Annotated in this window: 44 protein-coding genes and 1 riboswitch; of the genes, 24 read left to right on the top strand and 20 right to left on the bottom strand. The window is 25.8% G+C overall.

The window, feature by feature from the left end; genetic code table 11:
- Window positions 1-59 precede the first annotated feature (59 nt).
- Window positions 60-2,765 carry an SH3 domain-containing protein gene (locus tag ABDZ71_RS09250; RefSeq protein WP_425544699.1) on the bottom strand — a complete coding sequence of 902 codons (2,706 nt, stop codon included), beginning with the start codon at window positions 2,763-2,765 and terminating at the stop codon, window positions 60-62.
- Window positions 2,766-2,912: 147 nt separating this feature from the next.
- On the opposite strand from ABDZ71_RS09250, the gene ABDZ71_RS09245 reads away from it, so the two are divergent.
- Window positions 2,913-3,836 (top strand): alpha/beta hydrolase, encoded by a 924-nt coding sequence (locus ABDZ71_RS09245; RefSeq protein WP_343760988.1) that lies wholly within the window; start codon window positions 2,913-2,915, stop codon window positions 3,834-3,836.
- 145 nt (window positions 3,837-3,981) lie between these two features.
- On the opposite strand, the gene ABDZ71_RS09240 is transcribed toward ABDZ71_RS09245, so the two are convergent.
- A complete protein-coding gene (locus tag ABDZ71_RS09240; protein WP_343760986.1) occupies window positions 3,982-4,500 on the bottom strand; it encodes a ferritin-like domain-containing protein in 519 nt (172 codons plus the stop codon).
- Window positions 4,501-4,619: 119 nt separating this feature from the next.
- Here ABDZ71_RS09240 and ABDZ71_RS09235 point away from each other — a divergent pair, with 119 nt between their 5' ends.
- Window positions 4,620-6,986, top strand: coding sequence for a helicase C-terminal domain-containing protein (locus tag ABDZ71_RS09235; protein ID WP_343760984.1), 2,367 nt, complete (start codon window positions 4,620-4,622; stop codon window positions 6,984-6,986).
- Between the two features lie 57 nt (window positions 6,987-7,043).
- Here ABDZ71_RS09235 and ABDZ71_RS09230 read toward each other — a convergent pair whose 3' ends face one another.
- Window positions 7,044-7,235 carry a hypothetical protein gene (locus ABDZ71_RS09230; RefSeq protein ID WP_343760982.1) on the bottom strand — a complete coding sequence of 64 codons (192 nt, stop codon included), beginning with the start codon at window positions 7,233-7,235 and terminating at the stop codon, window positions 7,044-7,046.
- A 91-nt stretch (window positions 7,236-7,326) separates the two neighbouring features.
- Window positions 7,327-7,947, bottom strand: a complete 621-nt coding sequence (locus ABDZ71_RS09225; protein WP_343760980.1) for a GntR family transcriptional regulator — start codon at window positions 7,945-7,947, stop codon at window positions 7,327-7,329.
- A gap of 274 nt (window positions 7,948-8,221) precedes the next feature.
- On the opposite strand from ABDZ71_RS09225, the gene ABDZ71_RS09220 reads away from it, so the two are divergent.
- A complete protein-coding gene (locus ABDZ71_RS09220; protein WP_343760978.1) occupies window positions 8,222-9,175 on the top strand; it encodes a Rossmann-fold NAD(P)-binding domain-containing protein in 954 nt (317 codons plus the stop codon).
- Between the two features lie 178 nt (window positions 9,176-9,353).
- Here ABDZ71_RS09220 and ABDZ71_RS09215 read toward each other — a convergent pair whose 3' ends face one another.
- Window positions 9,354-11,336 carry a fructose-1,6-bisphosphatase gene (locus tag ABDZ71_RS09215; RefSeq protein WP_343760976.1) on the bottom strand — a complete coding sequence of 661 codons (1,983 nt, stop codon included), beginning with the start codon at window positions 11,334-11,336 and terminating at the stop codon, window positions 9,354-9,356.
- A gap of 394 nt (window positions 11,337-11,730) precedes the next feature.
- Between ABDZ71_RS09215 and ABDZ71_RS09210 the strand changes: the two genes are divergently transcribed.
- Window positions 11,731-12,090, top strand: a complete 360-nt coding sequence (locus ABDZ71_RS09210; protein WP_343760974.1) for a hypothetical protein — start codon at window positions 11,731-11,733, stop codon at window positions 12,088-12,090.
- Between the two features lie 87 nt (window positions 12,091-12,177).
- On the opposite strand, the gene ABDZ71_RS09205 is transcribed toward ABDZ71_RS09210, so the two are convergent.
- Window positions 12,178-13,209: a hypothetical protein gene (locus ABDZ71_RS09205; protein ID WP_343760972.1), complete on the bottom strand. Its 1,032-nt coding sequence runs from the start codon at window positions 13,207-13,209 to the stop codon at window positions 12,178-12,180.
- Between the two features lie 447 nt (window positions 13,210-13,656).
- Complete coding sequence (locus ABDZ71_RS09200; RefSeq protein ID WP_343761105.1) at window positions 13,657-14,310, bottom strand: superoxide dismutase; 654 nt, start codon at window positions 14,308-14,310, stop codon at window positions 13,657-13,659.
- 332 nt (window positions 14,311-14,642) lie between these two features.
- On the opposite strand from ABDZ71_RS09200, the gene ABDZ71_RS09195 reads away from it, so the two are divergent.
- Window positions 14,643-14,915 (top strand): hypothetical protein, encoded by a 273-nt coding sequence (locus tag ABDZ71_RS09195; protein ID WP_343760971.1) that lies wholly within the window; start codon window positions 14,643-14,645, stop codon window positions 14,913-14,915.
- 54 nt (window positions 14,916-14,969) lie between these two features.
- Here the strand turns inward: ABDZ71_RS09195 and ABDZ71_RS09190 are convergent, their stop codons facing one another.
- Window positions 14,970-15,434 carry an Lrp/AsnC ligand binding domain-containing protein gene (locus ABDZ71_RS09190; protein WP_343760970.1) on the bottom strand — a complete coding sequence of 155 codons (465 nt, stop codon included), beginning with the start codon at window positions 15,432-15,434 and terminating at the stop codon, window positions 14,970-14,972.
- 382 nt (window positions 15,435-15,816) lie between these two features.
- Here ABDZ71_RS09190 and ABDZ71_RS09185 point away from each other — a divergent pair, with 382 nt between their 5' ends.
- Together ABDZ71_RS09185 and ABDZ71_RS09180 are read left to right on the top strand one after the other, a co-directional pair.
- Window positions 15,817-16,800, top strand: coding sequence for an asparagine synthetase A (locus tag ABDZ71_RS09185; RefSeq protein ID WP_343760969.1), 984 nt, complete (start codon window positions 15,817-15,819; stop codon window positions 16,798-16,800).
- A gap of 359 nt (window positions 16,801-17,159) precedes the next feature.
- A complete protein-coding gene (locus tag ABDZ71_RS09180; protein ID WP_343760968.1) occupies window positions 17,160-17,546 on the top strand; it encodes a hypothetical protein in 387 nt (128 codons plus the stop codon).
- A gap of 56 nt (window positions 17,547-17,602) precedes the next feature.
- On the opposite strand, the gene ABDZ71_RS09175 is transcribed toward ABDZ71_RS09180, so the two are convergent.
- A complete protein-coding gene (locus ABDZ71_RS09175) occupies window positions 17,603-20,674 on the bottom strand; it encodes a vitamin B12-dependent ribonucleotide reductase (protein WP_343760966.1) in 3,072 nt (1,023 codons plus the stop codon).
- Between the two features lie 580 nt (window positions 20,675-21,254).
- Here ABDZ71_RS09175 and ABDZ71_RS09170 point away from each other — a divergent pair.
- The 3 genes from ABDZ71_RS09170 to ABDZ71_RS09160 all read left to right on the top strand — a co-directional run bounded on the left by ABDZ71_RS09170 (window position 21,255) and on the right by ABDZ71_RS09160 (window position 24,353).
- Window positions 21,255-22,604, top strand: a complete 1,350-nt coding sequence (locus tag ABDZ71_RS09170; RefSeq protein WP_343760965.1) for an APC family permease — start codon at window positions 21,255-21,257, stop codon at window positions 22,602-22,604.
- Between the two features lie 249 nt (window positions 22,605-22,853).
- The gene (locus ABDZ71_RS09165; protein ID WP_343760963.1) at window positions 22,854-23,360 is read left to right on the top strand and encodes a gamma carbonic anhydrase family protein; all 507 of its coding nucleotides are present in this window, start codon (window positions 22,854-22,856) and stop codon (window positions 23,358-23,360) included.
- 159 nt (window positions 23,361-23,519) lie between these two features.
- A complete protein-coding gene (locus ABDZ71_RS09160) occupies window positions 23,520-24,353 on the top strand; it encodes a ComEC/Rec2 family competence protein (protein ID WP_343760962.1) in 834 nt (277 codons plus the stop codon).
- A gap of 213 nt (window positions 24,354-24,566) precedes the next feature.
- On the opposite strand, the gene ABDZ71_RS09155 is transcribed toward ABDZ71_RS09160, so the two are convergent.
- Window positions 24,567-27,191, bottom strand: a complete 2,625-nt coding sequence (locus ABDZ71_RS09155) for a calcium-transporting P-type ATPase, PMR1-type (RefSeq protein WP_343760961.1) — start codon at window positions 27,189-27,191, stop codon at window positions 24,567-24,569.
- 283 nt (window positions 27,192-27,474) lie between these two features.
- Here ABDZ71_RS09155 and ABDZ71_RS09150 point away from each other — a divergent pair, with 283 nt between their 5' ends.
- The gene (locus tag ABDZ71_RS09150) at window positions 27,475-28,065 is read left to right on the top strand and encodes a type II toxin-antitoxin system PemK/MazF family toxin (RefSeq protein WP_343760959.1); all 591 of its coding nucleotides are present in this window, start codon (window positions 27,475-27,477) and stop codon (window positions 28,063-28,065) included.
- 439 nt (window positions 28,066-28,504) lie between these two features.
- Window positions 28,505-28,930, top strand: coding sequence for a YaaR family protein (locus ABDZ71_RS09145; protein WP_343760957.1), 426 nt, complete (start codon window positions 28,505-28,507; stop codon window positions 28,928-28,930).
- A gap of 51 nt (window positions 28,931-28,981) precedes the next feature.
- Here ABDZ71_RS09145 and ABDZ71_RS09140 read toward each other — a convergent pair whose 3' ends face one another.
- Complete coding sequence (locus tag ABDZ71_RS09140; RefSeq protein WP_343760954.1) at window positions 28,982-30,916, bottom strand: NAD(+) synthase; 1,935 nt, start codon at window positions 30,914-30,916, stop codon at window positions 28,982-28,984.
- Window positions 30,917-31,484: 568 nt separating this feature from the next.
- On the opposite strand from ABDZ71_RS09140, the gene ABDZ71_RS09135 reads away from it, so the two are divergent.
- The 5 genes from ABDZ71_RS09135 (at window position 31,485) to ABDZ71_RS09115 (ending at window position 36,346) form a co-directional block, all read left to right on the top strand.
- The gene (locus tag ABDZ71_RS09135) at window positions 31,485-31,949 is read left to right on the top strand and encodes an NfeD family protein (RefSeq protein WP_343760952.1); all 465 of its coding nucleotides are present in this window, start codon (window positions 31,485-31,487) and stop codon (window positions 31,947-31,949) included.
- Window positions 31,950-31,954: 5 nt separating this feature from the next.
- The gene (locus tag ABDZ71_RS09130) at window positions 31,955-32,899 is read left to right on the top strand and encodes an SPFH domain-containing protein (RefSeq protein WP_343760950.1); all 945 of its coding nucleotides are present in this window, start codon (window positions 31,955-31,957) and stop codon (window positions 32,897-32,899) included.
- 123 nt (window positions 32,900-33,022) lie between these two features.
- Entirely contained in the window at window positions 33,023-33,934 is a 912-nt protein-coding gene (locus ABDZ71_RS09125; RefSeq protein WP_343760948.1) for an alpha/beta hydrolase, read from the top strand.
- A gap of 249 nt (window positions 33,935-34,183) precedes the next feature.
- Window positions 34,184-34,696: a DUF8052 family protein gene (locus ABDZ71_RS09120; RefSeq protein ID WP_343760946.1), complete on the top strand. Its 513-nt coding sequence runs from the start codon at window positions 34,184-34,186 to the stop codon at window positions 34,694-34,696.
- A gap of 12 nt (window positions 34,697-34,708) precedes the next feature.
- Window positions 34,709-36,346 (top strand): carbon starvation CstA family protein, encoded by a 1,638-nt coding sequence (locus tag ABDZ71_RS09115; RefSeq protein ID WP_343760944.1) that lies wholly within the window; start codon window positions 34,709-34,711, stop codon window positions 36,344-36,346.
- A gap of 655 nt (window positions 36,347-37,001) precedes the next feature.
- Here the strand turns inward: ABDZ71_RS09115 and ABDZ71_RS09110 are convergent.
- The 7 genes from ABDZ71_RS09110 to ABDZ71_RS09080 all read right to left on the bottom strand — a co-directional run bounded on the left by ABDZ71_RS09110 (window position 37,002) and on the right by ABDZ71_RS09080 (window position 46,709).
- Window positions 37,002-38,573 (bottom strand): ABC transporter permease/substrate-binding protein, encoded by a 1,572-nt coding sequence (locus ABDZ71_RS09110; RefSeq protein WP_343760942.1) that lies wholly within the window; start codon window positions 38,571-38,573, stop codon window positions 37,002-37,004.
- 1 nt (window position 38,574) lies between these two features.
- Complete coding sequence (locus tag ABDZ71_RS09105) at window positions 38,575-39,702, bottom strand: ABC transporter ATP-binding protein (protein WP_343761103.1); 1,128 nt, start codon at window positions 39,700-39,702, stop codon at window positions 38,575-38,577.
- Between the two features lie 563 nt (window positions 39,703-40,265).
- A complete protein-coding gene (locus ABDZ71_RS09100) occupies window positions 40,266-41,834 on the bottom strand; it encodes an ABC transporter permease/substrate-binding protein (RefSeq protein ID WP_343760940.1) in 1,569 nt (522 codons plus the stop codon).
- 1 nt (window position 41,835) lies between these two features.
- The gene (locus ABDZ71_RS09095) at window positions 41,836-42,963 is read right to left on the bottom strand and encodes an ABC transporter ATP-binding protein (protein WP_343761101.1); all 1,128 of its coding nucleotides are present in this window, start codon (window positions 42,961-42,963) and stop codon (window positions 41,836-41,838) included.
- A 521-nt stretch (window positions 42,964-43,484) separates the two neighbouring features.
- Complete coding sequence (locus tag ABDZ71_RS09090; protein ID WP_343760938.1) at window positions 43,485-45,068, bottom strand: ABC transporter permease/substrate-binding protein; 1,584 nt, start codon at window positions 45,066-45,068, stop codon at window positions 43,485-43,487.
- Between the two features lies 1 nt (window position 45,069).
- Window positions 45,070-46,236: an ABC transporter ATP-binding protein gene (locus tag ABDZ71_RS09085; RefSeq protein ID WP_343761099.1), complete on the bottom strand. Its 1,167-nt coding sequence runs from the start codon at window positions 46,234-46,236 to the stop codon at window positions 45,070-45,072.
- A gap of 308 nt (window positions 46,237-46,544) precedes the next feature.
- The gene (locus ABDZ71_RS09080; RefSeq protein WP_343760936.1) at window positions 46,545-46,709 is read right to left on the bottom strand and encodes a hypothetical protein; all 165 of its coding nucleotides are present in this window, start codon (window positions 46,707-46,709) and stop codon (window positions 46,545-46,547) included.
- Between the two features lie 213 nt (window positions 46,710-46,922).
- Between ABDZ71_RS09080 and ABDZ71_RS09075 the strand changes: the two genes are divergently transcribed.
- The 3 genes from ABDZ71_RS09075 (at window position 46,923) to ABDZ71_RS09065 (ending at window position 49,761) form a co-directional block, all read left to right on the top strand.
- On the top strand, window positions 46,923-48,119 hold the full coding sequence (locus ABDZ71_RS09075) for a YecA family protein (protein WP_343760934.1): 1,197 nt from the start codon (window positions 46,923-46,925) through the stop codon (window positions 48,117-48,119).
- Window positions 48,120-48,299: 180 nt separating this feature from the next.
- Window positions 48,300-49,010, top strand: coding sequence for an ATP-binding cassette domain-containing protein (locus ABDZ71_RS09070; protein WP_343760932.1), 711 nt, complete (start codon window positions 48,300-48,302; stop codon window positions 49,008-49,010).
- Window positions 48,994-49,761, top strand: a complete 768-nt coding sequence (locus ABDZ71_RS09065) for a hypothetical protein (protein ID WP_343760930.1) — start codon at window positions 48,994-48,996, stop codon at window positions 49,759-49,761. Before ABDZ71_RS09070 ends, ABDZ71_RS09065 begins: the two co-directional genes overlap by 17 nt.
- Before the next feature lie 115 nt (window positions 49,762-49,876).
- Here the strand turns inward: ABDZ71_RS09065 and ABDZ71_RS09060 are convergent, their stop codons facing one another.
- Entirely contained in the window at window positions 49,877-51,304 is a 1,428-nt protein-coding gene (locus ABDZ71_RS09060) for an NCS2 family permease (RefSeq protein ID WP_343760928.1), read from the bottom strand.
- An 83-nt stretch (window positions 51,305-51,387) separates the two neighbouring features.
- Window positions 51,388-51,487, bottom strand: a riboswitch (purine riboswitch).
- A gap of 281 nt (window positions 51,488-51,768) precedes the next feature.
- Between ABDZ71_RS09060 and ABDZ71_RS09055 the strand changes: the two genes are divergently transcribed.
- From ABDZ71_RS09055 to ABDZ71_RS09040, 4 genes are all read left to right on the top strand, one after another.
- Window positions 51,769-52,620, top strand: a complete 852-nt coding sequence (locus tag ABDZ71_RS09055; protein ID WP_343760926.1) for a DegV family protein — start codon at window positions 51,769-51,771, stop codon at window positions 52,618-52,620.
- A gap of 317 nt (window positions 52,621-52,937) precedes the next feature.
- Window positions 52,938-53,396 (top strand): DUF5698 domain-containing protein, encoded by a 459-nt coding sequence (locus ABDZ71_RS09050; protein WP_343761097.1) that lies wholly within the window; start codon window positions 52,938-52,940, stop codon window positions 53,394-53,396.
- 44 nt (window positions 53,397-53,440) lie between these two features.
- Window positions 53,441-53,950, top strand: coding sequence for a TspO/MBR family protein (locus ABDZ71_RS09045; protein WP_343761095.1), 510 nt, complete (start codon window positions 53,441-53,443; stop codon window positions 53,948-53,950).
- Window positions 53,951-54,137: 187 nt separating this feature from the next.
- Window positions 54,138-56,036: an LTA synthase family protein gene (locus ABDZ71_RS09040; RefSeq protein ID WP_343760924.1), complete on the top strand. Its 1,899-nt coding sequence runs from the start codon at window positions 54,138-54,140 to the stop codon at window positions 56,034-56,036.
- Between the two features lie 33 nt (window positions 56,037-56,069).
- On the opposite strand, the gene ABDZ71_RS09035 is transcribed toward ABDZ71_RS09040, so the two are convergent.
- A complete protein-coding gene (locus tag ABDZ71_RS09035) occupies window positions 56,070-57,404 on the bottom strand; it encodes a sigma-54 interaction domain-containing protein (RefSeq protein ID WP_343761093.1) in 1,335 nt (444 codons plus the stop codon).
- Between the last annotated feature and the right edge of the window lie 267 nt (window positions 57,405-57,671).

The raw sequence follows: 57,671 nt of genomic DNA, 5'->3' as shown, positions 1-57,671 counted from the left end.
AGTAATTTAAAAATAATAAAAAAAACTCTAGAATTAATTCTAGAGTTTTTTATTATTTTTTATTTACCATAGTAGCCCATAACTTTTTGCACATAATTTCTAGTTTCATAAGGTAGCTTAGATATTTCAGCTACAGTATCTACTCCCCTGGTTCTTAAAGTACCAGGACCAGCGTTATAAGCTGCTAATGCTAGTCTAGTATTATTACCATGTGAATTTAACATTTGCATTAAGTATTTAGTTCCACCATTAATATTTTGCTGTATATTATAAGGATCAGATACGCCTAACCAAGATGCTGTTGATGGCATAAGTTGCATAAGTCCTATTGCCCCTGCACTAGAAACAGCTCTAGGATTAAAACCAGATTCTTGTTTTATAACAGCACGTATTAAAGCTTCATCTACTCCATATTTTCTTGAAGCATTTGATATTGCTTCATCTATACTAACATTTCCACTAGTTATACTAGTTCCACGAGAATTACTAGTATTGTTAACACTTTGATTTGGACTAGATTGTTTTATATAAGAAGAATAAACATATCCAGTTATATTGCCATACTTAATTTTATACCAACTTCCATAAGAGGCAAGAATATTTACTTTAGTTCCTTGAGCTAAAGATTGAACAACTCTATTGTTTATAGAAGCGCCACTTCTTACATTAAGTGTAGAATATTTGCTTGAAAGTGTAACATATCCTATTTTGCTCTCTGAACTGTTAGAAGTATTAGAACTATTTCCTAAAGAAACATATTTATTATATATATAGCCAGTAGATGAACCGTATTTTATTTTATACCAATCTCCACTTTTACCTGTTATATTAACATTAGATCCATGCTTTAATGAACCTAGGACTTTAGAAGATGTACTAGCACTAGATCTTACATTAAGATAGGAGCTTGTACTACTTAAAATTACCCTACCAGTAGAAGATAAAGATGTAGTATTGTTTTTAGGAATACTATGTGAAGAAGTAGAGCCTAGTGACACATACTGTGAACTAACAAAAGCAGTAGATGAACCATATTTAATTTTATACCATCCACCAGCTTGTCCAATAATAGTTATATTAGATCCGTTCTTTAAAGAACCTATTACTTTTGAAGAAGTATTAGCACTAGATCTTACATTTAAAGTAGAACTATTGCTAGATAATTTTACATTACCAGATTTTAAACTAGTATTATTTTTAGTTGAACTATTGTTACTATTATTAGAGCTAGAAGAGGATAAGTATTTTGTACTAACATATCCTACGCCGCTACCATGTTTAATTTTAGCCCAGCCGTTACTTTCACTTATTACAGAAACAGAAGCATTGTTTCTTAAAGATCCTATAACAGAAGAAGAAGTACTAGAGCTAGATCTTACATTTAAAGAAGAACTATTAGAGCTTAAACGTACTTTAGCAGTTCTTTTTGCAGTAACAGAGTTATTATTCTTAGAATTACTGCTTGAACTATTATTAGAGGTAGAAGAAGATAAGTATTTTGTACTAACATATCCTACGCCGCTACCATGTTTAATTTTAGCCCAACCGTTACTTTCACTTATTACAGAAACAGAAGCATTGTTTCTTAAAGATCCTATAACAGAAGAAGAAGTACTAGAGCTAGATCTTACATTTAAAAGAGAACTATTAGAGTTCAAATGTACTTTAGCAGTTCTTTTTACAGTAACGTTATTATTACTATTGTTAGAATTACTATTTGAACTATTATTAGAGGTAGAAGAAGATAAGTATTTTGTACTTATATATCCTACGCCGCTACCATGTTTAATTTTAGCCCAGCCGTTACTTTCACTTATTACAGAAACAGAAGCATTGTTTCTTAAAGATCCTATAACAGAAGAAGAAGTACTAGAGCTAGATCTTACATTTAAAAGAGAACTATTAGAGCTCAAATGTACTTTAGCAGTTCTTTTCACAGTAACGTTATTATTACTATTGTTAGAATTACTATTTGAACTATTATTAGAGGTAGAAGAGGATAAGTATTTTGTACTTATATATCCTATGCCGCTACCATGTTTAATTTTAGCCCAACCATTACTTTCATTTATTATAGAAACAGAATCATTATTACTTAAAGAACCTATAACAGATGAAGATAAAGAAGGATTAGATCTTACATTTAAAGAGGAGCTATTAGAACTTAAGTGTATTTTAGCAGTTCTTTTTATGGTAACAGTATTGTTGTTACTATTATTACTAGAATTATTATTTGAACTGCTGCTATTACCAGATCCCCCTACATAAATATAACCTTTTAAGAATATATTTCCTCTATTTTTGATTGCTTCTTTTGATAGAGTTTTAACTCTGCCTTCATAATGACCTCTATTGGAGAAATTACCTTCATTAAAATATACAGTATCTCCAACTACTTTTTCTACAAAGCCGACATGACCATATCCTTTTGGACCACCACTCCAAACAATTACAGAATTAGCTCTAGGTTCTGATCCATAAGAATAAACTTTACTTCGTGCATTACTGTACCACCAGTCTACAGCATTTCCATAAAACTGACTTGGAAGATGTGTTCCAAGTTTTTCTATAACTCTACCATATGTGAACCAGGTACATTGCCCTTTAAAGCCACATTGAGTAAAAATATTATCACTGTTATATGCACTACTATTCATATTAGGAATGATGCCAGAAGCCATAACTGGACTTGCAGCAAGAGCATTCATACCTAATATGCCAGAAGACAAACATATGGTAAAGGCTGCTTTTTGTGCTTTCTTCATAAAACTCCTCCCATGTTAATATATATTTATATACTTCATCAAAACATTTATCGTTTTAAAAAATAAATAGTTAATAATTTTATTTTAAAGGTATTTTATGGTAAAATGTTTACAATGCTATAATATCATAATATTGGGAGGAATAAAATGTTAAATACAGCATTTACTTTTCAAGGGCAAGAGAATAAAAATATATATGTTTATAAGTGGGATACTGATAAAGATGTAAAAGGAATAGTTCAAATAGCTCATGGTATGGCAGAAACAGCAGCTAGATATGAAAGGTTTGCAAAATATCTTAATAAAAATGGTTATATAGTTTATGCAAATGATCATAGAGGTCATGGAAAGAGTGTAAATAATATAAAAGAGTTAGGATATTTAGGAGAAAATAATGGTTTTGCCTCAATGGTAGAAGATATGAATACTTTGAATAATATTATAAAAGAAAAAGAACATAATAAGTTGCCAATATATTTATTTGGACATAGTATGGGATCCTTTTTAAGTCAAAAATATATTGAAGTATATGGAGAGGATTTAAAAGGAGTTATACTGTCAGGAACTAATGGAAAGCAAGGGAGTATTATAAACTTAGGAATACTTGTAGCTAAACTTGAAATGAAAATCAAAGGAAGAAAGCATAAAAGTAAAATGTTAGATAACTTATCCTTTGGCGGTTATAATAAAACCTTTAAACCTAATAGAACAAATTTTGATTGGTTAAGTAGAGATGAAAAAGAAGTAGATAAATATGTAGACAACAAATATTGTGGTACTGTTTTTACTAGTTCTTATTTTTATGATTTTTTAAAGGGATTAAAATCTATATGGAGAGAGGAAAATATTAATAAAATAAATAAAACGTTACCTATATTTATTTTAGCAGGAGATAAAGATCCAGTAGGGGATAGTGGAAAAGGAATAATAAATTTATATAATTTATATAAAAACATAGGTATAGAGGATGTAGAGTATAAATTATATAAAGGTGGAAGACATGAAATGTTAAATGAAATAAATAGAGATGAGGTTTTTGAAGATATAAATAAGTGGCTTAGTGTTCACTAAAATTTTACTAAGGTTATAATAGGTTAAATATAAATATCAGTATTGATTTTTAAATCAATACTGATATTTATATTTTGAAAACTTTTTTACTAAAGAACTATTAAGTTTAATATACATAAAAAATTAATATATAATTGCAGTATGTTTATTCTTCTATAGGGCCATATTTATCTTTATCATATTTCATAAGAACTATAGTTAATTCTTCTACATGTTCTTTTTCATCTGCTATTACTTCTAAATAAACATTTATAACATCTTTATAAGGTACATGTAGTATGTTATCTTCGTATAATACTATAGCTTCTAATTCTCCTTTTATATCATCTCTTATATTATTTAATATAAGTTGATTATTATATTTAGCAGAGTATTGAGGAAATTTTGGATTTTTACTACTTAATTTCACATGTTCTTTTGCTTCATTATATCTTTTATATTGTACAGGGTCATATTTTCTTAAGAGTTCTAAAAACATGCCGTAATGTCTTTTTTCATCTTCCATTATGTGATGCCAAACTTCATTTAGCTCTGAAATGTTAGAATTGGCAATATGTTTAGCGTATTCATTTATTGCAACAAGTTCTGCTATTGCAGCTTCACGTATTACATTTGTAAAGCAATAAGGTTTACCTTGAGGTTGTTTTGAGGTAGTATAACTCATAAATACATCTCCATTGAAGTAATATACTATCATTATATATATTCATTAATATAAGTGTGATAAATTATGGGTATGATATAATATTGTTGAAATTATTTATTAATATAAAGGTTGATTTTATGGAAAATATAAAGGAAGTAAGTATATCAGTTAGGGCACTTATAGAGTTTATATTAAGGTCTGGTGATATTGATATAGGGAGAATAGGAACTAATAAAACTTTAGAAGGAATAAAAGGACATAAAAAAGTTCAAAAAATGAGAAAAGAAAAAGCAACACCTCTCCTTATGACTGAGTATGAATCAGAAGTAACTTTAAAACATAAAGAAGAATATAAAGAGTTTATATTTAGAATTGAAGGAAGAGTAGATGGAATAATAAAAGAAAAAGGTAAAAATATAGTAATAGAAGAAATAAAAACTACTAGTAGAGATTTAAATTTAATAAAAGAAAACAAACTTCATCTAGCTCAAGCTAAATGTTATGCCTATATATATTCTATTCAAAATAAACTAAATGAAATAGATATAAAAATTACATATTTTAATTTAGATACAGAAAAAATGAAATTTATAGATAAAAGTTTTTTTATAGATGAGCTTGAAATTTTTTTTAAAGATCTAATAAAAAGATACTATGTATGGGTACATAATGGAGAAAAATTAAGAAAAGAAAGAAATGAGTCTATAAAAAAAACTAATTTTCCTTTTGAAAATTATAGAGATGGCCAAAGAAAATTAGCAGTTTGCGTTTATAATACTATAGCTCATAATAAAAATATATTTATACAAGCGCCTACAGGAATAGGTAAAACAATATCAACTATTTTTCCATCAGTAAAAGCTATGGGAGAAGAAAAAGCATCAAAGTTATTTTATTTGACAGCTAAAACAGTAACTAGAGAATTTGTAATGGAAGCTTTTAATAATATGATAAAAGATGGACTTAAGTTTAAGGTTGTAAGTATAACTGCAAAGGATAAAATTTGTTTTAAAGAAGAAACAAATTGTAATGGTAAAGATTGTGAGTATGCAAAAGGTCATTTTGATAGAGTAAATGAAGCTATATTTAATATTATAAATAATGAATATCTAATAACAGAAGATGTGATAAAAAAATATGCATTAAAGTATAAAGTTTGTCCCTTTGAACTAGTATTAGATTTAAGTTTGTGGTGTGATTGTGTAGTATGTGATTATAATTATGTATTTGATCCCAAAGTTTATTTAAGAAGATATTTTGGTGAAAATAATAAGGAGAATTTTATTTTTCTTGTTGATGAGGCTCATAATTTAGTCCATAGATCTAGAAATATGTATTCCTCATCTATAAATAAAAAATCTTTTTTACAGGCTAAAAAAAAGATTAGTGATAAAAAAGTAAAAAAAGCATTAAATAAAATAAATAGTTATTTTATAGGTATTAGAAAACTTTGTTCTGTGGGAAATTATTATATACAAAAGGAGGCTCCTAAAGATTTATATATTTACATAAACAAGTTGATTTTAGAACTTGAGATATTTTTAAATAAAAATCAATCAAAAGTAGTGGAAGAGATAGTAGAGTTGTATTTTGATTGTTTGCATTTTGTTAGAATATATGAACTATACAATAGTGAATATATTACTTATGCTAAAAAAAATAATGATGAAGTTGTTTTAACATTGTACTCTGTAGATACTTCTCAGTTATTAAAAGATACGATAAAAAAATCTGTTTCTACAATATTTTTTTCAGCTACACTTTCTCCTGTAAAATATTTCAGAAAAATATTAGGAGGCAGTGAAGAAGATTATATTTTAAAGCTACCATCACCTTTTCCAAAAGATAATAAATGTGTTCTAATATCAAATAATATATCAACTAAATATAAAGATAGAGAGAAAAGTTATGAAAGAATATGTGATTATATAAAGACTGTATGTAAAAATAAAAAAGGAAATTATATGGTGTTTTTTCCATCTTATAAATATATGAATGATGTATATAGTATATATAAAGATAGATATAATGATAAAATTATGATTCAATCTTCATCTATGAGTGAGGAAAGTAGAAGAGGATTTTTAGATGAATTTATTCCCCATACTAAAGAAACTAACATAGGATTTTGTGTTTTAGGAGGAGTGTTTTCAGAAGGTATAGATTTAAAAAATGATAGAATGATTGGAACTATAATTGTTGGAGTTGGTCTTCCTAAAATATGTTTAGAAAATGATATAGTAAGAGAATATTTCGAAGAAAAATATAACAAAGGTTTTGAATATGCTTATATGTATCCAGGAATGACAAAAGTTCTTCAGGCAGCAGGAAGAGTTATAAGATCAGAAAAAGATAGAGGCGTAATAGTTTTAATAGATGAAAGATTTGATAATTATTTTTATAAAGGGTTAATACCAGAGGAATGGAAACCTATTTCTAGGGTTAGAAATATAGAAGATATTAATAGTAAATTAAATGAATTTTGGAACAAGTTTAATAGATAAGGAAATAAATATTATATTAATTATAAAAATAAGGCTCTAGAGTAAAGAGCCTTATTTTTAATGAGAATCGTAAGAGTCTAATAATTGTCTTAATTTTTGAGCTTGCTTAGCTTCTGTTTCTGCGAACTCTGCAAAAGTGTTAGAAACTTCACTGTCATTAATTTTATGAGAATACATTTGATAATCGCGTATACTTTCTTGAGCATCAAGTATTTTCTTTTTTATAATGTCTTTTGTAGTTAAATCCATATAAATCTCCTCCTCTTTTTTATATCTTTTGTATTCAAATATCTAATTATTCATTTGAAAAACATAATTTAAAAAGAGAAAGGAAATAAAATTATTCTTCGTACAAAAATTCGTAAACTTTTTTATAAACGTTACTGCTTCCAATAACTACTATAATATCTCCTTCTGTAAATATATACTCAGGGCCAGGAGATATAATTATATTACTTTTGCGTCTGTAAGCTAGTATAGTAGCTCTAGTTCTTTGCCAAAATTTAAGTTCATTTACTTTTTTACCAAGAACTAGACAATTGTTATCTATAGATACTTCAATTAAAGTAAAAGGAGATATGTTTTCAAATCGTTCAACTAAATCCATTATTTTATTGAAGTTATCTTCTAACTCTTCATCTAATTTTTTCTTTTTCTTTAGTATATCAAATATATTTTCTTTTACTGTGCTTAAGTAGACGTTGTTTTTATTTCTTTCTATAAATTTTTCAGCAGCTGATATAGACAGAATTTCTATTCCACTGCCTTTAGTTGAATTAACAACATCCATATCTTCAAGTAATGCAATAGCTCTTCTTATAGTTTCAGGAGATACATTATACATGCTAGCTAGGGTAGATCTACCACTTATTTTTTCATCACACTTTAGTTTTCCTCTCACTATTCGATTTGCTATATCCAATGCAATATTTTTATATAAAGGTCCATTACTGTTTTTCATTTATAATCCTCCCCCAAATAATAATTATAAACTTTATCGGTCATATTCATAGTACTATATTTTAGGAAGTAATACTACCATTTACTATTATAAACAAAATTTAATATAAAATTTAAATTATATTTTAATTTTTTTTACTGATATAAGTAATTTTTGACATGTAAAAACTTATATTGTATAATAGAATTGGTGACTTTTCAAATAGATTAAGCGGTTAATAAATGTAATTATGTTACATTTATTCTAAAATGCGTAAAAATAAAGGAGGTAATATATGAAATTAGGTTTTATTATTCCAAATCACCCAAAAGAAAACAGAGTTGCTTTACTACCGGAGCATGTTAAAAATTTTGAAAATGAAATTGTTATAGAAGAAGGCTTCGGAAATAATCTAGGCATATCAGATTTCGAGTACATTCAAGCAGGATGTAGTATAGCTTCTAGAGAAGATGTATTTAAAAATTGCGAGGCTATATTTTCACTAAAAGTTATTAAACCTTCAGATTATCATCATATAAGAGAAGGACAAATAATTGTTGGTTGGACTCATCCAGAAGGGTCAGGAAAAGCGTTTATGGAAGATCAAGCTATTCCTAAAAATCTAGTTATCGTAGATTTAGATAACATTCATCCATCTGTATATTATAAAAATGAAATCATACCAATAGATTGGATTCCATCTAATTTTGTTAGAAAAAACAGTTTTATAGCAGGATATTCTTCAACTATGCATGCTATATTAAGCTATGGAAGTATTCCTACTTCTGAAACTAAAGTAGCAATATTAGGATCAGGAAATGTATCTCAAGGCGCATTTGCAGCTATGAATAAATTTAATTCAGACGTAAGAATGTTTTATAGAAAAACTATGTGTGAGTTAAAAGATGAATTACAAGAATATGATGTTGTTATAAATGGAATTGAGATGGACAAACCAAATTGTCATATACTAACATTACAAGATCAAGCTAAATTAAAAAGTAATTGTTTAGTAATTGATGCTGCAGCTAATGCTGGAAAAGCTATAGAAGGATCAAGACATACTTTTATAAATGATCCTATATATAAAGAAAATGGTAAATATTATTATGCAGTTAATAATTCTCCATCAATTTTTTATAGACAATCTAGCAAAGCTATAAGTGAAGCTTTTAGCAAACATGTTTATTCTAAAGATATAGAAGTTTATTTGGATATGATTAAGGATATGGATGAAATGATAGGCTAGATAAAAAATAAAAAGGAAGGTAATGACTTATTAGTTATTTACGGTTGTATATAATATAAGAACCTCTTATTTAAAAGTATAAATAAGTGGTTCTTATATTTTTTATATAAAATTACATAATTTTAAAATTAATGTTAATATAGTAAGTTGATCCTATGACTTTATATTAATATGAATATTATTTTTTGATTAATCCTTTTCTGTAAGCCACTAAAAGCATTTTTAAATCATTAATTTGACTTTTAATTTCTTTTCCTATATCAGTATCTATAACTCTTTTTCTTTTAGAAACATGTTCTAATATTACTGTTGAAGATAAAATATCATTACCTTCTTCTATGGCTTTTTGAGTAGATTCAAAAGGACCATGAGAAGTTAAAAGAAGCCCATAAGAGTTGTATATAAGAGTATATCCAGCTATTCCCGTTTGAGGTTGATAAGCTTTGCAGAACCCCCCATCTATAACTAAAAGTTTACCCTTAGCTTTTATAGGACTTTCTCCATTTTTAGTTTTAACAGGAATATGACCATTAATTATGTGGGAAGTTTCTGGATCTAAATTAAATTCTTTGAAAATACGAATACACATATTTTCATCATCTCTAAAATTATAGTAATTATCTTTTATTTCTTTGTGAGTAGATTTATCATTTATAAAGTATCTTTCAAAGGTTGCCATTTTAGCTTTTCCAAATACAGGAGAGTTAGGTCCGCACCATAAGTACCATAACATATCCATACCATATAATTTAGATTTAGCATCTTTTTTAAAAAAGTAGGCTTCTCTAGCGCATTCAGTTAATTTATCTAATAAGGCTTTTCCTTTTAATTTTTCATTACAAATTAAAACTTCTTTGAAACTTCCATCTTTATTTAAAGGTATACATCCGTGAAATAGTAAATTAGAATTATAAAGTAAATACATATTTCCTTTATTATATAAAAATCTAACATGTCTTTGAAGTTTTTCACTATTTAAAAAAGAATTTCTTAACTTTTTAATTAAACATTCTTCTCTTTCTGTTAATTTATAAGGATTTTCTTTGGATAAGGTTGGAAAGTTAGTATCCCTTAGTTTATAACTTTTACCATTAAGTTTTATAGTTTTATCTTCTAGATTCATTTTATCCAATAATAATCTATTATCCATTTCAAATTCAGATCTTCTTTTAATTAATTGACCTTCTAATTTGAATTGTATAATTGATATAGCTTTATGCATTTTAGACAATAGATTAAAATCTGTATCACTTAATGTTTTTTCTATAGTTCTAGGGGCAAAGTTAGTGCAAGGATCATCTCCGTAAAAATCCATTGCAAAAGTAGCTAGTGGTAGTAAATTAATACCATATCCATCTTCAAGGGTAGCTAAATTAGCGTAACGAAGAGATATTCTTATAACGTTAGCTATGCAAGCTTCTGAACCTGCTGCAGCTCCCATCCAAACAATATCATGATTTCCCCATTGTATATCTATAGAATGATGTTTAGATAGAGCATCTATTATTATATCAGCACCAGGGCCTCTGTCGTATATATCACCTACAATATGAAGTCTATCTACTACTAATCTTTGAATTACCTTTGATATAGATATAATAAATTCAGATGCTCTGTCTATGTCTATAATTGTTTGAATTATACTATTATAATATTCTTGTTTATCAACTCTATCAGCTTGTTCATTTAATAATTCTTCTATAATATAAGAAAAATCATTAGGAAGAGCTTTTCTAACTTTTGATCTTGTATATTTAGATGAAACTATTTGACATAGTTTTATTAGTTTATATAAAGTTATTTTATACCAATCATCTAAATTAGTTTCACTTTGTTTTATCAAATCTAGTTTTTGTTCTGGATAATATATTAGTGTAGCTAATTTTTTTTTCTCTTCTTCTCTTAAAGAATTACCAAAAATATCATTAATTTTACGTTTTATAACACCAGAAGCATTTTTCAAAACATGGGTAAAAGATTCATATTCACCATGTACATCGCTTATGAAATGCTCTGTAGATTTAGGCAGATTTAATATACCTTGTAGATTTACTATTTCTGTACTTGCACTAGATATTGTAGGATATTGTTTAGACAATAATTTCAGATATCTTAAATTATCTGAAACTATATGTAAATTATTTTCATCATATATAGTCATAATTTTACTCCTTTTAATTTTAGTGGTACTAATATATATTATATATTTTATTTCTATATACGTGATTAATATATAATACATTAATAAATAGTATATACTTTATATTATAAGAAAGAAGAAGTTTGTACAAGGACTAAAAAATAAAGAAAACATTTACAAAAGGTAATATTAATGAATTATTAATAGATAATTAGATATATAGTCGAATTACTTCAGTATATAAGTATTAACTGGTGTTGACAATATACATAAATAGTAATAAATACAATATTTGTATTTGTGGTATAATAATAATAAGATTAGTAATATACATCATAACCTAATAGTATATACTAAAAATATAAAAGTGATATACTAATTTAAATATAAAACAATTTTATTAAGGGTGATATTAATGAAAAAAATAGGAGATATGATTAAAATAACAGGAGATGTATTGGGAGATACTGTGGAAAAAGGAGTATCCGGTACTTCTAATTTACTTTCTCATATAGCAAAGAAAAAAGATCATGGTGATTTGAGCAAAGGAATAAAAAAAGGTGGAAAAATTATAGGAAAAGGAGCTTCATTAACTACAAAATTAACTTTTAGTTTGACAGGTGAAGCTGTGAATAAAGGAGTAGAGGTAGGGAAAAAAACAGCTAAATATGTTAAAAAAAATATAGTTAAAGAAGAGACTAAACTATATGGTAATTCAAAGAATTTTTATAAAAACAAGTATGTAGATGCAGATTATAAAATTATAGATAAATAATATATTTATAAAGACCCTAGGTTAAATGAAAAACAGCTACTGTTAACATAACATTAGCTGTTTTTTTATATTAAATTAAAGTCTTTATTAATATCTATTAGGAGGCATATTAGGATTAATATTAGGATTGTTAGGGTTGAAGTTAGGGTTCATATTAGGTGGCATCATAGGACCTCTCATAGGATTCATATTAGTATTAGAATTATGGAAGAAAAGTAGATATAAGGACAGTGCTATAAATAATTTATCAAAAGTTTTATTTTGATTGCTTTTAGTTTCTTTTGAAGAATCTTTATCCTTTTTTTCTTCACTATTATTTGAATTAGTAGTTTCATTACTATTTAAAGAATCCTTTGAAGTATTATTTGAATCAGTATCCTCCTTAGGAATATCATTTTCTTGGTTGTTTTTATTTTCATCTAGATTTTCAAAAGTATTTAAGGGAGAATTTTCATCATTATTTTTAGCAGTATATTCATTATTATCTATAACTTGAAATTTTTCACTAGGGATTTCAGATATTCTAGATATTTTTAAGTTATCTATAGCTATATATTCTGCAAAGTTTTCAATTTTTAATTTTTTTATTGTATCGTTATTTTGCCTTAGTGTTAGTTCATTAAATTGAGAGTATCCAGATTCATTAGACCAATTTTTACTACCTTCAATTGTAGCTAGAAGTTTATTGTTAGAGTCATAGGCACATATTTTTATAGGAAAGTAAGATGAATAATGTAAAGATACAGAACATACTGGATATTCAAATAGTATATTTCTTATGTTATCTTGCTCTCCTTCACATTTTATCCAAGATGCTATTGTATTTGATGAGGGTATGTTTTCTTTATTAGAAGATTGTTCTTTATTCTTTTGTATTAAGGATATCCAATTTGGAAATTTAACAGTAGTTATATTTGTTTTTATGTTAGGTATATTACAAAAATCTTTTCCTCCTTCAAAAGTTATGAGAGAAAATTTTTCTTTTCCAGAATTTTTTTCTATAACTTCAAAAGAATTGTTTTCCTCCTCTTTAGGTTTACTAGTTTTTATCTTCTCTTTGTCATATATTTTTTTTGAGGGGTGATCGGTGTAGTTAGAAGATTTTTGAGGAATTGCCATTTTATCTCCTCCATAGAATAAAGTTATCATATATAGATTATGAATTGAAAGTGATTTGTGTGAATTTATATAACATATATTAATATAAATAATTAAAGTCCTGGTTTAAACCAGGACTATTATTTACTAGAAGAAGCATCCGCAAAATGGGAAACAACAATATATAGCGATTAAGAATAATATGATTAAAAAAAAGCAATAAAAGGAATAACAACAAAGCATATGATCCCTTCTTTTTTAGTTTATTTATTATTTTGTTTTATAACCTTGTCATTATATAATATTCAAAACATGTTAAAAAGTTTACTGATTATTTAGATAAATATTTATATGTAATATATATAGTTTTTTTATAGAAATAAAAGTTCCTATTAATTAAATAATTAGTTAAATAGGAACCTTTAAGGTTAAATGTAAAACTATATAATTTTTTATAGAATATTTTTATTAAAAATTTATAAAAGAATTAGAAAAACTTAAATATTCTTGTTGACGTTCAAATAAATTATTTTGAAGCAAATTGAAATATTTTTTTAAGCGGAGGTTAACCTTATTCCAATTAACATTTTTGAAAAACTCATCCATATAAGCTTTTTTATTTGTTCCAAAGTCTATAAAGTAGGCATGCTCATAAACATCCATTATAAGTAGAGGGTAACATAACCACATAGCTCCAGTATCATGAGTGTCAGAGCCATATATATGAAGTTTGTTATCTATTGGATCTATGCATAGTATAGCCCAGCCTCTAACAGAAGAACCTACTTCTTTAAAGTACTCAATAAAATTTTCTAAAGATTCAAAGTCAGTTACAATTTTTTTTAATATTAATCCTTTTGGTGCTGAAGGTGTGGATGTTATGTTATTAAAATATAGTTGGTGAAGTTTAACTCCATTTAAAGCATAGCTTTCTCCTAGCTTTACAGATCTCATTTTGCTATAGGTAGGATTGCTATTTTTAAAGTCTTGAGAATCATTAGAGAGCGTTAATAGTTCATTTACTTTGTTTACATAACCCTTATATAGTTTGTAATGTTCTTTTAATTGATATTCGCTTATTCCAATTACATTTGAAAAATCGTATTTTTTAGGTTTGATTATTTTTTCCAAGGTAATTCTCCTAATACATTATTTTATATTATTATATTATTTAATGATAAATATGTTTAATAATTAATAAGAGAAATTGAAATAAATAATTAGATAGTATTTTAGTTTGTTTTGAGAACTATTTTTCTTAAGACTACTAATACTAAAGCTATTAGTAATTTTTAAGTAATTATATTTTATGAAATATAAGGGGAAACTTTGATTTTTTATTTATTTAATAATTTGTTAATTGAAATTTAAAAAAATTATATAGGGTAGTACTTATAAGTATGATATAATTTAATTTAACAAATTTAGTATATTAGAAAAGGAGTTAAAAGTAGATGGCTTCTAAAAATAGTTCTTCAAAAATATTGATGGTGGGTATAATTTTATTAGGAATGTATTTGTTTTTGAAATTGATACCTATACTAATAGGAGCAATAGCTATTTTTGCAATATATAGCTTTATAAAAATAAAATATAAACAAGCTACTAAAAGTAAAAAAGATAGTGTTAGAACAAATAATTCTAATAATAATTCAAATGAGTATGAAACAAATAATTTGAATGGAAAAGTAATTGATGTAGATTATGAAGAAATAAATAAAAAATAGTAGGGAAACCTACTATTTTTTATTTTAAATAAAGCATAAAAACATAAGTTTTAATTAGATTTCAATATTTCTGTCTATTAATTGGGATAAAGAAATAAAAGTATCCGTTCTTTGAACACCGGTAACAAGTTGAATTTTATTCATTAATAAATCCTGAAGATGGGATATGCTTTGACAAATTACTTTAACAAAAATAGAATATTGACCGGTTGTATAATGAAGTTCTACGATTTCTTTGATTTCTTTTAGTTGATTTAGAACATCAGTAAAACAAGAAGCTTTATCAAGATATATTCCTATAAAACAACACACATCATATCCCAGTTTTGAATTATCTATAATTAATTTTGTTCCTTTTATTATCCCCATATCTTGCATCTTTTTCATTCTAACATGTATAGTTCCTCCACTAACATGGCATTGCCTTGCAATTTCTAAAAAGGGGGTTCTGGAATCCTTTATTAGTATTTCAAGTATCTGTAGATCTAAGTCGTCTAACTCCTCCATTTTTAAGTTCATATGTAACACCTCCATAGGTATTGAAAAATCTAATATAGAAATTAGATAAATTATTAACTAACCAATATTATAACAAAAAAAATTATTAAATTGTTAAAAAAAGTATTATATATAATAATATAATTAATAAATTGATTATTAAAGGTGCTATAAATTATTAATATTACAAAAATAATAAAAAAACATTAATAATGTTGCAAAAAAACATAAAAAGTATTATTATATTAATATAAATTACAAAGAGCGATTTAAAAAATAAAAATAATAGTTTATTAAATTCATTAAGAAATAAAGTATAAATTTTAATATTAAAAAATATTTCCTAGTTAATTTAAGAAATCTATACTAATAAATAATGAAAGTTACATGAGGAGGATTAATTATGGAAGTTTGTTCATTAAAAGAAAAGATGATTGAAAAAGAAAGAGAATTAGAATTATTAAATGAGGCAGTAGATAAAATTAAAAATCCTAAGTTACCATATATATTAAGAGTACAACAATCTATATTAAGAGCAGTAGATGATTATATGTATAAAAATAAAATAACAAGAATGATGCCGTTAATGATGGCACCAATTACAGATACTTTAAACCATAGTGTAGAGGAAAGTGCTTTGTTTTATCAAGGTCAAGAGTTTGATGTTATGAAATCAATGATATTTCACAAACAAGCAACTCTTATGAATAAAGGACTAGAAAAAATATATATAGTTTCACCTAATATAAGACTTGAAAGTTCAGAAAGAGGAGATAAAAGACATTTATTTGAATTTACTCAAGTAGACTTTGAATTTAAAGAAGGAACTATGGAAATGGTATTTGAATTCATGGAAAGTTTAGTAAGATATGTCTTTGAATTTATAAAAAAAGAATGTACAGAAGAGTTTAAAGCTTTAGGATTAACTACAGATCACTTAGAATTAAAGGATACTTTTAAAAAATATAGAACAGAAGAATTAGAAGAAAAATATGGAGAAGATTTTGAAAGAATTGCTTCAGAAAAAGCTACAGAACCATTCTGGATTATAAACCATAAAAGAGAATTTTATGATGCAGAAGATTTGGATAACAAAGGAACTTACAAAAACTATGATTTAATATGGCCTAAAGGATATGTAGAAGGTTTAAGCGGTGGAGAAAGAGAATATAAATATGATAGAATAATAACTAGAATGAGAGAAATAAATCAAGATGAAGAAAGATTTAAAGATTATATAGAATTAGCTAAAAGGGGAGAACTAGTTAAAACTGCTGGAGCAGGATTTGGGGTTGAAAGAATGACAAGATTCATATGTCAATTAAATCAAATTGATGATGCAACAGTGTTTACTAGAAAACCAGGAAAAGAAAAATATATATTCTAGTTTTATAAAATTAAAATTAATAAAAAAATTCTTAGTTTCAAGTAGCTTTTATTCTACTTGGAATTTAGGATTTTTTATTTGTATATTAAATTTTCCTTTATATTTTTAAAGATGCTTAAAAGGGAATCTTTATAATTGATTGTAATAAGATAGGTAATATATATTCATAAATAAAAAGGAATTGTAGCAGAGGGGGAATGGTTACAATTCCTTTTTATGTTGAAAAAACTATTTATAATATACTATGTAGAAACTGTTAATATTGTTACAGAAAATTTGGATATATATAGTTTTTGTGATAATATAAAAACTATATTATAGTAGGTGTTGTATCTATAAATTAGAGAGGAGAAATTTACATGCCACCATGGTTAAGTTTAGTATTAGAAATCTTACTTTTTTCAGTTATAATAATTGTTGTTTATAACGCTTTGAAAATTTTCGTTTTAGAAAAAATAAATATAAATAAATGGATAGTATTAGCTATTGCAATAATAATATTTGTACTACCATCCGTATTTAGATTAAATATAAAAGATAGTATATGGATGTTTGTTCATTCATCTATAGTTATAATATTCATATTGTGGTTTATGGATTTAGTTAGATTTGGTAAAAACGGATCTTCTAAAAAAGAAAAAATAGTAATAAAGCCTAAAGCAAAGCCAAATAGAGTGAAAAACATAAAGCAAAATAATACAAAAAAAGATAGTACTAAAAAGAATAAAAAGAAAAATAAAAAATAAAATTAAAATACCTTTAAGAATAATTTCTTAAAGGTATTTTTATAAGATTTTAAATTTTAGCTACAGCCAGTAGTAGAGCCACAGTCCATACAAACTTTGCATGTTCCGTTTTTAACCATATTGTTTCCTGAACAAAAAGGACAACTTTCTCCGTAAAGTTTTTCTCCATTACTAGAGGGGTTTAAATTTTTAGAGTAGTCTTTAAGTTGTTCTTTATTATGAGTAGTATTAATTTTATTATTATAAGTTTTTGAGTTTAAATCATTTTTATTATAACCTTTAGGTTTAATTTGACATCTAGAAAAGTCACCTAATTCTATATCAATTATTTTACTTACAAGATCAGATATAGAAGAAACATGTTTTATATAAGGGTGTTTTTGTACAAATCCATGAGGTTCATAATTTTGTCCTCTTAACATCTTTGATATATTAAAAGGAGGTACATGGTATTGGAGCATAACTGATAGAGTTTTTGATAGAGAATTTAAAAGGCCTGTTATTGTGGTTCCTTCTCTGTCAGTAGTTATATATATTTCGCATATTTCATTATCTTCGTTTCTATTTACAGTTGTATATATTTTTACGTCTTCTATTTGAGCTGGGTGTGTAGTGCCATTTCTAATTCCTATAGGTTTATCTCTGTGAGATTTGCAATTTTTATTTGAATCTTTTGCTATTTTTAGTAGTTCTTTATAAGATAAATCTTCTAAGTTAAATGATTTACTATCTGAAAGTGTAGTATTTAAAGGTTGACTAGCTTTGCAGCCGTCTCTATATAAAGTTATCCCTTTTATACCTAATTTCCAAGATTTTAAAGTTACATATTTAAAATTATCAATAGTTGCGTTATTAGGTAAATTTACTGTTTTAGATATAGCGCCAGATATTAAAGGGGTAATAGATGCTACCATCAAAACGTGACCCATTGGAGCAATGTACCTTTTACCAGAGCCACACTTGTTTGCAGTGTCAAATATTTTTAAATGCTTTTCTTTAATATGAGGAGCATCTTCTATTTTACCATCTATTATTTTTTCATAAGAATACCCATTTTCTTCAATTGATTCTTTTCTTAAAACATAATTTAGAATATCTTTTATTTGAGAACTAGAATAACCTAAATTTTCTAATGATAATTTTATAACTGGATTTACCATAGTTAAATGTCCACCACCAGCCAATTTTTTATAGACTATATGGCTGAAAAAAGGTTCTATAGAAGTAGAGCCGCAATCCATAGCAAAAGAAATAGTTCCTGTAGGGGCAATTACTGAAACTTGAGCATTTCTATAACCATATTGATAGCCATATTCTAAAGCATTATTCCAGGATTTTTTTAGTTTAGAAGAAATATAATCTAAGTTTTCTTTTTTTAGTAAATCATGGTCTATTTTTAAAGGAGTGTAATTTAACCCTTCGAAACTTTCTTTAAGTTCATCTTGTGATAGCTTAGATGAAAGCTTAGAATTATTTTTAAAGTATTTTAATGAATCAGAAACCCTAGCATGATTTCTTATAACTTTTAACATATATTTTTTGTTAATATCATATTTTGAAAAGGTACCAATTTCTTTTGCCATTAAAGAGGATACAAAGTAAGAATGACCTGTTAAAATTCCAATTAAAGAAGATGCTATAGTCCTCCCTTCATGAGAATCATAAGGGTATCCCATTACCATAAGTAAAGAAGCAAGATTTGATATTCCTAAACCGGTTGTTCTAAATAAATGAGTTTTTCTAGCTATGTCTTCAGTAGGAAATTGTCCCCAATTAATAGAGGATTCTAATACTAATTGTATTAACCCTATGGAATGGATGTATCCTTCTACATCAAATATTTTATTTTTTACATCATAAAATTTAAACACATTCATAGAAGCCAAGTTGCAGGATGAATCATCAAGGAATGCATATTCTCCACAAGGATTTGTGGAATTTATTCTATTATGTTTTTCTCCCAAAAGGCCATCTTCACCAGCAGGACAAGTGTGCCAAGCATTAAATGTATCAGAAAATTGAGGCGCTGGGTCAGCACATTTAAATGCAGATTCATTAAAGCTTTCCCATATATCAGATACATTTACAATCTTATCTACAGAAGAATCTACTCTTCCTTTTAATCTTATAGTTTCATCAGGTTTTTGATGTAGAGTTTCAACTTTTTTCATAAATTCATCAGAGAATTGAATTGAATTATTTGCATTTTGTCCTGATACAGTTTCGTAGGCTTCACCTTCAAAATCCGTACTATAGCCCATTTTACCTAAAGCTCTAACTTTATCTTCTTCTTTGGATTTCCATGTTATAAAATCTAAAATTTCAGGGTGATCTACATCTAAGCAAACCATTTTTGCAGCACGCCTTGTAGTTCCACCAGATTTTATTGCTCCAGCGTTTCTATCTAAAGCTTTTAGAAAACTCATGAGCCCAGAAGATTCGCCACCGCCAGATAGTTTTTCACCAATAGCCCTTATAGATGAATAGTTACTACCAGTACCGGAACCACCTTTAAATAATTTTGTTTCGGTTATAAATTGTTCAGAAATTGAATGAGAACCTAGTAGCTTATCTTTTATTGAAACTATGAAACATGCAGAAGCTTGAGTTCTTGTATAGGTATCGCTACTTTCCACAATTTTATTTAGATTTTTATCAAAATAGTATAAGCCTTGCTTATTGCCTTTTATTCCATAAGAGAGAGCAAGACCTGTATTAAACCATTGTGGTGAATTAGGTGCAAACATTTGATTTAAAAGAATATACATAACTTCATCGTAGAAAATTTTTTCTTCTTCTTTAGTAGTTATTAAATTTTCATCTATTAATGATTTAGTCCAAAAGTTAACCATTCTGTGAGCTACCATCTTAAGGCTAGTTTCATATCCGTATTTGGTAGGTACTCCTGCTTTTCTAAAATATTTAGAAGCTATAATATCACAAGCAGTTTGAGAATAGCTAGATGGGAACTCTAAATTTTTCATATAGACTAAAGTTTTATTTGTTTTAAAATCTTTCATTAGTACATCAACTTTTTTCCATTTAAATAGGTCATATACATTTTTGTTAGGATTGTTTTCAAGAGATTTAGTATAATATCTCTTAAATAAATTTTTAACATTAATCACATTTATTCCTCCCGAGCTGATAATTAGATATCACAACATATAGTGCGTGTTTAATAAAAGTATACCATATATTGTGGTGATAAGAAATATATAAATAATAATATTATGTTAAAAATAATAATTATTATTTAATAAAGGGGAGTGATAATCTTATATATGCATTGATATGGTATATATATTCAAGAAAAGATTTATTAGTTTGAAAAATGATGAATAAAAATATTTTATAAATTCATATACAAAATTTCTTTCAAATTCAATATATGTAAAATTAAGGTATGAGAGTAGATGCTATCCTATGATATGGTATAGAATACTCAATAATGCTGTTATATATATTTAAAAATAATACTAATAAGGTAATTTTTAATGTAAATAAAAAACATTTATATAGATATAAATAAAACAAAAAAATGAAAAACATAATATATATAATTCTATATTCTTAATATTCTGAAAAATATATATGAATGAAAAACCTACAAATACAGTATGACAAACATTGACAAAATAATAACATCATGTTAAATTACATATATAGACAAAAAATGATAACGTTCAAATGAAAGGAATGGATATTATGGAAAATAATCCACATCTGAAGAAACAAATAGGACTTTTTGCTGCTACTTTTATAGTTGCCGGTAATATGATAGGAGCAGGTATTTTTATGTTACCAGCAAGTTTAGCTCAAGTAGCAGGTCCCGGATCTACAATGATTGCTTGGATTATAACAGGATTAGGCACTATGTTTTTAGCTTTATCTTGTGCTAAACTAGGAACTAGAATACCAAAAACAGGAGGTCCTTATGAATATGCCAAATTAGCTTTTGGAGATTTTATAGGATTTACTAATGCGTGGCTTTATTGGACAGCCTCTTGGATTTCCAATGCCGCTATTATAACCGCCATAGGAAGTTATTCAGCATCTCTAATACCAGCGTTAAAAACTAATGGATTATACGCATTTCTATATACTTCAGCCATATTATGGATATTTACAATATTAAATATAAGAGGAGTAAAAGAAGCAGCTACATTTGAAACTGCTATAACTATATTTAAATTAATATTATTTATATTGTTTATTGGGGTGGCAGCTTATTATTTTAATCCTAAATTTATAACTCCAATGTTTCCAAAAGGGAAAGGAATGAATACGGTTCCTTTAGCTGCAGCTATAACTTTATGGGCTTTTTCAGGATTTGAATCTTCTGCAGTTGCTGCAGGTGAATTAAAAAATCCAGAGAAAAACATAAAAAGAAGTACAATTTTAGGACTATTAATAGCAATAGGTTTTTATTGTGTTTTAAGTTTTGTTGCTATGGGAGCCTTACCACAAAATATTTTAGCTAAAAGTAATTCACCAATGAGTGATATTTTAGCAGTAAATCTTGGAAGTGGAGTTGTAAAAATATTTTTAGTAAGTGTAGTAATTACTATATTTGGAACTATAGTAGGATGGATAATGCTAACTGCACGTATGGCTTATGCTGTAGGTAAAGACGGATTATTTCCATCAGTTCTTGCAAAAGTACATCCTAAGTATGGTACTCCTTATGCAGCTCTTATAATTAATGGTATACTAACTAATTTAGTATTACTTATGAATTATACAGGATCTATGGTATCAGCATATAATTTTATGATACTTTTATCAGCTTTGGCTTATTTGCCTGTATATGCAACAATGAGTGCAGCTGATATAATGCTTCTTGTAAAAAGAGAAAAGAAATTTACTCTTTGGAGTTTTATAAAAAATTCTATAGTACCTTTAATAGGACTTACATATGCTATATGGGCTATATATGGATCAGGAGCAGAAACAGTATTATATGGATTCTTAATGATATTACTAGGAGTTCCTTTTTACTTGTTTATGAAATTAAAAGATGAAAAAGGTATAGCCGCAATAAGAGAATTTGATTAGTACTTACTTTAATTAATAATAAAAAGCTGATAATTTAAACTTAGATAGTTTAGAATATCAGCTTTTTTTATTATTAAGTAAATTATAAATTTTTTTAAATAATATATCCTGTTGTTCTTTATAGTTATTAATGTAATAATTATAACTATTGTTTCAAAACATAATATATATTAATATTATGGTGTAAAATATAATTAATTTAATAATATTTTCTTTAACTATAAGATAAATTTAAGGAGAGAAGCAATAGTGATTTATAAATTTAAAGGTAAAAAACCTAATATTCATGAAAAAGCTTTTGTAGCACAAAGTGCAGATTTGATTGGAAATGTTATTTTAGAAGAAGATAGTAATGTATGGTTTGGAGCAGTTTTAAGAGCAGATGTAAATTCTATTTATATAGGTAAAGGTTCTAATATTCAAGATAATTCTGTTGTTCATGTAGATGATGAGAAAAAAACTAATGTGGAAATAGGAAATTATGTTACAGTAGGACATGGTGTTATTTTACATGGATGTAAAATAGATGATTTTTCTTTAATAGGAATGGGAACTACTATATTAAATGGTGCAGAAATAGGAAGCTTTACTATAATTGGAGCAAATAGTCTTGTAACATCTAATAAAAAGATACCATCAGGAGTATTATGTATGGGATCTCCTGCAAAAGTTATAAGAAAACTTACGGAAAAAGAAATTGAACATATAAAGAAAGCTTCTAGAGAATATATAAAATTAAGTAAAGAATTAGAATAGCTTATATAAAGAAAATAAAATTGAATACTTATCATTAAAGAATCAGAGAGGTTTTTGTACTGGTTCTTTTTGTTATTTATAAGATTATAAATTTTTTTAGTGAATTATTTATTATAAAAATAATATTATTGCAGAAAATAACATAATAAGGAGGAATATATGAAATTTAAACCTATTAATTGGATTATATGTGCAATAAGTATTATTTTGATTATAAGCATTCTTAATACTATTGATACAAGTAATATGAATGCTTTTACAAATAGTAATGGTATAGAAGTTAATTTTTTAGATGTAGGTCAAAGTGATTGTACATTGATAAAATCTAATGATAAAAATTATATGATAGATAGTGGCAGAGAAGAGTATTCTGATAAAATAATAAATTATACTCAATTAAGTAGAGTAAAAAAAATAGATGAATTTATATTAACTCATTATCATGATGATCATTATGGAGGATTAGAAGAGTTATTAAAGAACAATAAAATAAAAAAGATATTATTACCAGATTATGATAGTAAAGAAAAAAATAAAGTATTAAGTATTATTAAAAAATATAATGTAGAAATAAAATTTATTAAAAGAGGATGGAAAGAAAAGTCGAAAAAAATATATTTAGAGGCAATAGGTCCTTTAAAAAAATATGATAATGAAAATGATAATTCCATTGTTTTATATGGAAAGATAGATTCTGTAAGATATATCTTTTCTGGTGATTGTGAAAAAAGAGCTGAGAAAGACATGATAAATAATAAAGTTTTAAAAAAATGTGATATATTAAAAGTGCCCCATCATGGACTTAATACTAGTACGACTGAAGAATTTTTAAAGATAACAAAGCCTAAAATAGCTATAATTAATTGTGATGGAATATATACACCGCAAAATAAGGTTATAGATAGATTAAAAAATAAAGGGGTTAATATAATACAAACTAGTGAATGTGGAGATATAGTTATAAAGAATAGAAAGATTAAGTTTATAAAATAATTTTATAATTAACTTTTTATAGAATATAAAATACAATTAAAACAGTGCTGAGGTTTCCATAGGTTTAAATGAAAAACTGATATATTGAAGTTTGATATTATTTCAATATATCAGTTTTTTATTTGAAAATGTTTTACTTAAGAAATTATATATTAACATTTCTTACTTATGTTTAGTAATTTTTTTAAGAATATAAGATTTAATTTTTTAGTTTTAATTATTTTTGTTTTTTAATCTTAAAAAGAACTTAACTATTTCATTTAATATTAGAGGAATTATAGATAGAATAGCTACAAATATCCAATCATTAGAAGTTAAATCAAAGGCTTTAAATATAGAGGATAGGAAAGGTACTGTAACTACTACATTTTGAAGAAAAATTCCAAATAATATTGAAGCAATTAAATATTTATTTGTAAATAAGCCTACTTGAAAAATTGACTTAGTTGTATTTCGCATATTTAGTGAATGAAATAATTGGGATATACTAAGAACTACAAAGGCCATGGTTTGAGCGTGTATTATAGAATCTGAGTATCTTATTCTAGCAGTTTCAAATGCTATAAGTGTTAAAGCACCGATTAATAATCCATTTAATATTATTGATATACCAGAGTTACCAGCAAATAGGTTTTCTTTAGGATTTCTAGGCTTTTCCTTCATAACGTCTGGATCTCCAGGATCTATTCCAAGAGAAAGAGCAGGAAGGCTATCAGTTATTAAATTAACCCATAAAAGATGTATAGGTCTTAAAGGTGCAGGCCATCCAAGGAGTATTCCTATAAACAATGCTAATAATTCACCCATGTTACAAGATAATAAAAATACTATTGATTTTTTTATATTATTGAATATATTTCTTCCTTCTTCTATTGCAGATACGATAGTAGAAAAATTATCATCTGTTAAAACCATATCAGATGCACCTTTAGCTACATCTGTTCCGGTTATTCCCATAGCAACACCGATATCTGCAGCTTTTAAAGAAGGGGCGTCATTTACTCCATCACCAGTCATGGAGACTATATTTCCTTTTTTCTTTAATGCTTTAACTATTTTTACTTTATGCTCTGGAGAAACTCTAGCAAATACTTTTAAAGTATCTATTTTGTTAGAGAGTTCTTCATCAGACATCTCATCTATTTCATATCCAAATATAGCTTCAGATTCATCTTCAGCTATTCCTAAATTTTTTGCTATAGCTAAAGCAGTAATTTTATGATCACCCGTTATCATTATAGGTTTAATACTAGATTGTTTACATTGTTCTATAGATTTTTTTACAGATTCTCTAGGAGGATCTATCATTCCAACTAGACCTATAAAGGTTAAATCTTTTTCTAAAGAATCTTTATGGATTTTATCAGAGTCTAAAGTTTTAAAAGCAGAGCCTAATACTCTAAGAGCATCTTCAGACATAGAACTTGCGTATTTTAGTATGTTTTCCTTTATTTCTTTTGTAAAAGGAACTATTTTTCCGTCTATATAAATATTAGAACAAATATTTATTAGGTTATCAGTAGCTCCTTTTGTCATTACATAGTATTTAGAATCATATTTGTTTACTGTAGTCATAAGTTTTCTGTCAGATTCAAAAGGGATTTCAAATATTCTTTTATGAGCATTTTCTAACTCAGATTTGTCTAGAGCGTTATTAAATCCTACTTCTACTAAAGCTATTTCAGTTGGATCACCGGTACTGTTATCTTTAGAATAGGTTGAGTCATTACATAATACTATATTTTCTAATAATAGTTTATGAGCAGAATCTTGCAAATTTATTTTATCTATATCTTGGAGTTTATTATTTACTAAAAATCTAGTTACTGTCATTTTATTTTGGGTTAAAGTACCTGTTTTATCTGAACATATTATATTTACTGCACCTAAAGTTTCAACGGCAGGAAGCTTTCTTATTATAGCATTTTCTTTAATCATCTTTTGAACTCCCATAGCTAAAACAATAGTTACAATAGCAGGAAGACCTTCAGGAATAGCAGCTACTGCAAGACTTATTGATGTTAAAAACATTTCTAACAGATTTCTTTTTTGTATTAATGCTACTAAAAACATTAATGCGCAAATTATTAGGGTAGCTATTCCAAGTAATTTACCTAATTCATTTAATTTTTTTTGTAGGGGAGTAAGTTCTTTTCCTTCTTTTTCTAACATAGAAGCTATTTTACCTATTTCTGTATCCATTCCTGTAGCAACAGCAATTCCAATACCTCTTCCATAAGTAGATAAAGTAGACATAAAAGCCATATTTTTTTGATCCCCTAGTGCTGTTTTTTTATCTTGTGTGATTAAATCACTGTTTTTTTCAATAGGAACAGATTCTCCTGTTAAAGCAGATTCTTCTATTTTTAGGTTAGCTGTTTCTACAAGTCTTAAATCACAAGGAATATATCTTCCTGCATCAATTAGTACTATATCACCAGGAACTACTTCTTCTGAAGGTATTTCAATAATTTTACCATCTCTTTTAACTAAAGCTTTAGGAGTAGATAACTGTTTTAAAGCGTCTAGAGCTTTTTCAGCTTTAAATTCTTGAATTACTCCTATTACTGCATTTAATATTAATACAATTCCTATTATGATAGCATCGCTTATTTCTCCAAGAAGTCCAGAAACTATGGCTGCTCCAAGAAGTATGTATATTAAAATGTCATTTAGTTGCTCTATAAATAGTTTTATTATAGATTTTTTTTCAGCGGATTTAAGGGTGTTATAACCATATTTTTCTCTACGATTTTCTACTTCTTTTAATGTTAGCCCTGTTTCTAAGTTTGTATTTAATTTTTCAAAGATTTGTTCAGAAGTTTTATTAAACCACATATGTTTCACCTCGATACTATTATTAGTAATTTTTAAAATATTTATATATTATTTGATACTAATTTATAAAATATATGAGTTTTAAAAAAATTTTTAATTATAAATAAGTAGGACAATAAATGTAGTATTACCTTATATATTAAATTTATTTTATGTTGCATAAAAAACGGCGTAATTCATAATATTATAAAGAGGGGTGGCAATTATAAATACTTATAATGGTATAAAAATTTTATTTCTTTTTCAAATTTTGGTATTATAGATATTATAGGGGGAAAGTGTGATGAAGAACTTAAATGAAATGAACAATGAGGAATTAGGAAAATACATATATGATACAAACAGGCAGATACATAAATTATTAGATGAATACAAAAATAAAATTAATATAAGAATAGATGGAAATAACAAAAAGAAAACGCTAAAACAAAAGTCATATGGTATAGGAAAGTTATATAAATATGTTGAGTGGGTAAATAATGGTATAGAAATGAATGATAATGTTAAGAATAGAATAAGAATAGTTCCTAAAAGAGGAGAAGTGTGGACTTGCGAATTAGGTCAAAATATAGGTTCAGAAGAAAACAAAATTAGACCAGTTATAGTAATACAAAATAATACAGGAAATCAAAATGCCCCTACAACAATTGTGGTTCCTATATCTAATAGGCCTAAAAAAATAGCAGTACATATTTCTATAAGAAATGGTGACTTTCATCTTGTGGAAGGAGAAAAAATGGAGATAACCGGTACAGTTTTAGCAGAACAAATAAGAGTAGTTTCTAAAGCAAGATTAGGAAGGCATGTAGCTACCCTTAACAATAAATTTATGAAACTTTTGGATTCTAAGATAAAAATTTCGCTAGATTTGTAGTTTAAAGAGGTTTTATATAGAAAAAAATAAGGAAATATTAATTTTTTTTTAAAATTATGTTGTATAAGTATAATATTAATGATATAATTACAATTGTTTGAGAAACATACCTAGCAGAGGTTAGGAGATTATATCTCATATATCCTTTCTAATTTTGAATAACATACTCGGCATAGGTCGGGAGATTATATAACATAGTAGGAGACTGATAGGATCAGTCTTTTATTTATTTTTTGTATTATTAAGTAATATTAAATAATTCCATGAATTTAAATCAATGGAGGTTACATATTTATTAAATTAATCTTGCCTTTTTAAAAATTCGTCAAAATATTTTAATTTTTATAATATTTATCACTTAACATATAATATTTTTTAAAGATTTTATTTTTATTATAGATTATAATAGTAGAGGTAGTATTATATAAGGAGTGGTTTTTTGGAAATAAAAAGAGTAGGGAATAATTCACCAATACATTCTGAGAATATTAGAACTGTAGATACTAAAAAAGATTTTTCTCAAAGTTTTAATTTTGCTAGACAACAAAAATCAGAACAAGAACTTAAGGAAATGTTAGATAGTATAAAGAAAAAAGGAAATAGATTAGTTATAACTAAATGTTATGCTGATGTTAAAGCATATAAAAAGATGATAAAAGAATATTTGCAATCTGTTTTAGAGCATATGTATAAAGTAAAGAAGGATATAAGCTTTTGGCAGACTCAATACTTTATAACTATAGAAACAATAGATGAAAAACTAGAAGAACTTACTCAAGCATTATTAAATTCAGAAAAAGATAATATAGATGTAGCAAAAACTATAGATGATATTACAGGCCTTGTAGTTGATATATATAAGTAAGATCATATATTTACATATATGATCTTACTTTGTTTATAAAAATAATAAATTTTAATCTAAATAACTTTTCCATAAATTAAAGCTAGCGTCAGAAGGCATTCTAAAATCTCCTCTAGGGGATAAACTTATAGTTCCTACCTTTGGACCATCAGGCATAGCAGATCTTTTAAATTGTTGAGAGAAAAATCTTTTTACAAAGTATTTGAACCATTTTTCTATAGTTTCGCTAGTATAACAATCTTTAAAGGCTACCTTAGCTAACTGTATTATTTTATCAGGATTAGATCCTTGTCTTATGAAATAATATAAGAAGAAATCATGTAATTCATAAGGACCAACTATATCTTCAGTTTTTTGAGCTATTTTACCTTCTTTATCTTTAGGTAAAAGTTCTGGACTTACAGGTGTATCTAGAATATCCATAAGAATATCAGTAACTTTTTTAGAAACTTGTGTTGATGCAACGTAATTAACTAAGTATCTAACTAAAGTTTTAGGAATTGATGAGTTTACGCTATACATTGACATATGGTCTCCATTATATGTACACCAACCTAATGCTAATTCTGATAAATCACCAGTTCCTATAACAAGACCACCTTCTTTATTTGCTATATCCATAAGTATTTGAGTTCGTTCTCTTGCTTGAACATTTTCATAAGTAACATCATGAATTTTAGCATCGTGACTTATATCTTTAAAATGTTGTAGACAAGCATCTACTATGTTTATTTCTCGTAAATCTGTACCTAGGTTTTTACAAAGATTTACTGCATTATTATAAGTTCTATCTGTAGTTCCAAAGCCTGGCATAGTAATTGTTGTTATGTTTTTTCTAGGTATATCTAACATATCGAAAGTTTTAGAAGCTATAAGTAATGCTAAAGTTGAATCAAGTCCACCGGAAATTCCTATAACAGCTTTTTTTATTCCAGTATGAGTTAGACGTTTTGCTAAAGCTGATGTTTGAATATTAAATATTTCTTTACAACGGTCTTCTCTTTCAGATTCATTAGAAGGAACAAAAGGATGTTTGCTAACAAATCTATTAAAATTATCATTTTCTATATTATTATTAGAAAATTTAAAGTCTATTTCTAAAGATTCAAAAGGGGTAGCTTTAATATTATCTCTAAAACTAATATTTCTAAGTCTTTCATTATTTAATTTATCTACATCTATAATATGATCAATTACTTCATTTTCTCTTTGAAATCTATTATTTTCTTTTAATATAGATCCATTTTCAGATATTAGTAGATGACCACTAAAAACTAAATCTGTAGAAGATTCATATACACCAGAAGAAGCATATATATATGAAGACATACATCTTGCACTTTGAGAAGAAATTAAGCTTCTTCTATAATCTGCTTTGCTAACAATTTCATTAGAGGCAGATAAATTGCATATGATATTAGCTCCCATAAGAGAAAGATAGCTGCTAGGAGGAATTGTAACCCATAAATCTTCACATATTTCAAAAGCAAATTTAAATATCCCACTTTTAAATATCAAATTAGTTCCAAAAGGTATGTTTTCTTGAAATGGAAGATTAATTTTTTTATTAATTATTCCTATACCTTCAGAAAACCATCTTTTTTCATAGAATTCTGTGTAATTTGGAAGATAACTTTTTGGTACTATTCCTAAAACTTTCCCATTAAATATAACAAAAGCACAATTGTATAAAGAACTATTATATGTAAGTGGAGCTCCTACAGAAATTAATATGTCTTTATTTATAGAATAATCACATATTGATTTTATACCTTCAATAGATTTCTCTATTAGTAAATTTTGATTAAATAATTCTCCACAAGTATATGAAGTTATACATAATTCAGGAAAAACTATAGCTTTTGATTTATTATTTATAGCTTTATCTATGCATATTTTTATATTTTTTAAATTAAAATCTATGTCTGCAATGTTAGTTAAAGGACATGCAGCAGATACTCTTATATAATATTGGTTGCTTTCCATTAAATTTTCCTCCATTTTAAATTAGTTGTTTATTTTAACAATATTATTATCATGTATTAGAAATTTATTGTCAATAAATATAGTTATATGTAGTTGCACAATATAATTGTATATAGTTTAAAATACATTAAGAAAAAATTTCATTAATTAATAAAAATATCTATTTTATTAATGTTATCTTAAGATTATTTACAGTTTAAATAAAGTCTATAGATTTATAATAAAAATATATTAGATTAAATAAATATAGTTATTATAAAAAAGAGAAAAGCTTTTAGTAAAATAATTTCGATTTAAATTTTCTTTAGGCATATAAAAATAAATAATAAGTCAAAGATGCGACGGATATTTTGTGAAATACAATGACTTGAGTTCTGCTAATAGCTCTGCTATTAGTAGGTTTCAAGGAAGAAGTAGTTCACAAAATAAACTAACATACTGACTAGTTATTTATTTGAATACGACTTAATATATACTAAAAACTATATTCAATTATATTAATAGTGTATAATTGTAGTAATATAATGACAGATAACTAATAATAATATTTAAAGGTGAGGAGTTATAGATGGAAAATGGATTAGATTTACTTGTTAAAAATCCTATTTATATTAATATCTTTTGGATTGTAATAGGTACAATAGCATTAATAGTCGATTTACAAACTAGTTCGTTTATGTTTATATGGTTTACTATAGGAGCTATAATTGCTTTGATAGCTCAAGTGTTAGGTTTATCTTTTATAACTCAGTGTATATTATTTGCTATTGTTAGTATAGTTTTGCTTATAGTAGGATATCCTTTAGTAAAAAAATTGATACTAAATAATGTAGAAAATATAGAAGTTACAGAAAAAAAGTATATAGGTAAAATTTTTACAATAGACAAAGATGTGGATGAAAAAGAGTATATAAAATTTAGAGGAATCTATTGGTATGTAAATAATAAGGGGGAGATGATAAAGAAGGGGGATAAAGTTAAAATTATAGATGTAAAAAGGAACAGGCTTATAATAGAAAAAGTTAAGGAGTGATATAAATGAATATAATTTTAATAGTTTTATTTGTACTAATTATAGTTAGTTTAATATTTTCCATAAAAATAGTAAATACAGGATATGTTTATGTAATTGAGAGGCTTGGTAAATATCATAGAACTTTAGAAGCAGGATGGCATTTTATAATACCTTTTGTTGATTTTGTTAGAAAGAAAATATCTAAAAAACAACAAATATTAGATATTGAACCACAGGGTGTTATTACAGAGGATAATGTTAATATATCAATAGATAATGTTATATTTTATAGAATAATGAATTCTAAAGATGCAACTTATAATATAGAAGATTATAAATCAGGTATAGTGTATTCAACTATAACTAATATGAGAAATATAGTGGGTAATATGTCTTTAGATGAAGTATTATCTGGTAGAGATAGAATTAATGCTAAATTACTTGAACAAATAGATGAGATAACAGATGATTACGGAATAAAAATATTATCTGTAGAAATAAAAAATATAAATCCACCAAGAGAAATACAAGATGCTATGGAAAAACAAATGAAAGCAGAAAGAGATAAGAGAGCTGCAATACTTCAAGCTGAGGGAGAAAAACAATCTCAAATTGCAAGAGCAGAAGGACAAAAACAATCTAAAATATTACAAGCTGAAGCGGAAAAAGAAGCTAATATAAGAAGAGCAGAAGGACTTAGAGAATCTCAACTTTTAGAAGCAGAAGGTAAAGCTAAGGCTATAGAAAAAATAGCAGAAGCAGATTCTAAAGCTATAGATAAAGTTAATAGATCTATAATAGAATCTGGTACTGATGAAACAGTAATAGCTTTAAAACAAGTAGAAGCATTAAAAGAAATGGCAAATAATCCTGCAAATAAGCTTATATTACCTAATGAAACTTTATCATCTTTAGGAAGTATAGCAGCTATAGGAGATTTATTAAAAAAAGATAAAAAAGAAAAATAATTTTAATTTATTGTTAAAATAAAGCATTTGTTAATATAATTTGATTTTTGTTTTAATGTTAATAATATATTTTATGTACCTGAGGCATTATTGCTTCAGGTATTTTGCTTGGAGGTAAAGACTGTGTTTAGTGTTGTTTTTATTTTTATTATAATTGTAATAATTTGTGGTTATATTGGTTTTAAATTTTCTAATATAGTATTATATCCTAATACTAGAACTATAAAAGAAACATATGATAAAGAAGTTCAGTGTGGAAGAATAATTGAAAAAGATTTTAATAATTTAAAAAAAGAGGAAATAAAAATAAAGTCCCCCTATGGATATGAGTTATATGGATTATATATTCCAGCAAAAGAAAAATCTTTTAAGACAATAATAATATGTCATGGTATTAAATGTACATTATATAACTCTGTTAAGTATATGGATTTATTTATTAATAGAGGTTTTAATATATTATTATATGAACATAGAAATCATGGGAGAAGTGGAGGAACTAATACTACTTTTGGATATTATGAAAAGCATGATTTAAAAGCTTGGACAGATTGGATTTATGAAAAAAATGGAGAAGATTCTATTGTAGGTACTTTTGGAGAATCAATGGGAGCATCTATTGTGCTTCAAAATTTAGATATAGATAAAAGAGTTAAATTCTGTATAGAAGACTGTGGATATTCTGATATGGAAGAAATATTAAAGGTAAGATTAAAGGAAGATCTTAAACTTCCTGTATTTCCTTTTTTAATTTTAGCTAGGATAGTTAGTAAAATAAGAACAGGTATTAGTTTTAAAGAAGTATCTCCTATAAATAGTGTTAAGAATTCAAAGGTTCCTATACTTTTTATACATGGTAAAAAAGATGGATATGTTCCTAGTAGTATGGCTGTAGATATGTATAACAAAAAAAGTAAGGGGATAAGGAAGATATATATGCCTATTAATGCTGATCATGCACAATCTTATAGCAAAAATAGACATGAATATGATAAAGTAGTAAAAGAATTTTTAGAAGATATATACTTATATTAAAGATTATATGTGGATATAATACAATATTTAACAATTTATAATAATAATTGTTAAAAAAATATGAACTAAAAATTAATACTAGTAAAATGTTTAATTCAAAACCTTAAAAAATAATAAAATTAATAATAAATTAGCTTTAAATTTAATATTGTATTAAATTTAAAGCTAATTTATTATTAAAATGATTTTACAGAAAATTGACTAAATTTTTTCTCGGTGTTATTATAGAGAAAACAGGGGGTATATAAAATGATGAATCCAGAAGATTACATTGAAAAAGTAGAGAATTCTTATAAAACACATTTTCAAATTAAAAAAGATTTAAATTTTTCTAGAGAAAACTTAGATTTATTTGCTAAATGTAAAATTGTTAATATAAGAAGTATGATTACAGAAAAAGACATAATAGATTCTTTTGAAACTAATGAATATTGTTTTGTTAAAGATGTTGAATCTGTTTCAGAAGAATTTTTGCAAAGGTTTTCTAATATGCTTGTAAAAGCAGAGGATGAATATGTTGTACCTCACAAAGATCATAAAAGTTCTTATATAACTGGAATTATAGTTTCTAAAACTCCCGTAGATGAAAAAATGAAGAATTATGTTAAAAAGTTTAAATTTGCTAAAGCTTATAAATTTTATTGGTACGGGTGGTGTGACATCCGTTTAGTGCTAGTAGACCTAGCAAATGAGCAAGTTGTAACTAATAAAGCAGGTAAAATTGTTAGAAAAGTGTATCAAAAACACTTTAATAAAAATTAAGGAGGGGTTGTTTTGAACTCATTAGTCTTACTTTTAACAGGTATTATTTTATTTTTTATAGCTTACCTAACTTATGGCAGATGGTTAGCCAAACACTGGGGTGTAGATGTTAATAAAAAAACTCCAGCACATACAAAGTTTGACAACGTGGATTATTGTCCAGCAGATGCTAAGGTATTACTTGGTCATCACTTTTCATCGATAGCAGGGGCAGGACCTATAGCAGGACCAATACAAGCAGCTATATTTGGTTGGGTGCCTGTAATGCTTTGGATCTTAATTGGTAGTATATTTATAGGAGGAGTTCATGATTTTGGATCATTATTTGCATCTATAAGACATGGAGGAAATTCTATAGGTGAAATTATTCATGCTAATATAGGACAAAAGGGTAAAAAATTATTTAATGTTTTTGCATGGGTTACTTTAGTTTTAGTTGTTGCTGCATTTACGGATATATGTGCTTCCACATTTGCTTTTGATCCTTCAAAACCAAACGTATTAGTAGGAGCTCAAGCAGGAACTGCATCAATACTTTTTATATTACTTGCTATGGTTTTTGGATTTCTTGTATATAGAAGAAATGCACCTTTAAGTATAGCTACAGTATTTGGCGTTGCTTTACTTTTCTTATGTATATACTTAGGATATACATTCCCAGTATTAAAATTAAGTAAACTTCAATGGCAAATAATATTATTAATATATATCACAGTAGCATCTACTATGCCAGTGTGGTTATTATTACAGCCTAGAGATTATTTATGTTCATTCTTACTTTATGCAATGCTTATAGGATCATTTATAGGTATATTAGTACTTCATCCTACAATGAAGTTAGCTCCAGTAACATCTTTTAATGTTAAAGGGCAAACCTTATTCCCATTCTTATTTGTTACTGTTGCTTGCGGTGCTGTATCAGGTTTCCATTCACTTGTAAGTTCAGGAACTTCATCTAAACAATTAAACTCTGAAAAAGATGCTCAATTAATAGGATATGGTTCAATGCTTATAGAAGGTATAGTTGCTATTATAGCATTAATTTCTGTTGGATATGTAATGAAAGCAGAAGGAACACCAGCGGCTATATTTGCTAGTGGAACAGCAACTTTTATGAATAGTTTTGGATTACCACTTGAAGTTGGTAAAGTATTTGTAATATTGTCTTTCTCAGCATTTGCTTTAACAAGTTTAGATACTGCAACTAGAATAGGAAGATATATATTCCAAGAGTTCTTTGAAGTAAAAGAAGATGGAACAAGATCTCCACTTGCTAATATGTATGTATCTACAATAATTACAGTGTTATGTTCACTTGGATTGATATTATATGGATACAAGAAAATATGGCCAATATTTGGATCAGCAAACCAATTATTAGCAGGACTTGCATTATTGTCATTAACAGCATGGCTTGCAAGAAGAGGAAAGAAGACAATAATGATAGTAATACCAATGGTATTTATGTTTGCAGTTACTCTTTCAGCATTATTCTTAATTATAAAATCTTATCTATTTGGAGCAAAACCAAATTATATATTAGGAGTAATGGCCATAATTTTATTCATCCTTGCATTAGTTCTTATTGGTGAAGCTTATAAAACATTAAAAGGATTAGGAAAAGATGGTAACAAAAGTATAAAAGCTTAAAATAATAAATAAGCAGTTTCAAATAAATTTTGAAACTGCTTATTATTTATTTAAATGTATTTAAATATAGTATTAATGTTAAACTTATACTTATTGAAATATTTATTTATATATTTAGTTATTTATATATAGCTAGATTTTAAAATTTAAATTTTAAATTAAAATATTTTTTATGAATTTTTATGAAATAGTATGCTTTTTATTAAAATACACAAATAGAGGCATTTTAATTAGTATTATTTATTTTAGTTATTATTATATTTTATGGTAAGTTAGGAAATAAAAATAGTAATAATAAGTTATACAAAGGTTAAAATAATAGTGTAGAAAAATTAATGATTTAAGATTAAATGTTTATTAAAATCAAAGCATTCTTAATGATAATAATATTTTCTCATTGTAGATTCATATTATATTAGAGGAGTATGTTAAGATTTTAATCTAGCGGATAGTTAAAAATAAAATGTTAACTAGATGAAGCTTATTATTATGTTTAATCTAATTATTAATATTTTTTACAAATTCTATATATAGAACAATGACAGGTGCAGATCACACCTGTCCATTTATTTTTACAATTAAGTTATAAATAAGTTGTAGATATCTTATTGCAAAAATTTTTCATATAATATAAATAAATATAAAGTTTATATATTTATTTAATTAAATTTTTAGATTTTAAAAATTCTTTTGCAACATTTTCAGGAGTTTGATTTAATTTATCTACTTTGTAATTCATTTCTATCATTTCTTCATTTGAAATATTATTACCTAATTTATTTAAAAGTTCTTTTAATTCAGGGTGTTTTTTTAGAGTATCGTTTCTTATTATAGGAGCAGCATAATAAGGTGGAAACAATTTTTTATCATCTTCTAATACTTTTAAATTAAATGCTTTTAAAAGTCCTTCTGTAGAAAAAGCATTTGTAACATCTATTTTTCTATTATTTAAAGAGGCATATCTTAAACCACCATCAATAGCCTTAACACTTTTAAATTTAATATTATATATAGACTCAAGTCCTTTTAATCCATCTTTTCTCCCTGTAAACTCCATGTTACATCCTAAATCTAAGTTTTCACTAATTTTAGCTAACTGAGATATAGTATTAAGATTATATTTTTTAGCAGTATCTTGTCTTACTGCCATAGCATAAGTATTGTTAAAACCTAAAGGTTTAAGCCAAGAAATATCAAAAGTTTTGTTATAATAATCTTTTACAAGGTTATAAACTTTATCTGGATCACTTATAGTAGTTTTTTTCATTATACTTATGAGACCAGTACCTGTATATTCTGGATATATATCAAGTTCTCCGGATTTTAATGCAGTAAAGGCTACTTTTGTTCCACCAAGATTTAATTTTTTTTCTACTTTTATATTTGTATTACTTTCTATGAGAAGAGCAAACATATTACCTAAAACTAATTGTTCATTATAGTTTTTAGATCCTATAACTATAGTATCTTTTTTTGTAGCAAAATATCCTATAGTACCACCTATTATACATATTGTTAGAATACTAGCTACTATTTTAGGCGTTTTACTAGGGTTGAATATTGTGTGCCTTTTTCGTTTTATGTTACTACCATTAGTTTTTATTCCAGTAGGAATTACAGAGTTTTCTATTTTACCTATAATAAAGTCCATAAGTAAAGCTAAGATACAAGCAGGAATAGCTCCAGCTAAAATCATATTATTATCAACAGTTTGTACCCCTGTAAAAACTAAATATCCAAGTCCACCAGCGCCTATAAATGCAGCAATAGTCATAAGACCAACAGCTGTAACAGCTGAAATTCTGATACCGGCCATTATTATAGGTAAGGCCAGAGGAATTTGTACTATTTTTAAAATTTGATTGTTAGTCATTCCCATTCCTTTAGCAGCTTCTACTATATCTGGATTTATATTGTTAAGAGCAGTATAGGTATTTTTTAATATAGGAAGAAGAGCATATATAACTACCATAACTATAGATGGTTTACTGCCTATTCCTAAAAATGGTATCAAAAACCCTAATAAAGCAAGACTAGGTACTGCCTGAGCAATGTTTGCTAATCCTATTATAGGGCTACTTAAACTTTTCTTTTTAAATATTATTATTCCAAGAGGGACACCTATAAGCACAGCTATTAAAATGGCAATTATAGAAAGTTGTATATGCTGAAATGTTAGTTTTAATATTTGATCTTTTCTTTCAGAGATAAATTGAAAAAAATTCATATTAGTTATTCACCTCCTGATCTAAAAATTGAGTGCTTAATACTGCAAGTAAGCTTGTCTTTGTTATTAGACCTAAGAGATGAGAGCTTTTATCCACAATTGGTATATAACTTTTGTTATGTTTTTTTACTAATTCTAAAATATCAAGAATACAAGTATCATAAGTAGCTGTAATTATGTCTTCACTCATAATATCTTTTAATTTTAAGGATTTATCTGTTTCTCCATGTATGCTTTTTAAAGTGGAGATACCTTTTAAATTATTTTCTTCATCTACAATGAGAAGACTATCTACTTTATTTTTTTTCATGATTTGAATACCTTGCATTATAGTTCGATTAGGTGATGCTTTTACAGGTGATTCTATCATAATATCTTTTGCTTTAATAAATTCAGGTTGGCTCCAAATTCTATTTTTTCCTATGAATTCTTCTACAAATCCATGAGAAGGATTTTTAAGTATATTTTCAGGAGTATCATATTGAATTATTTGTCCAGATTTCATTATACAAATTCTATCACCTAGTTTTAAAGCTTCATCCATATCGTGGGTAACAAATACAATTGTTTTTTTCATTTTTTGTTGAAGTTCAAATAATTCATCTTGAAGTTGATTTCTGGTGATTGGATCTAATGCGCTGAAAGGTTCGTCCATAAGTATGATTTCTGGATTTGTAGCAAAGGCTCTTGCAACTCCGATTCTTTGCTGTTGACCTCCACTTAGTTCTTTTGGAAATCTATCCATATAAGTTTTAGGTTTTAAACTAACTAGTTGTAACAGTTCAATAATTTTTTTTTCTATTTTTTCATAAGGCCATTTTTCAAGGTGTGGTATTAAACCTATATTTTCACTTACAGTTAGATGTGGCATTAATCCTGTTTGTTGTATCACGTACCCCATTTGTCTTCTTAATTTTATTGAATTTTCCTTTGTTATATTTTTTCCATCAACAAAAATTCTTCCGGAAGTTGGTTCTATTAATTTATTAATCATTTTTAGGGTAGTGGTTTTCCCACAGCCGCTAGGTCCTATAAGAACTACTAATTCTCCTTTGTTTATAGATAGGTTAATATCTTTTAATATTTTTTTGTTTTTAAAACTTTTTGTTATGTTTTTAAACTCTATAATTTTCTTCATATGTTTATAAAAATACCTCCTTTTAGTAACTGAAATAAAAAAATGACTAATAATATATATGATATATTAAAGAAAAAGAAATAAAATTAGTAGAATAACTAAATTAAATGATAAAAGATAAGTTTAATAATGACTGATGGATGTATTAATAATTATTATTAATAGTGAATATTTATTAGAATAACATATTAAAGTTTTATTGTAAAATTTAAATGTTATATAATATTTAATAAATTCTTAATATTCTTAAAATTTAAAGTTGCATTCAGGATATATGGGTAAAAATATAGAAATTTATATGAATTTATTTTCAAAATATATATTAATTTACATAGATAAGTAAAATGAAGATTTTAGAGGATTATGAAAGTATAGCTAAGATAAATATAATATAATACTAATATGCATACTAGGAAAAGAAATTTGTAAATTAACATTAATATTAACAAAAAATTAATTAACTAATAAAAGCAGATTAAAATAAATCTGCTTTTATTAGTTGAGTTTTTATAAATATTTATAGTATATATGAATTATCGGAATGGATTTTTTTATTAAATAAGCTTTTTAGATTTTAAGAACTCTTTTGCAACGCTTTCAGGAGATTTACCTAATTTATCTACTTGATAGTTCATTTCTCTCATTTCTTCATCAGAAATTTTGCCATCTAGTTTGTTTATAACTTTTTTTAATTCAGGATATTTTTTTAAGGTATCATTTCTTATTATTGGAGCTGCATAATAAGGTGGAAATAATTTTTTATCATCTTCTAATACTTTTAAATTAAATGCCTTTAAAAGTCCTTCTGTGGAAAAAGCATCTGTAACATCTGTTTTTTTGTTTTTTAATGAGGTATATCTTAAACCGCCATCAATAGCTTTAACACTTTTAAATTTTATATTATATAAGGATTCAAGACCTTTTAATCCATCTTTTCTGCCTGTAAATTCCATGTTACATCCTAAATTTAAGTTACTACTTACTTTAGATAAATCAGATATTGTTTTAAGGTCATATTTTTTTGCAGTATCGGATCTAACTGCCATAGCATAAGTATTATTAAACCCTAGAGGCTTAAGCCAAGAAATATTAAAGGTTTTATTATAGTAATCCTTCACAATATTATATACTTTATCTGGATCGTTTATAGCAGGTCTTTTCATTATGCTTATCAGTGCAGTTCCTGTATATTCAGCATACATATCAAGTTCTCCAGATTTTAAAGCAGTAAAGGCTACACTGGTTCCGCCGAGATTTAATTTTTTTTCAACTTTTAAATTTGTATTATTCTCTATTAAATATGCAAACATATTACCTAAAATTAATTGTTCGTTATAGTTTTTAGATCCTATAACTATAGTATCTTTTTTTGTAGCAAAGTAGCCTATAGTAGTACCTAATATGGATATTGCTAATATAGCAGCTACTATTTTAGGTGTTTTACTAGGATTAAATATTGTGTGTCTCTTTCGTTTTATGTTACTAGTATTAGTTTTGATTCCAGCAGGAGTTACAGAATTTTCTATTTTACCTATTATAAAGTCCATAAGTAAAGCTAAGATACAAGCAGGAATAGCTCCAGCTAAAATCATATTATTATCTACAGTTTGAACTCCTGTAAAAACTAAATATCCAAGACCGCCAGCACCTATAAATGCAGCTATAGTCATAAGACCAACAGCTGTAACAGCTGAAATTCTAATACCAGCCATTATTATAGGTAAAGCTAAAGGGAGTTGTACTATTTTTAAGATTTGATTATTAGTCATTCCCATTCCTTTAGCAGCTTCTACTGTATCAGGATTTATATTATTAAGGGCAGTATAGGTATTTTTTAATATAGGAAGAAGAGCATATATAACTACCATAACAATAGATGGTTTACTTCCTATTCCTAGAAGAGGTATTAAAAATCCCAATAAGGCAAGGCTAGGTACTGCCTGAGCAATATTTGCTAAGCCTATTATAAGCTTGCTTAAATTTTTTCTTTTAAATATTAATATTCCAAGAGGTACACCTATAAGGATAGCTATTAAAATGGCAATTATAGAAAGTTGTATATGCTGAAATGTTAGTTTCAACATTTGATCTTTTCTTTCAAATATAAATTGGAAAAAATTCATACTAATTATTTACCTCCTGATCTAAAAATTGAGTGCTTAATACTGCAAGCAAACTTGTTTTGGTTATTAGACCTAAGAGATGGGAGTTTTTATCTACAATAGGTATATAACTTTTATTATGCTTCTTTACCAATTCTAAAATATCAAGAATACAAGTATCATCAGTAGCTGTAATTATATCTTCACTCATAATATCTTTTAATTTTAAGGATTTATCTGTTTCTCCATGTATGCTTTTTAAAGTAGAGATACCTTTTAAGTTATTTTCTTCATCTACAATAAGAAGACTATCTACTTTATTTTTTTTCATGATTTGAATCCCCTGCATTATAGTTCTGTTAGGGGATGCTTTTACAGGTGATTCTATCATAATATCTTTAGCTTTAATAAATTCAGGTTGGCTCCAAATTCTATTTTTACCTATGAATTCTTCTACAAATCCGTGAGAAGGATTTTTAAGTATATTTTCAGGAGTATCATACTGAATTATTTGTCCATCCTTCATTATACATATTCTATCTGCTAATTTTAAAGCTTCATCCATATCGTGGGTAACAAAGACAATTGTTCTTTTCATTTTTTGTTGAAGTTCAAATAATTCATCTTGAAGTTGATTTCTAGTGATTGGATCTAATGCGCTGAAAGGTTCGTCCATAAGTATGATTTCTGGATCTGTAGCAAAGGCTCTTGCAACTCCGATTCTTTGCTGTTGACCTCCACTTAGTTCTTTTGGAAATCTGTCCATGTAAGTTTTAGGTTTTAAACTAACTAGTTGTAACAGTTCAATAATTTTTTTTTCTATTTTTTCATAGGGTAATTTTTCAAGGTGTGGTATTAAACCTATATTTTCACTTACAGTTAGGTGAGGCATTAAGCCAGTTTGTTGTATTACGTACCCCATTTGTCTTCTTAATTTTATTGTATTTTCCTTTGTTATATTTTTTCCATCAACAAATATTTTTCCACTAGTAGGTTCTATTAATTTATTTATCATTTTTAGGGTAGTGGTTTTTCCACAGCCACTAGGACCTATAAGTACTACTAATTCTCCTTTGTTTATAGATAGGTTTATATCTTTTAATATTTTTTTGTTTTTAAAACTTTTTGTTATGTTTTTAAACTCTATAATTTTCTTCATAAGTTTATAAAAATACCTCCTTTGGTAAGTTGAGTAAAAGAAAATGACTAAATTTTATTATTTTTATTTTGAAAAAAATAGACATAAACTAATAGAATCATTGATATTAATGATATTAGATAAGGAAAAATGACTAATTAGCATACTAATAATTATTATTAGTAGTGAATATTTATTAGAATAACATATAAATTTTATATTGTAAAATATTAATAGTATATATTATTTAATGAATTTTTAATATTCTTTAAATTGCGAATACTATTAAAGGTATAATTGTAAAAAATATATATTTAAATGTTTATATTTGAATTAAATGAAATACATTACATATAATAGGATGATTAAGGTGCTAGAAGATTTGGAAAGATATAATGATTTTATTACAATATAGAATTAATATACATAATATGTAAAAATAATAAGAATATAATTAATATTAACAAAAAATTAACTAAAAAATAAAAACAGATTAAAATAAATCTGATTTATTTTAATCTGCTTTTATTTTTTTATTTAATTAAATTCTTAGATTTTAAAAACTGACTAGCAACATTTTCAGGAGACTTACCTAACTTGTCTACTTTATAATTCATATTTCTCATTTCTTTTTCTGATATTTTACCAGATAGCTTATTTATCAAAGGTTTTAATTCAGGATGTTTTTTTAAGGTTTCATTTCTTATTATAGGAGCAGGATAATATGGTGGAAAGATATGTTTATCATCTTTTAATACTTTTAAATTAAAAGCTTTTAAAAGTCCTTCTGTGGAAAAAGCATCTGCAACATCTGTTTTTTTATTTTTTAATGAAGTATATCTTAAACCACCATCAATAGCTTTAACCTTATTAAATTTTGTATTATATACAGATTCAAGTCCTTTTAACCCATCTTTTCTTCCTGTAAATTCCATATTGCATCCTAAATTTAAATTACTACTTACTTTAGATAAGTCTGATATAGTTTTAAGGTTATATTTTTTAGCTGTACTTTGTGTTATAGCTAGAGTATAGGTGTTGTTAAATCCTAAGGGTTTAAGCCAAGAAATATTAAAGTTTTTATTATAATAATCTTTTACAACATTATAAACTTTAGATGGATTATTTATAATAGGTTTTTTCATTATACTTATTAAAGCGGTTCCAGTATATTCTGGATACATATCAAGTTCTCCAGATTTTAAAGCAGTAAAGGCTACACTAGTTCCACCAAGATTTAACTTTTTTTCAACTTTTAAATTGGTGTTATTTTCTATAAGTTCAGCTAGCATATTACCTAAAATTAATTGTTCGTTATAGTTTTTAGAGCCTATAACTATTTTATCTTTTTTTGTTATAAAATAACCAATAGTTCCAATTATTATAGCTATTATTAATATAGCTGATATTATTTTAGGGGCTTTGCTAGGATTAAATAAAGTATGTTTTTTACGTTTTATCCCTTTTAAGTTTGTAGTTGTTATCCCTGCTGGCGTTACAGAATTTTCTATCTTACCTATTATAAAATCCATAAGTAGTGCTAAGATACAAGCAGGAATAGCCCCTGCTAATATCATGTTATTATCTACAGTTTGAACTCCTGTAAAAACTAAATAACCTAAACCTCCGGCACCTATAAAAGCAGCTATAGTCATAAGACCGATAGCTGTAACTGCTGAAATCCTAATACCTGCCATTATTATAGGTAAAGATAGGGGGAGTTGTACTATTCTTAAAATTTGATTGTTAGTCATACCCATTCCTCTTGCTGCTTCAACTGTATCAGGATTTATACTGTTAAGTGCAGTATATGTGTTTTTTAGTATAGGTAAAAGAGAATATATAACAACCATAATAATGGAAGGCTTACTACCTATACCTAGAAATGGGATTAAAAATCCTAATAAAGCTATACTAGGTATTGCTTGAGCAACATTTGCCATTCCCATAATAGGTTTAGTGAGTTTCTTTCTCTTAAATATTAATATGCCAAGAGGTATTCCTATAATAACTGCTATTATTATTGCTATAAGTGAAAGTCCTATATGCTCAAGAGTTAAATTAAGCAGTTGGGATTTTCTTTTTACTATAAAATCTAAAAAACTTATTTTATTCATATTATTTAGCCACCTCTTCATCTAAAAATTGAGTACTCAATATAGATAGAAGGCTACTTTTAGTTATTAATCCTATAATAGTATTAGTTTTATTTAATACTGGAATATAGCTAGTATTATATTTTTTTACAAACTCTAATATATCCAGTATACAAGTATTTTCATCTATTGTAATTATGTTTTCATTCATAATATCTTTTAATTTTATAAATTTATTATCTTCTAATTGCAAATTTTTGAAACTACAAATGCCTTTGAAGTTGTTACTTTTATCTATAAGAAGTAAATGGTCTATTTTATTTTTTCTCATAATCTGAATTCCTTGAATTATAGTTTTGTTATAAGAAACTTTTAATGGATTTTCTATCATTATATCTTTAGCTTTAATAAACTCAGGTTGATTCCAAATTCTATCTTTTCCTATGAACTCTTCTACAAATCCATGAGCAGGGTTTTTTAATATATTTTCAGGGGTATCATACTGAACGATTTTGCCATCTTTCATTATACAAATTCTATCAGCTAGTTTTAAAGCCTCGTCCATATCATGAGTAACAAAAACTATGGTTTTTTTCATTTTCTGTTGTAATTCAAATAATTCATCTTGAAGTTGATTTCTAGTTATAGGATCTAGTGCACTGAAGGGCTCATCCATTAGTATAATTTCAGGATTTGTGGCAAAGGCTCTAGCTACACCGATTCTTTGTTGTTGTCCTCCACTTAATTCTTTTGGAAATCTATCTTTATAAATATTAGAATCTAAATTAATCATATTTAATAGTTCTGAAACCTTACTTTTTATCTTTTTATAGGGCCATTTTTCAAGATAAGGTATCAACCCTATATTTTCTCCTATAGTTAAATGAGGCATTAATCCAGTTTGTTGGATTACATAACCTATATTTCTTCTTAGCTTTATGGTATTTTCTTTTAATATGTCTTTTCCATGAATTAATATTTTACCTTCACTAGGTTTTATTAGTTTGTTTATCATTTTTAAGGTGGTAGTTTTACCACAACCACTAGGACCTATTAATACTACCATTTCTCCTTTTTTTATAGATAAACTTATGTTGTTTAATACTTTTTTATTTTTAAATTTTTTAGTTATATTTTTGAACTCTATCATAGAGTTTAAATCGACCTCCTTTTGCTTAGAAAACCATATTAAAAATGACTGAATTTAAAATGCTAATATTAAAAAAAAATAAGAATTTAGTGGTAAATTACTGAGTTAAAAAACGAAAATAGATGATAAATTATAACTGGTATAATTATCAAAAGATATTAATTATTAGAATCGAACACTTATTAGTATAGCATATTAAGTATTTAATGTAAAATTTTACTACATATATAAGGTAGAAAAACTATGATATTAAATAGTTTTATAAAACAAAATACTGATCAAAAGTTATAATTAACTTTTAATCAGCATTAAAGCTATATTAATTATTTAATGTTTTGTTTTAGCTATTAGTATCTACAAAAAGAAGCTAAAAGCAATAGATATATTAAAAGGCCGTTACCGCCATATCCACAATTTGAACCACTGTTATATCCACAGTTACAGTTATTACAACAGCTATTGCAAGAATTGCATGGTTTACAACAATAATACTTATCATGTTTGTGTCCCATAGTATCCCTCCTTATATAGGGGATAAGAGTAATAACTTGTCCAAGAACCAATTTTAAAATAAATATCTATTGGTTAATAATATTATATGTACATACAGAGATAATGGTTACAAAAAAACTGTGGTAAATTATAATTCTTGAAAAACATGAATTATTTATATACAATTAGTAATGGAAAAGATTTAAATATATAACTAGAATAGGAGAATGGTTGTGAGTTGTAGTTTGAAAGAAAAAGCAGAAGTCAAAGTAAAAAAAAGTAAATGTAAATTTCCTTCATTAAATGATGAAAAATGTTTATTAAGTGAAATGTTAAGTTGTTATAGTAAGGACGATTTAACAGAAATAAGAAGATCTCTTAAAATTAAAGGGGTAAGTAAGTTAAGTAAAAAAGATTTAATAACTTTTTTAGATGAATATATAGAGACAAATTTTGATGGTATATTAGAAAATCTAGATTTTAATCAATATCTTTTTCTAAATAGATATTTTGAAGAAAAAGAGTACTTAATAAATAATAAAGAATTTTATAATGATGTTGTACAATCTTTAAAAAACTATGGAATAGTATTTCCAGTAATGGTTGATAACAAATTTAACTTAGTAATACCAATAAATATTACTAAATTATTAGAGGACAAGCTTATAAATAATCATGAATTAAATTTAGGATTCTCTCTTTCAAAAGATATTTTAAAAGTAATATCAGAAATAATATATTATTATGGAGTTTTAAAATTTGATGATTTATATAATGTAGTATCTGAAGTTACTAAAAAGTTAACATATATTGATAGTCAAAAATTAGAAGTTGAATTTGATAAAGAGTATTTAGAAAATTTACTTCAAGAAAGTAATTGTATGTACTATGGTATAAAAAAACAAGATGATTTGATATTCAATGAAAATGTATATGATGCAAACTATATTGTAATGGCACATGAGAAATTAAACCATATAGAGTATTATGATATTCAATCTTATGAAAAAGGATATAAAGGTGTATTAGAAGAAGATATATCCATGATAGAAGAATTAAAAGAGTGTTTAAGTAAAGACATACTTTTATCAAAAGAAAAAATAGATACAATTTCAAATAACTCTTTATTCTTTTTAAAGAATGGATTAAATATAGATTATATAATGGAAAATTTAAAAGATGCTATTAATCTAAAGAATGGGTCTATAGAAGAAGACTTTAAAAATAAATTATATGATATAAATTTTAGAATTAGAAAATGGTGTTTAAAAGGATACAATGAAAAAGAAATAAGAAACGTAAATAATACAAATGTACATATAAAAAATCCTAGTGAAAAAGTTAAAGTAGGAAGAAATGATCCTTGTCCTTGTGGTAGTGGAAAAAAATACAAGAAATGTTGTATGAAAAGGCTAAAAGCAGATAGATAGTTTTAGGCACTAAAATTTTAAATTTTAGTGCTTTGTTTTTTATATAAATATATGGATATGTTAGTATTTGGTAAGGATTATTGATCTTAAAGGACAATTATTGACGTTAAATAAGAATAAGGTTACTATTATAACATGAGATTAGTATACATTATATAATATAAAAAAAGAGGTATGTATATGGAAAAATTTTTTTCGTGTTCAAATTTGAAAAAAAGTTATTTTCAAAGAGACATATTAAAAGGCATAAGAATGGAAGTAGATAAAGGCAAAATAGTAGGATTATTAGGACCTAGTGGTAGTGGTAAGACTACACTTTTAAAAATAATAGCAGGAATTTCAAAATGTTCATCAGGAGAAGTTTTAATAGATGGAGTAAAACCAGGAATTGAAACAAAATCTAAAGTATCTTATCTTCCAGATAGAAATTTCCTTTATAAATGGATGCGTGTTAAAGATTCAATTGAATTTTTTAAGGATTTTTATAAGGATTTTGATGAAGAAAGATGTAATAAACTTATTAAATTTATGGATTTAAATATAAAAAGTAAAATTACATCTTTACCTAAAGGTGAATTAGAAAAATTACTATTAACATTAGTTTTTTGTAGAAAATCTAAATTATATTTGTTAGATGAGCCTTTATCTAGAGTAGATTTAATAACAAGAGATAAGATATTAGATATAATAATGAACAATTATACAGTAGAAAGTTCAATAATAATAGCTACAAATTTGGTAGAAAATACAGAAAGAGTTTTTGATCAAGTATTTTTTATAGATAAAGGGAAGATAATTTTAAGTGGAAATGTAGAAGATCTTAAAATGAAAAAGGGTAAGAGTATAGCTGATATATATAGGGAGTTGTTTAATAATGAAAAATCTTATTAAATATGAACTTAAAGGTTGCTATAAAGAATTTATAATATTAATGATATTGCAAATAATTATTAATAATTTTATTCTTAGTAAAGCAAGTAAACTTGGAATGAATACTTATATTGTTCTTATTATAGTTAACTTAATTTTTGTTGCTATAGTTTTTATTTTTAATATAAAAATATTTGTAAGAGATTTATATAAAGATACAGCATATCTTATATTTTCTATACCTAAAAAAAGTAACCATATATTAAAAAGTAAAGTTATAGTATCCCTTATTCAAATTATTATAGTTGAATTAATACAATTTATATATATATATTTAATTGGAATTATAATATTAAATAATAAAACCATAATACACTATACTCAAATTTATAGCATAATAACTGATATTCCTAAGTTTGTAGTTATAGCAGGTCCTTTCTTTGTTCTTTCTTATGCAAAAGTTCTTTTAATAGTATATTTTTCTATATGCTTGTCTAAGGTTACTAAAAGAAAAAAGAAATTTGGCAAACTTCATTCTGTTGCAATATTTATAATAATAAACATATTAATAGAAAGATTTAACTCTGTTATAAATAATATATTTAGAGATAGTTTAACTTTAAACAGTGTTATTTTTAGATATGTTAATAATAATATGAATTTTTATTTAGACAAAACAATAAATATAGCTTCACAAGCTGTTAATTTAGTTTTGTTAATATTATTTTGGAAATTAGTATGTCATATGCTTGATAACATAGTAGAAATATAAAATATATTTAATTACATATAAAAGACTTCTAAATTTTATATAGTTTAAAATTTAGAAGTCTTTTTATATAGTTTAATCTTATTTTTATTAATTTTATAATTTAATCTATTATGTATTAAGGGAGCATTATAAATCTTATAATAAATAATATTGCTAGTATGTATATTATTGGATGTACTTCTTTATATTTTTTAGTGAATATTTTCATTATAGGATAAAATATTATTCCTGCAGCAATTCCATTAGCAATACTATAACTAAAAGGCATTATAGCAATGGTAAAGAATGCTGGTAATGCTTCTGTAAAGTCATCAAAATTAACTTTCTTTATAGAACCTGTCATTAGTACTCCAACTATAACTAAAGCAGGGGCAGTAGCTTCAGCAGGAACTATTCCTACTACAGAAGTAAAGAATAAACATAATATAAATAGTATACCTGTAACAAGAGAAGTTAATCCTGTTCTACCTCCTTCTGCAATGCCCGCAGTAGATTCTATATAAGTAGCAGTAGTTGTTGTACCAAAGAAAGAACTTATTGTTGTAGCAATAGCATCTGATAAAAGGGCTTGATTCATATTTTTTATTTTACCATCTTTTTCAATCATATTAGCTTTCTCAGCAGTTCCAACTAAAGTTCCTATAGTATCAAATAAATCTACTAAACTAAAGGTTAGTATTACAATTAATATGCTAGATATAGCTCCTATAAAACCACTACCGTTATGAGTTATAAGTCCTTTAAAATCGAAAGCCATAAAAGTAGGAGCAGGAGATGCAGGTATGCTTAAAAATTGTAGATTAGAAATATTGGTTATTCCCATAGGTATACCTATAATAGTTGTAATAATTATAGAAATTAATATAGCACCTTTTATATTGTTAGCTATTAGTATTCCCATAACTGTTATGCCTATCAGTGTTAATAAGGTTCTTGGATCGGAAAAATTACCAAATCCTATTAAAGTATCAGGATTAGATACTACAATATGTCCACTTTTTAACCCTATAAGAGCTATAAATAAGCCTATACCACCTGTAATAGCTATTTTTAAGTTTTCAGGTATAGCTTCAACTATTTTTTGTCTTATAGATGTAACGGTAATAAGTATAAAAATAATACCAGAAATAAATACAGCAGTTAATGCTTGTTGCCATGTGTATCCTAAAGTTAAACATACACTATATGTAAAGAAAGCGGTAAGTCCTATTCCAGGAGCTACTGCAAAAGGTAAATTTCCATAGAAAGCCATTATTATAGTTCCTATACCAGAAGTTATACACATTCCTGTAAATATTGAGCCTACTACAGGGTCATTTAAAGTTGAAAGTTTTGAGGCCGCATCCCCTCTTATTCCTAAAGAATTCATACCAGAAAATTTTAATATGTTTGGAATTACTAAAAGAGCGTAAGCCATTGTTATAAAGGTAGTAAATCCAGCTAAAATTTCTGTTTTAGTATTAGTTTTGTTTTTAGATAACTTAAATAGTTTTTCAAGTAAAGAATGGTTTGTTAAATTTTCTTTAGTGTTTGATGATTTCATAGTCTCCTCCTATTAATTAAATATAAAATAAAAAACCTACATATCAATGGAAGATATGTAGGTTTTTTTATTTCATAAGAAATATATATTTTATATCATCCCATAGTGAGCTATTTACGGTATCTCGTAGAAACTTCTGAACCTTATTATCAGAAATATATGGATATATTCTATTAAATTTTACTTTAATTTACACAATATCATTTTATTTTACATCAGTCAACTATATTTGTAAATGTTTTTAAACTCTAAAAATTAAAAATATTTAAATATATAGGAAAGTATTATATAATTATTGTATGAGAGGTATATCATAGAATAATATGAGAAAAATAATAATATCAGCTAATTTATATGAAAATGTTTATTAACAGATTATTTAAATTTATATAGTAATCCTATTGCTATGTAATATTAAAATGTTATAATTATTCTATATGTTGTAGATTTAGGAGGAATATCAGTTGGAAAAGATTGCTTTAATTACAGATACTACTTGTGATTTATCTCAAGATATTTTAGACAAGTATAATATAAAACAATTAGCGTTTAGAATTATATATAAAGATAGAGAATTTAGAGACAAATTAGAAATAACTTCAGAAAAAGTATACAATGATTTGAATGTAGAAATACCTACTTCATCTATGCCATCTATGGATGATATGGAAGAAATATTTACTTCTTTAGAAAAAGAAGGATATACTCATGTGATAGCAATTGTTTTATCAAGTGGGTTATCAGGTATATATAATGGAATAAAAATTGTTGGAGAAAATCACCCTAAACTAAATACTCATATTTTTGATTCTAGAAATATTTCTTTAGGAGAAGGAATTATGGTTTTAGAGTGTGCTAGGATGATAGAAGAAGGGAAAAATTTTGATTATATAGTAGAATCACTTCCTAGTCTAAGACAAAAGATAGGTACTTATTTTGTAGTTGGAACTTTAGAATATTTAAAAAAAGGTGGACGTATAGGTAAAGTTGCTGGTACTTTAGGAGAACTTTTAAATATAAAGCCTATAATTGCTATAGATCATGAAGATGGGAAGTATTATACATATTGTAAAGTTAGAGGAAGAAAACAATCATTAAATAAGCTTGTAGACACAATGAAAGAAATTTTAGAAAAAAGTAAATGTAAAATATATGTTATGCACGGTAATGCAGAGAAAGATGCAAAATATGTATTTGAAAAAATAAAAGATATGAAAAACGTTACTAGTTCCTTTTTAGGGGGATGTATAAGTCCTGTATCTGGAGTTCATAGTGGACCGGGATTGGTAGGAGTTGCTTATCTTTTAGAAGAATAAGAATAGGATAAAGAGCTAATTTAATTTATGTAATATAGTATTGCAATATATAATTTATATGTATTTTTATAATACATAATGCTTATATATTGCAATATTTTATTTTGCTATTTAAAGCATAAAAAAATATAATCAATTACCAGTGATTTTTATCTTATAAATTTGCTAATTTCTATTAACATAATTGGTTTTTATATATATAATATGTATGGTTGTTGATATTTTAATTATGACTTCTATAAGTCTTATGGATGGGGGGAATTAAATTGTTTTTTTATGCTTTTATTTTTATTGCAAAAATAGCAGAAGTTGCACTTATGACTGTTAGAACAGTTATGATTACAAGAGGAGAAAAATTATACGGGTCTATTATAGGGTTTATGGAAGTTACGATATGGCTGTATGTAACAAGTTCTGTTTTATCAGGAATAAAAGAGGATCCTATAAGAATGGTAGCTTATGCTCTAGGGTTTGCATCAGGAAATTATGTAGGGTGCATATTAGAGGAAAAATTAGCAATAGGATTACTTACAATAAATATTATAGCTTCAGAGGAAGATGGCATAAAGTTAGCAGAAATATTAAGAGAAAAAAATGTTGGAGTTACAGTTATGAATGGTGAAGGAAAAATAGATCAAAAGAAGATACTTATAATACATGCAAAAAGAAGAAGAAGAGAAGAAATAATAAGAGTAATAGAAAGTACTGATATAAAGGCTATGATATCAATTAATGATATTAAAACTGTTTATGGAGGATATGGAATAAAAAAGTAAAACTTTCATATTAATATTAATGTAAATAAAATTATGGTGGTGATATTACGAAAAGAGTTTTTAAAGTATATAACCTCAAAGACATTTTAACATTAATATTATCAATACTAATAACTGAGGGAGTAGGTTTTTTATCAGCAATTATTTCTGGAAATATAGGAAGTAATAATGATTTTTATAATACTTTAAATAAACCTTCTTTCTCTCCTCCAGCAGGAGTTTTTAGAATAGTTTGGCCTATATTATATTTACTTATGGGTATAGCATTTTATAGAATAATAAAACTAAGAGAAGAAAATATTGATATAAAATTACCAGTAACTTTATATATAATTCAACTAATTTTAAATTTTTTGTGGAGTATAATTTTCTTTAGATTTAATTCTATTAAGTGTGCTTTTATTGAAATTATAATTTTATTTATTTTTATAATCTTAACTATATTAGAATTTAGAAAATATGATAGAAAAGCAGCTTTATTGATGATTCCTTATGCTATATGGGTAGCTTTTGCAATTTACTTAAATTATTCTATATTAATGTTAAATATGTAGAAAACTGTTAAACAAAACCTTATTTTCATGTAAGGTTTTGTTTTTAAATTTGTACTTTATGTGTTAAGATATAATAAAATTCAAGTTAAGTATAAGTTAAAAGAAATTTTACTACTTATTTAAACTTAATGAATAAATTTATATTAATATATATGTGTGTGTATTATAGGGGGAAAGGAAGAAAAAAATGTATAAATTTAATGATAGTACTAATATAGTTCACAAAATTATACATAGCTTTGTGAAAAATTTGGATATATTATTTTTTGTAATTTTAGTAACTTTAAAAGTACTTTTTTATGGTAAGCAAATAGCTACTAACTTTTTTAGCTATAAGTATATAATGAGTCCTGTTATTGCTTCAGTTTTAATTATTGTAGGAATTTCACTTTTGTTTAAAAACAAAAGAAGAACCAGATTTTTATATATACTTAATATTATAATAAGTATTTTCATAATAGCTGATTTAGCTTATTTTAGATATTATAAAGATATTATATCTATAGGAGCTATAAGAAATGCCTTTTTACTTGGAGGGGTTGCATCTAGTATAGGAAGTCTTTTTAAGGCTACAGATATATTATATGTTATAGATATAATTTTATTTATACCACTTATGAGATTTTATAAGAAAGCTAATAGAAAAGAAAATAAGCTTGTTACAAGAGTGGTTTTAGCTGCAGTTATAATATTTGGTGCAGGAGCATTAAATAATATAAGTATATCAAAATTAGCTAAAGATCAACCAGGACTTTTGCATACTATGAGTAACAGAATATATATAACTAAAGTTCTAGGAAGTATAAATTTTCATGCTATAGATGCATATCAGTTTACTAAAAATACTATTAATAATATGAAGCCTTTGCCAAAAGAAAAGGAAAATCAAATAAAATCAGTATTTAATGATAATTTGAAATCTGAAACTAATAATTTAAAAGGAAAAGCAAAAGGAAAAAATTTAATAGTTATTCAAGTAGAAGCACTTCAGCAATTTGTTATAAATGCTAAAGTTGAAGGAAAAGAAGTTACACCAAATTTAAATAGATGGTTAAAAAGAAGTCGCTATTTTGATAACTATTTTTATCAAGTAGCAGCGGGAAATACTTCAGATGCAGAATTTTTATCAAATAATTCAGTATATCCAGCAGCTTCTGGCGCAGCATATTATTTGTATAGTGGAAATAAATTTAATTCCTTACCAAAAACTTTAGGAGATGAAGGATATTATACAGCAGCAATGCATGGGTATAAAAATGGATTTTGGAATAGAAACGTTATGTATAAAGCTCAAAAATTTGATGATTTTTATGGTGAAACAAATTATAAAATAGATGATAAAGTAGGTCTTGGACTTAGCGATAAATCTTTCTTAAATCAATCTTTAGAAAAAATGAAGTCATTTAAAAAGCCTTTTTATTCATTTGTTGTAACTTTAAGTAGTCATTTCCCATATGACGATGTTGAAGGATATGAAAAAGATGAAAAATTTAATGTAGGAAAATATGAAGGAACATTTATGGGTAATTACTTAAAAGGCATTCATTATGCAGATACACAATTAGGAATGTTTTTAGATAAGCTTGAAAAAGAAGGGTACATGGATGACTCTTTAATAGTACTCTACGGAGACCATAATGCTATTTCTAAGAATTATATTCAACAATTATATGATTTTGTAGGAGAAAAAGAACCTAATGATATGAAATGGTATCAGCTTCAAAAGGTTCCTATGTTTATTCATTTTCCAAAAGATGAACATAAAGGTGTAGATCATACTTATTCAGGCCAAATAGATTTATATCCTACTTTAGCAAATTTATATGATTTGCCAAAAGAATATATGTTAGGTAATGATTTGTTTAATTCTAAAAATACAAAAGTTACTTTCAGAAATGGATCATATACAGATGGAAAAGTATTTTATGTGTCTTGGACTGGAGATTATTATGATATAAAAACAGGTAAAAAAATACCGGAAAATGAAAAAGTTAAATTGGAAAAAGAAAAATCATTAAAAGATCTTCAAGCATCAGATGACTTTTTGAATCATAATTTAATTAAAAAATTAAATATTGGTAAATAAAAAAATGCTGTCTTAATTTTAAGACAGCATTTTTTACTTACTTTCTAATAATGAATTTACATCTATATTATATTTATTTATTTTTCTGTATATAGTAGCTCTACTTATACCTAAAAGTTCTGCAGATTTAATTATATTACCATTACAATAAATCAAAGATTTTTTTATAGCCTCATGCTCTAGAATTGATAAAGGTTTAATTTTTATATCATTTTCATAGGTTTCAGTAGAATTAGTTTTAATTTTTTTATTAAGCTTGTTATTTAAATATTTTTCAGTTATAGTATCATCTTCACATATATAGTAACAACGTTCTACTACATTTCTAAGTTCACGTACATTACCATTCCAATCATAATTTTCGATTTTTTCAATGAATTTTTCTCCTAATTTTTTTGAGGTAGTATTATTTTTCATGTTAAGTTTTTTTATAAAATAGCTAGCTAATAGATAAATATCTTCTCGTCTATCTTTAAGATCTAGAAGTTTTATATTTATTACGTTTAATCTATAATATAAGTCTTCTCTAAAATTCTTATTTAATACTTCATCGCTTAAGTTTCTATTTGTAGCAGCTATAACCCTAACATCTATTTTCTTTTCATAGGTCCCTCCTACTCTAATTATTTTAAGATTGTCCAAGACTCTAAGTAATTTTGATTGTATATCTAATGGAAGTTCTCCAATTTCATCTAGAAAAATAGTTCCTCCGTCTGCTAACTCAAATTTACCAGGATAACCTCCTTTAGAGGCTCCAGTAAAAGCACCTTTTTCATATCCAAATAGTTCACTTTCTACTAGCTCTCTAGGTATAGCTGCACAGTTTATAGCAACAAAAGGGCCATTAGTTCTATTGCTATGAGAGTGTATTGCTTGAGCAAAGAGTTCTTTGCCAGTACCGCTATTTCCTTCAATTAATATATTACAATCAGATTCAGAAGCTTTTTTTGCAAGTTCTATAATGCTTTTCATTTTTTGATTTTTTGTTATTATATCTTCAAAAGAGTAAGAAGCTTTATAGCCAACAACGTTACTAACTAATTTATGTATGTGTTTTGTATTTCTTAAAGATAAAGTAGCTCCTATAATTTTATTTTCTAGTATTATAGGCATTATATTTACTATAGATCGTATGTGTGAATTATTAATATTAAATGTACAATCTTGACTGAAAGTATTTTTTCCGTTTTTTATACAGTCTTCTAAAAAACTATTTTTAGGAAGGATAGTTTTAATATTCATATTTAATAAATTATCTTCTGATAGGGTTAAAATTTTTAAAGTTGTATTATTTACTTTTAATATTTTAAAGTTGTCATCTATTATTATAAGGCCTTCATAAGTTACATCAAATGTAGATTTTATAATAGAATCACTTAAAGATGCAGTGTCTTTATCTCTTAAGTTATTTTCTAAGGTAGAATTTAGCGTTGAATTTTTATTAGTATTTTCCAAAGAAATCACCTCGGGAATTTTGTTTTAATTTAATAAGTATATAAATTTGTTATAAAGTTAAAATAATTAATATTAAAATAATTACTTTAAGTATAATATTTATATTTTAACATTAAAATATAAGTAATGGCTAATTTGTTTATAAAAAGTTATATTTATAGTTAAATAGTATGAAAAGAT

The sequence above is a fragment of the Clostridium oceanicum genome, assembly GCF_039521385.1.
Taxonomy (GTDB): domain Bacteria; phylum Bacillota; class Clostridia; order Clostridiales; family Clostridiaceae; genus Clostridium_F; species Clostridium_F oceanicum.
This window is presented reverse-complemented; position numbering and strand designations above follow the sequence as displayed.

Coding starts and splice junctions, on each gene's coding strand:
- ABDZ71_RS09250 (WP_425544699.1), bottom strand. CDS start 2,765: ATGAAGAAAGCACAAAAAGCAGCCTTTACCATATGTTTGTCTTCTGGC.
- ABDZ71_RS09245 (WP_343760988.1), top strand. CDS start 2,913: ATGTTAAATACAGCATTTACTTTTCAAGGGCAAGAGAATAAAAATATA.
- ABDZ71_RS09240 (WP_343760986.1), bottom strand. CDS start 4,500: ATGAGTTATACTACCTCAAAACAACCTCAAGGTAAACCTTATTGCTTT.
- ABDZ71_RS09235 (WP_343760984.1), top strand. CDS start 4,620: ATGGAAAATATAAAGGAAGTAAGTATATCAGTTAGGGCACTTATAGAG.
- ABDZ71_RS09230 (WP_343760982.1), bottom strand. CDS start 7,235: ATGGATTTAACTACAAAAGACATTATAAAAAAGAAAATACTTGATGCT.
- ABDZ71_RS09225 (WP_343760980.1), bottom strand. CDS start 7,947: ATGAAAAACAGTAATGGACCTTTATATAAAAATATTGCATTGGATATA.
- ABDZ71_RS09220 (WP_343760978.1), top strand. CDS start 8,222: ATGAAATTAGGTTTTATTATTCCAAATCACCCAAAAGAAAACAGAGTT.
- ABDZ71_RS09215 (WP_343760976.1), bottom strand. CDS start 11,336: ATGACTATATATGATGAAAATAATTTACATATAGTTTCAGATAATTTA.
- ABDZ71_RS09210 (WP_343760974.1), top strand. CDS start 11,731: ATGAAAAAAATAGGAGATATGATTAAAATAACAGGAGATGTATTGGGA.
- ABDZ71_RS09205 (WP_343760972.1), bottom strand. CDS start 13,209: ATGGCAATTCCTCAAAAATCTTCTAACTACACCGATCACCCCTCAAAA.
- ABDZ71_RS09195 (WP_343760971.1), top strand. CDS start 14,643: ATGGCTTCTAAAAATAGTTCTTCAAAAATATTGATGGTGGGTATAATT.
- ABDZ71_RS09190 (WP_343760970.1), bottom strand. CDS start 15,434: ATGAACTTAAAAATGGAGGAGTTAGACGACTTAGATCTACAGATACTT.
- ABDZ71_RS09185 (WP_343760969.1), top strand. CDS start 15,817: ATGGAAGTTTGTTCATTAAAAGAAAAGATGATTGAAAAAGAAAGAGAA.
- ABDZ71_RS09180 (WP_343760968.1), top strand. CDS start 17,160: ATGCCACCATGGTTAAGTTTAGTATTAGAAATCTTACTTTTTTCAGTT.
- ABDZ71_RS09170 (WP_343760965.1), top strand. CDS start 21,255: ATGGAAAATAATCCACATCTGAAGAAACAAATAGGACTTTTTGCTGCT.
- ABDZ71_RS09160 (WP_343760962.1), top strand. CDS start 23,520: ATGAAATTTAAACCTATTAATTGGATTATATGTGCAATAAGTATTATT.
- ABDZ71_RS09155 (WP_343760961.1), bottom strand. CDS start 27,191: ATGTGGTTTAATAAAACTTCTGAACAAATCTTTGAAAAATTAAATACA.
- ABDZ71_RS09150 (WP_343760959.1), top strand. CDS start 27,475: ATGAAGAACTTAAATGAAATGAACAATGAGGAATTAGGAAAATACATA.
- ABDZ71_RS09140 (WP_343760954.1), bottom strand. CDS start 30,916: ATGGAAAGCAACCAATATTATATAAGAGTATCTGCTGCATGTCCTTTA.
- ABDZ71_RS09135 (WP_343760952.1), top strand. CDS start 31,485: ATGGAAAATGGATTAGATTTACTTGTTAAAAATCCTATTTATATTAAT.
- ABDZ71_RS09130 (WP_343760950.1), top strand. CDS start 31,955: ATGAATATAATTTTAATAGTTTTATTTGTACTAATTATAGTTAGTTTA.
- ABDZ71_RS09120 (WP_343760946.1), top strand. CDS start 34,184: ATGATGAATCCAGAAGATTACATTGAAAAAGTAGAGAATTCTTATAAA.
- ABDZ71_RS09110 (WP_343760942.1), bottom strand. CDS start 38,573: ATGAATTTTTTTCAATTTATCTCTGAAAGAAAAGATCAAATATTAAAA.
- ABDZ71_RS09100 (WP_343760940.1), bottom strand. CDS start 41,834: ATGAATTTTTTCCAATTTATATTTGAAAGAAAAGATCAAATGTTGAAA.
- ABDZ71_RS09090 (WP_343760938.1), bottom strand. CDS start 45,068: ATGAATAAAATAAGTTTTTTAGATTTTATAGTAAAAAGAAAATCCCAA.
- ABDZ71_RS09080 (WP_343760936.1), bottom strand. CDS start 46,709: ATGGGACACAAACATGATAAGTATTATTGTTGTAAACCATGCAATTCT.
- ABDZ71_RS09070 (WP_343760932.1), top strand. CDS start 48,300: ATGGAAAAATTTTTTTCGTGTTCAAATTTGAAAAAAAGTTATTTTCAA.
- ABDZ71_RS09065 (WP_343760930.1), top strand. CDS start 48,994: ATGAAAAATCTTATTAAATATGAACTTAAAGGTTGCTATAAAGAATTT.
- ABDZ71_RS09060 (WP_343760928.1), bottom strand. CDS start 51,304: ATGAAATCATCAAACACTAAAGAAAATTTAACAAACCATTCTTTACTT.
- ABDZ71_RS09050 (WP_343761097.1), top strand. CDS start 52,938: ATGACTGTTAGAACAGTTATGATTACAAGAGGAGAAAAATTATACGGG.
- ABDZ71_RS09040 (WP_343760924.1), top strand. CDS start 54,138: ATGTATAAATTTAATGATAGTACTAATATAGTTCACAAAATTATACAT.